Source organism: Pseudomonas sp. GW821-FHT09A09 (assembly GCF_059418405.1).
Genome location: NZ_JBWKPU010000008.1, coordinates 154,518 through 210,377, shown reverse-complemented (window position 1 = coordinate 210,377; position 55,860 = coordinate 154,518). Strand labels below are relative to the sequence as shown.

Genomic DNA, 55,860 nt, shown 5'->3' with positions numbered 1-55,860 from the left:
GATCGGTCAGCGGTGTGATGTGCTGGATATTGTCATGCCGTGCAGGGCTCGGGGTGGTGCGGTCGATCTCTACCGGCAACCCTTCACGAGCGGTTTCCAGGAACTGTGCAACCCGTGCCATTGACGGCAACGGTACCCGCGCGCCCCAGTAAGCAGGCATGCCCTCGACTTTTTTGAGCAGGTAGTTGAACAGCCTGGCCTCGCGCCAACCAATGCCATCCGGCGCATCAGGTGTGTAAAGCAATATCGGGTTGTCGCCGTGGCTGAACAGGTAGTTGCCGATCACCCAGTCCCCATCAATGGACAGCCGGTGCACCCTGTAGGTGTTGCGCTCGAGGGTGCCGCTGTCGGACAGACCGTCAATGGCTTTCTCCAGCCAGGCCAGGTCAGCCTGAGTGAGGTGCCCTTGCAGGCAGGATTCCAGAGCGGCGCCTTTCATTTGTAGCTGTATGATTGCCAGCACGGCATTGCGTCGTTTGTCATAACCCGGGCTGTCACTGTTTTGCAGGCGCCGGCGGATTTCGTCGGTGTAGCGTTGGCCGATCCACACGCCTGTGACGGAGCGTGCGACGTTCTGTGCTGTCAACGGGCTCAGGTCAACACCGGGCGGGCCGCGAAAGGTCGCGGAGGCTGAAAACTTTTCATTGATAAAGCCGATGCCATCCTCATACCCGTCTCGATACAGTGTGGTGTAAGACACCGGCGCCGGGGCAGCGCCGATCAGTGGTTTGGGGGCGTAGGCGAACACTGTGTCCGGGTCAATATCGTTTTGCTGACGACCTAGCAGCCGGTTGAGACTGAGCCTGGCTTGTTCGTGGAGGTAGCGTTCAAACGCAGGGACACTGGCTTCTGCGTCCGGCCTGGCGTTGTAGACACTCAGTGCGCCGGCGGCATCATCGGACAGGTTTGCCAGGCGGCTGCGGTCATTGGCAGAGGCCTTGCGGTACCAGCCCGGCGAGCTGAACTCATAGTCATCCAACTGTATCGTCAGTTGGTGCGCGGCTATCGCTTCCAGGCAGTCGGTATAGGTGCTTGGTGTGCCGAAGGTTACTTCCAGGTGCTCGTTGGCGTCAGGGCGCAGGCTGATACTGCGCAGGAAGTCACGCATCTTTGGCTTGAAACGCAGCGGCACTTGTTCCAGCAGGTAATCGCTCATGCTGCGCCCCTTGAGGCGAGCCGTACTGGCTGTCCAGCCGATGATGTGGGTCTGGCACTCACGTAGCGTGCGGAATGCGATGAACTGTTGGGCGCTCGGCGCATCGGGCGTACACAGCAGCAAGCGCGTGATCCGGCCCTGGCCGTCTTCTTCGCGCAGCAGCCACAGGTCCTTGAGTTGTGCGCCGTGAAGCAGCACGGTCTGGGCATGCAACTGTTGGCTCGGGTGTTTTTGCAGGTCTTCGAAACTTCGAAAATCATCCGGGGCCAGATGGCCTTGCAGCCTGGCGATGTGGGCCATGAGTACGAGGCGCTGATCGAAGAAGTTGCAGGCAGCCAGCTTGATCTGTGGCGTGGCCAGTGCTGTTTTCAGCGTGCTGGCGAAGTCCAGCCGCGGTTGCAGGTCTTGCAGCAGTGTGATCAGGGTTTGCACGTTGAGGTGGGCGTGGGCCACACCTAGCGGCGCACCGGCGTAGGTCAGGGTACTGCGCTCCAGAAACGCTGAGCCGGGTGTACTGTCACCGGGATGCACACCGCGCAAGGTCAATTCCACCAATGAGCGTTGCTGGTTGTAGGTGCCGACCTGAGGCACCGTACGAACGGTGGTGATGTGTAGCAGGTCTGGGTCCAGGTCGTGGATATCCAGCTCATCGGCCAATTGCTCGGCCCATTGATGGCGGGCCAGTGCTTGAGGGGTCGCGGCGGGGCCGAACAGGTCGAGGAAAGTCTGGCGAGCCCTGTTGTAGTGGTGCAGCTGCTGGTCGATGGTCGTGCGCTCGAGCGTATTGGCGCTGCGATACCAGTCGGGCAGGGCGTTGAACAGGTTGCGCTCAAGCAGGCGCTGCGCGCGAAAGTCCAAGCGGGCAGTGAGGTCGGGCAGCGCGGCGTGGAGCGCGTCGTCGAGGTGCTGCTTGAGTTGGGTGGCGTTCAGCTGAGCGTTCTCGGCCAAGGCCAGGGCGTGGAGGATGTCTTTTTTGCGCTTTTCGAGCAGGGCTTGATAGGCGTATTCGAACAGCGGTTGACCTGTGATCGGTTGCAGTGCCAGCGGCCAGATATCGGTGACGGCCAAGTGTTGATACCGCACTGGCAAATGACGACTGAATTCAGCATGGCCGCTGCGCGGTGTCATGGCTTGCAGCAGGCCACGGTCGAGGTCTTGCAAGGTAGCGAAGGCTTCCAGCCCGCGTGAGGGCGTGAAGAGCAGCACCGGCCCAACGTTCGTGTCACCGCTCAGGCGGTCTACAGTTGGGTTGGCCTGGCGTGTCAGCACGAACGCCCCGGCAAACTCGATGCGCTCGTCCTGGTAATCGAAGGTCAAGGCGTACAGGCCGGGGCGTAGTGCCGGAGGGCGGGAGCAGTCTTCCAGCATCTGCAGGTCGGAGGGGGATAGCAGGGCATCACTGACGTTAAGCCGGGTCTCCTGTTCCAGCGCTTTGATGCCGGCGGTGTCGGTCAGGTAGGTCTTGCGGCTCTGGCCATTGACGGCACTGGTGTCGTCCAGATCTTGCAGTTGGGTGTCGAGGCGGGTTTTCAGCTGGCTCAGTTGGCTGGGGTCGGTCAGGTCCAGTGTTTGGTAAAAGGCTCTGGCCTGGGTCATGTAGGCCAGGTTGATGCGCTTGAGGGCGGTGTTGAGGGTGTCCAGTGCCAGCCGCTCGGCTGGCAGGGTGACGGGGCGTCGACTGTAAGGGCGCAGTGTCGGATCGATTTCCAGCAGATGGCTATGGATTTGTTGCAGGGCTAGCGGGTTATTCTGCGTACTCATCGGTACGGTCCCAGGGTGATGAATGGAATCACCAGCATGGGCGGCGGCGGCTTGTGCCCGGCTGTAGATAGCTATGCCGTGGCGCTCATCAAGGTTGGGTGTTGTGTGCTAGTCTGCTGGCCCTTTTAGATCTGGAGGGCACGGTAAATCGTGCCTTCCTACAGCGGAGCACCTTCATGTCCGAAGTTAATCTGTCCACCGACGAAACCCGCGTCAGCTACGGTATTGGCCGCCAACTGGGCGACCAACTGCGCGACAACCCGCCACCGGGCGTGAGCATCGACGCGATCCTGGCCGGCCTGACCGACGCTTTCGCCGGCAAGCCAAGCCGTGTCGACCAAGAGCAAATGGCTGCCAGCTTCAAGGTCATCCGCGAAATCATGCAAGCCGAAGCGGCTGCCAAGGCTGAAGCGGCCGCTGGCGCTGGCCTGGCATTTTTGGCTGAAAACGCCAAGCGTGATGGCATCACCACCCTGGCTTCCGGCCTGCAATTTGAAGTGCTGACTGCCGGTACTGGCGCCAAGCCGACCCGTGAAGACCAAGTGCGTACTCACTACCACGGCACCCTGATCGACGGCACTGTGTTCGACAGCTCCTACGAGCGCGGCCAGCCTGCAGAATTCCCGGTCGGCGGCGTGATCGCTGGCTGGACCGAAGCCCTGCAACTGATGAATGCCGGCAGCAAATGGCGCCTGTACGTGCCGAGTGAACTGGCTTACGGCGCTCAAGGCGTTGGTAGCATCCCGCCGCACAGCGTTCTGGTGTTTGACGTCGAGCTGCTCGACGTTCTGTAAGACCTGCTGATTACTGCGGGTGTTGGGCTTGTATGGGAGCGGGCTTGCTCGCGAATGCATCAACGCGGTCTGTCTGATACACCGTGTTGTCCGCTTCGCGAGCAAGCCCGCTCCCACATAAAGCCCATTCCCAAAGACCGTACAGTTTGCTTCATGGATGGAACTTGCCATTCAACTCCGTGGCCGGGCGCAATGCTCGGGCATAGCAGAACAGAAACAGATTGCGCACCACTTCCTTCAGCACCCCAGGCTCACTGGAACTCAGGCCGTTCACGTCCAGGTCGCCCTGGTCCTGCAGTTCATTCAGCGCTTCTTCTTCCAGTACGGCACAGACTTCACCGGTTTCCCGATGCAGGATCCGCAGGTAAGGGTGTGGGCGATCCAGCCAGGCATCGATCAAATACGTCATGAATCATTCTCCTTGATGAGTTTCAATGAGAATAATTCTTATTCGTGGAATAGCAAGTGCCTATTGGCGGATTCTGGATTTTTCTGTGTGGATATTGCGCGGGATCAACGGGGAGAGCGAAACGCCATCCCGCGACGGGCGCGGGATGGAAGCAGCAGGTTCAGACCTTGCGCACGAACTCGGACTTGAGCTTCATCGGGCCGATACCGTCGATCTTGCAATCGATATCGTGGTCGCCGTCGCACAGGCGGATGTTCTTGACCTTGGTGCCAACCTTGACCACCAGGGAGGTGCCCTTGACCTTGAGGTCCTTGATCACGGTAATGGTGTCGCCGTCCTGCAGCACATTGCCGACGGAGTCTTTCTTCACGGTTTCATCGCCGGCCGCTTCGGTCTCGCCGTTGGCGGACCACTCATGGGCGCATTCCGGGCAGATCAGCTGGGCGCCGTCTTCGTAGGTGTATTCGGAATTGCATTTCGGGCAGGGTGGCAACGTGCTCACTAAGGCTCCTTGAGAGTCAGGATGGCTAAAGGGCGCACATTATATAGGGTTTATTGCGAGGGAGGACGCAGTCTTGAGCTGGCAATACAAACTAAATGTGGGAGCGGGCTGGCTCGCGAAAGCGGGTTTCAGTCAGCACATATACCGACTGATACACCGCTTTCGCGAGCAAGCCCGCTCCCACACAAGCCCTTTCCTACATGGGGCCGGGTCAGTGAGTGCGGGCTACCGCAAATTCACTCAGCTCAACTAGGGCATCCCGGTACTCGCTGGCCGGAATCACTTCCAGGCACTGGATGGCGCGGGCGACGAAATCGCGCGCCAATTGAGCGGTGTAATCCAGAGAGCCCGAAGCCTCTACGGCGGCACGAATGGCCTCCAGGTCTTCGATCCCGCCTTTCTGGATCGCTTTGCGCACCAGGGCGGCCTGTTCCGGCGTGCCTTCGCGCATGGTGTAGATCAGCGGCAGGGTCGGCTTGCCTTCGGCCAGGTCGTCACCGACGTTCTTGCCCAGGGTTTCGGCATCGCCACGGTAGTCGAGCAGGTCGTCCACCAGCTGGAACGCCACGCCCAGGTGGTCGCCAAAGGTGCGCAGCGCTTCGGCCTGTTCGGCGGTGGCACCACACAATGCGGCGGCACTGTGGGTCGAGGCTTCGAAGAGCATCGCGGTTTTGCCGCGAATCACTTCCATATAGGTTTCTTCGGTGGTGCTGGCGTCGCGGACCTTCGACAGCTGCAACACTTCGCCCTCGGCGATGATACGTGTGGCCTGTGAAAGAATCTTCATCACCGGCATCGAGCCCAGCTCGACCATCATTTCGAAGGAGCGCGAATAGAGGAAATCACCCACCAAAACGCTAGGGGCGTTGCCCCACATTGCGTTGGCGGTCTCGCGGCCACGGCGCATGCCGGACATGTCGACTACGTCGTCATGCAGCAGGGTAGCGGTATGCAGGAACTCAATGGTGGCGGCCAAGAGGCGCAGGTCATCGCCCTCACGGCCCAGGGCCTTGCCGCACAGCAACACTAATAAAGGACGCAGGCGTTTGCCGCCCGCCGACGTAATGTAGTCGCCAATTTTGGAGACCAGCGGCACTTTAGACGTCAGCTGCTGCTTGATGATGCCGTCGACGGCGCTAAAATCGTCCGCGACCGCGCGGTAGAAAGCTTGGGGTTGCATCAGCGACAGTCGCTCCAGAAGGGTTGCGCGGCATGCTAGGACCCTCACCCCCGGGTGTCAAGGCGCGATAGACGGCCCCTTGCAACACGATGTTGGCTTGCGTACAATCGCGCACCCTGAACTTCCTGGGCAGCACCTGCCTTACGCAATTGCATTCGGGACGTCCATCCCATGCAGCCATGCCAGCCAATACCTTTTCTTATAAAGCGCTGGGTGAGCAGGATTATCGGAGAAATACCATGTCGTACGCAGTAATTGTTACTGGTGGCAAGCAATACAAGGTCGCCCCAGGTGAATACCTGAAGATCGAAAAACTGGAAGTCGCTACTGGCGAATCCGTGACTTTTGATCGCGTTCTGTTGGTCGCCAATGGCGATGACGTGAACATCGGCGCTCCAGTTGTTGCTGGCGCTACCGTTGTGGCTGAAGTGATCTCCCAAGGTCGTCACGATAAAGTCCGCATCATCAAGTTCCGTCGTCGTAAGCACCACATGAAGCGTATGGGCCACCGCCAGTGGTACACCGAGATCAAAATCACCGGTATTCAGGCTTAATTTCAGCCTAATTCCTCACTAGGAGAATTGACTCATGGCACACAAAAAAGCTGGTGGTAGTACCCGTAACGGTCGCGACTCAGAAGCCAAACGCCTTGGCGTGAAGATGTATGGCGGCCAGAAAATCATTCCGGGCAACATCATCGTGCGTCAGCGCGGCACCCAATTCCACGCCGGTTACGGTGTAGGCATGGGTAAAGATCACACTCTCTTCGCGAAAATCGAAGGCGTGATCAAGTTTGAAGTAAAAGGCGCGTTCAACCGCCGTTACGTGAGCGTTGTCGCAGCTTAATTGCGAGATCGCTGGAAAAGCCCTGTCTTGCGACGGGGCTTTTTCGTTTGTGGGGTGAGTCTCTTGCAAAGCTGTTTGTGATGGGCTCAAGCGCTGGTTTTGCGGTCGTTGATTGAGGTCGCTGCGCTCATTTTTGCAAGAGTCTTATGTCTTGGTTTCTTAAGCTCGTCCACGCGACGAGAGGCGTTTTGTTATGAAGTTCGTTGATGAAGTTTCCATCCGAGTAAAAGCAGGCGACGGCGGTAACGGTTGCATGAGTTTCCGTCGCGAAAAATTCATCGAAAACGGTGGCCCGAACGGCGGCGACGGTGGTGACGGCGGTTCCATCTACATGATGGCCGACGAAAACCTCAACACCCTGGTCGACTACCGTTACACCCGGCACTTCGATGCCGAGCGTGGCTCCAACGGCGGCAGCACCGACTGCACCGGCAAGAAAGGCGAAGACCTGGTACTGCGTGTACCGGTCGGCACCACGATCATCGACTCCGCTACCCAGGAAGTGATCGGCGACCTGACCAAGGCCGGCCAGAAGCTGATGGTTGTGCAAGGTGGCTGGCACGGTCTGGGTAACACCCGATTCAAGTCCAGTACCAACCGTGCGCCGCGCCAGACCACACCTGGCAAGCCGGGTGAGCAGCGTGACCTGAAGCTGGAAATGAAAGTACTGGCTGATGTGGGCCTGCTGGGCTTGCCGAACGCCGGTAAAAGTACGTTCATTCGCTCGGTTTCGGCTGCCAAGCCGAAAGTCGCCGACTACCCGTTCACCACCCTGGTGCCAAACCTGGGCGTGGTCAGTGTTGACCGCTGGAAAAGCTTCGTGATCGCCGACATTCCCGGCCTGATCGAAGGTGCTTCTGACGGCGCTGGCCTGGGGATTCGCTTCCTCAAGCACTTGTCCCGCACCCGTCTGCTGCTGCACCTCGTGGACATGGCGCCGCTGGATGACACCAGCGCACCGGACGCCGCTGAAGTGATCGTCAGCGAGCTGACCAAGTTCAGCCCGTCCCTGGCGGAGCGTGATCGCTGGCTGGTACTGAACAAATGCGACCAGATCCTCGAAGAAGAGCACGAGGCGCGCGTCAAGGAAATCGTCGACCGCCTGGAGTGGGAAGGCCCGGTCTACGTGATCTCGGCCATCGCCAAAGAAGGCACTGAGCGCCTGACCCGCGACATCATGCGCTACCTGGAAGACCGCGCCGACCGCCTGGCGGCCGACCCGGTGTTCAAGGCCGAACTGGCCGAACTCGACCAGCGCATCGAAGACGAAGCCCGCGCCCAGCTGCAGGCCCTGGACGACCAGCGTGCCCTGCGCCGCAGCGGCGTGAAGTCGGTCCATGACATCGGCGACGACGATTGGGACGAAGAAGACGTGGATGATGAAGACGGTCCGGAAATCATTTACGTGCGCGACTGATTCGTTGCAGTAAACTTGAACGCCGCTCCTTTTAGAGCGGCGTTTTAGTATCCGGGTTTAACGTTATGGGCCGCGCTGGGTCGCGCAGCCCTCAATCTAAGGTTGAAGATGATGCGGAGCAAAGTGACAGGTGCGCAGCGCTGGGTCGTAAAGATCGGAAGTGCGCTGTTGACGGCGGATGGCAAAGGTCTGGATCGCACAGCCATGGGCGTCTGGGTTGAGCAGATGGTGGCCTTGCATGAGGCCGGTGTGGAGTTGGTGCTGGTGTCGTCCGGGGCGGTTGCTGCCGGGATGAGCCGCCTCGGCTGGACCGCGCGACCCAGCGCGATGCACGAACTGCAAGCCGCCGCCGCCATCGGCCAGATGGGCCTGGTGCAAGCCTGGGAATCCAGCTTTGCCGAGCACGGCCGCCACACGGCGCAGATCCTGCTGACCCACGACGACCTGTCCGACCGCAAGCGCTACCTCAATGCCCGCAGTACCCTGCGCGCGCTGGTAGAGCTGAAAGTCATCCCGGTGATCAACGAAAACGACACCGTGGTCACCGACGAAATCCGTTTTGGCGACAACGACACCCTGGCCGCCCTGGTGGCCAACCTGGTGGAAGCCGACTTGTTGGTGATCCTCACCGACCGCGATGGCATGTTTGACGCTGACCCGCGCAACAACCCCGATGCCCAGTTGATCTACGAAGCCCGCGCCGACGATCCGGCCCTGGACGCCGTGGCCGGCAGCGTCGGCGGTGCCCTTGGCCGTGGCGGCATGCAGACCAAGCTGCGCGCGGCACGCCTGGCAGCGCGCTCGGGTGCCCATACCATCATCGTCGGTGGGCGCATTGAGCGCGTGCTGGACCGCCTCAAGGCCGGCGAGCGCATCGGCACGCTGCTGTCGCCGGAACGCGGCATGCTGGCGGCGCGCAAACAATGGCTGGCCGGTCACCTGCAAACCCGGGGCACCCTGGTGCTGGACGATGGTGCGGTGTCTGCATTGTCCCAAGGCAACAAGAGCCTGCTGCCGGTCGGCGTCAAGCTGGTGCAGGGCAGCTTCCGGCGTGGTGAGATGGTGGTGTGCGTTGCGCCGGATGGTCGTGAGATCGCCCGTGGCCTGGCCAACTACAGCGCCCTGGAAGCCCAGAAAATCATTGGACAATCGTCCGATGCGATTGTCGGACTATTGGGTTACATGGCGGAACCGGAACTGGTTCACCGCGACAACCTGATCCTGGTCTAACCAAAGGAATACACGATGCGCGTAATGAAGGGATTACTTGGCCTGCTGCTGGCCATGCCGCTGCTGGCCTCGGCCGAAGAAATCGGCCAGGTGTCGACCGTGTTCAAATTTGTCGGCCCCAACGACCGGATCGTCGTCGAAGCCTTCGATGACCCCAAGGTCGACGGCGTGACCTGTTACCTGTCGCGCGCCAAGACCGGTGGCGTTAAAGGCGGCCTGGGCCTGGCTGAAGACCGCGCCGAAGCCTCGATTGCCTGCCGCCAGGTGGGCCCGATCCGCTTCAAGGGCGAGCTCAAGGACGGCGATGAAGTGTTCAAGGAGCGCACCTCCCTGGTGTTCAAGACCATGCAAGTGGTGCGCTTCCTCGACAAGAAGCGCAACACCCTGGTTTACCTGGTGTACAGCGACCGTTTGATCGAAGGCAGCCCGCAAAACGCGGTGACCGCGATTCCGATTCTGCCCTGGCCGACCGCTCAGTAACCCGCAGGCGAGTTTTGCAATCGACGGCTATGATTGCAGGCTTGCGGGTTGTAATCTCGAAGCGCCGCAATGCGAAGAACATGGGATATCTGGAGTTCGTCATGAGTGCTTTCCACGACCTGAAACTCAAAGCTTTGGACGGACAAGAGCTACCGCTGGCGCCCTTCAAGGGGCAAGTAGTGCTGGTGGTGAATGTGGCCTCCAAATGTGGTTTGACCCCGCAATACGCGGCTTTGGAAAACCTCTACCAGCAATACAAGGACCAGGGGTTTACCGTGCTTGGCCTGCCGTGCAACCAGTTTGCCGGCCAGGAGCCAGGCACCGAAGAGGAGATCCGCGAGTTCTGCGGCTTGAACTACGGCGTGACATTCCCTCTGGGCAGCAAGCTCGACGTCAATGGCCATGACCGTCATCAGTTGTACCGTTTGCTGGCGGGCGAGGGCGCTGAGTTTCCAGGCGATATCACCTGGAACTTTGAAAAATTCCTGCTGGGCAAGGATGGCCGCGTGCTTGCGCGCTTCTCGCCGCGTACCGCGCCAGATGATCCAACGATTGTCCAGGCCATCGAAAAAGCCCTGAGCTGAAACCCTCGCTGTAGGAGCCGGCTTGCCGGCGATGAGGCCCCTATTCAATACAAGGCTTGAGGGCGCTATCGCCGGCAAGCCGGCTCCTACAGAGCTTGCGCCGCTTTTATCCCTTAATCACCCAAATCAATAGTGCTATCCAGCACGTTGCACTCTCCATATTATCCACATCATAAATCCCTCTGACGTGGAGTGCTCCCATGCCTGTGCAAGCCTTGTTCAAACCCTTCCAGCTCGGCGCATTGCAACTGTCGACCCGTGTCGTGATGGCGCCGATGACCCGCTCGTTCTCTCCGGGTGGCGTGCCTAACTCCAAAGTGATCGAGTACTACCGTCGTCGCGCCGCTGCCGGCGTGGGACTGATCATCACTGAAGGTACTGTGGTCGGCCACCAGGCTTCCAATGGCTACCCGAATGTGCCGCACTTCTACGGCGAAGCTGCCTTGGCCGGTTGGAAGAAAGTGGTCGACGCCGTGCACGCCGAGGGCGGCAAGATCGTCCCGCAGTTGTGGCACGTGGGCAGCGTGCGCCGTATCGGTACCGAGCCTGATGCCACCGTGCCGGCCTACGGCCCAATGGAAAAACTCAAGGACGGCAATGTGGTCGTCCACGGCATGACCACGCAAGACATCAAGGACGTGATCAACGCCTTCGCCCAGGCCGCCAAGGATGCCCAGAGCATCGGCATGGACGGCGTGGAGATCCACGGTGCCCACGGCTACCTGGTGGACCAGTTCTTCTGGGAAGGCAGCAACCAGCGCACCGACGAATACGGTGGCAGCCTGGCCAATCGCTCGCGTTTTGCCATCGAACTGATCAAGGCCACCCGTGCCGCCGTCGGCCCGGATTTTCCGATCATCTTCCGATTCTCCCAGTGGAAGCAGCAGGACTACACCGCACGCCTGGTGCAAACCCCTGAGGCGCTGGGTGAGTTCCTCAAGCCGTTGTCTGACGCGGGTGTGGATATTTTCCACTGCTCCACTCGCCGTTTCTGGGAGCCGGAATTCGAAGGTTCCGACCTCAACCTGGCCGGCTGGACCCGTCAGCTCACTGGCAAGCCGACCATCACCGTGGGCAGCGTCGGCCTGGATGGCGAGTTCCTGCAGTTCATGGTCAATACCGATAAGGTCGCGCAACCCGCCAGTCTGGAGAAGTTGCTGGAGCGTTTGAATAACGACGAGTTTGACCTGGTTGCCGTGGGCCGAGCCCTGCTGGTGGACCCGGATTGGGCGGTGAAGGTGCGCGAAGGGCGCGAGGGTGACATCCTGCCGTTCAGTCGTGAGGCGTTGACCACATTGGTGTGATCAGGCCCGTTGGGCGTTGGAGAGGGGCCGGGTATGTGGGTAATCCGGCCGGGATGGGCGCGGGCGATGCCACTGTTGCGGGTGGTGTGCCTCGGGCGTTTGCGCTGGATTGCCCGTAGTCCCTGGAGTGCTGAAGTGCCAATTGCTGTGAGTCGCTGCTGCGCTGATGTGTGTCGACATAAAAAACTCTTTCAGATTATGGGGTGCCCACCTTCACCAGGCAGGTGAGTTATGGGTGGCCATAATCGGAGCGGCGTTCCCGACATATGCAGTTTGATAGCGGCGACTCAGACAATGACTATTGCCTATTCCGAATGGCTGTCACGTAAACCGTCGGCTGTAGCCGCTGAGTGGTGAAGTGGACGACGTGCGCTGTCGACGAATCAGCGTGGGGACGGTAACGGCGGAGCAACGAACTCTCCCTGGCACACACCTCGTAACTGCTGCTCAAACTGCTCGATAATCGCCGGCCAGCCCTGACGGCTGGCATGTTGCCGGGCATTGAGGCGCATGCGGCGCAGGCTTTCGGCGTCTTCGAGCAGCCAGTTGGCGGCATCGCAGAACGCATCTTCGTCCCCCGGCATCGCCAGCACGCCGTTGTAGCCATGGCGAATATGCTGGGTCGCTGCGGCCTGGTCATAGGCCACCACTCCCAAACCCGACGCCATCGCTTCCAGCACCACATTGCCAAAGGTTTCCGTCAGGCTGGGAAACAGGAACACGTCACCTGACGCGTAATGCCGCGCCAGCGCTTCACCGCGCAAGGTGCCGCAGAAGATTGCCTCGGGCAGTTCCTTCTCCATGATGGCCCGTTGCGGCCCATCGCCGACGATGATCAGTTTCATCTGGCGCATAGGGTAGGTGTCTTGCAACGTCTCGAAGCAACGCTTGAGCAGTCCCAGGTTCTTTTCCTGCGCCAATCGACCTACATACAACACAGCGGTTTGCTCGTCGTTCAAGGCCCAGCTTTCACGCAGCGCGTTATCGCGTTTTGCCGGGTGGAACAGCTGGCTGTCGACACCGCGCGACAGCATGCCCAAACGCTCGAAATGCCGACGCTCCAGTTCCAGGCGCTGACTGGCACTCGGCACCAGGGTCAAGGTCGAGCGGTTGTGAAACCAGCGCAAGTAATGGGTGACCATCCGGCTCAACACACTCAAACCGTATTGGTTGGAATACTGTTGGAAATTGGTGTGAAATCCACTGACCACGCTGATGCCCAGGCGCCTGGCTGCGCGCAGGGCAGACAAGCCCAACGGCCCTTCCGTGGCGATATACAGCACATCCGGGCGCTGGCGCGTCCAGCGCCTGAGCAACTTGTGCATCGACGACTGGCCCCATTGCAGGCCGGGGTAACCCGGCAATGGCCAGCCACGACACAGCAGCAATTCATCGTCGCTGGGGCGGCTCTGGTCACTGCCCTGGCGTGGGCGCACCAGCTCGACTTGATGGCCGCGCGCGCGCAAACCCTCGCACAGGCGGCCAAGGGTGTTGGCCACCCCGTTGATCTCTGGCGGGAAGGTTTCGGTAATGAGGGTGATGTGAAGCGAGGCTGTCGTCATGACCCACAGTGTCACCGTGGGCCATGTCGTCATTGTGTCTTCCAGATGATGGATTTATGACGGGGTCACTTTTTGCTGCTGTGCCATCGCCTCGGCACCCTGTTCGCGTACCCAGAACAGCGTGGCCCCGGCCACTGCCGCCGGCATCATCAGCAGGTTCACCACCGGCACCAGCAACACCAAGTAGACGATCCCGCCGAAGCTCATGCTCTGCCAGCGCTTCTGGCGCAGCCAGGCGAGCATTTCGTTCCAGCCCAGCTTGTGGTTGTCGGCCGGGTAGTCGATGTACTGGATCGCCATCATCCACACGCCGAACAACAGCCACAGCGGCGCGGCGACCAGGTTGACCACCGGGATGAACGACAGGATAAACAGGCCGATGGCCCGTGGCAGGAAGTAGCCCAGCTTGCGCATTTCCCGGGCCAGGGTGCGCGGCACCATGGCGATCAGTTCACCCCAGCTGAAGGCCGGGAAGTCATCCGTGCCGCGCACCACCACCTCAACTTTCTCCGAGAGAAAACCGTTGAACGGCGCGGCGATGATATTGGCCAGCATGGTGAAGGTGAAAAACACCATCAACACCACCAGCACCACAAACAGCGGCCACAAGAGGTAATTCAGAAAACCCAGCCAACTGGGCAGCGTCGGCATCAAATGGTCGACCCACAAGCTGAACTGGTGGCCGGCGAAATAGATCAAGCCGACGAACAGCACCAGGTTGATTGCCAGCGGCAGCAGCACAAACAGGCGCAGGCCAGGGCTCAACACCAGTTTGAGGCCTTCACGCAGGTATTGCGGGCCGGAAAGAGCAGGGGCGGGCATGGAGAACTCCGAGCAGAGGGACGAACGCGCCGACCTTACCGGCTTTGCTTAACAGGCGAAAGCCACGACATCAGCAGTAACAAACCCATCGATCAACTAGGTCGACAGCATAGAGACCACCTATGAGCTGGATTGTTATTCCGTATTTCCTTAATCTTGCCCCCCTCTATACGCTGCACCCATTATTTTCAGGACGTGCGAGTTCAAGCCTTCCCCAAGTGCTTCGCAGTCCTTTTTTATTCCAGCCGCCCTGTTGCCCGGGTGGTCGATAGGAGTGAGTCATGTCTGATACCCGTCATTCGCGAGTGATTATTCTCGGTTCCGGCCCTGCCGGTTACAGCGCTGCCGTCTACGCTGCCCGGGCCAACCTCAAGCCGCTGCTGATCACCGGCATGCAGGCGGGCGGTCAGTTGACCACCACCACCGAAGTCGACAACTGGCCGGGCGACGTCCACGGCCTGACCGGCCCGGTGCTGATGGAACGCATGAAAGAGCACGCCGAGCGCTTCGAAACCGAGATCGTGTTCGACCACATCAACCAGGTCGACTTCTCCAAGAAGCCTTACAGCCTGACCGGTGACAGCGGCGTCTACACCTGTGACGCACTGATCATCGCCACCGGCGCCAGCGCCCGCTACCTGGGCCTGCCGTCGGAAGAAGCGTTCATGGGCAAGGGCGTTTCGGCCTGCGCGACCTGCGACGGTTTCTTCTACCGCAACAAGCCGGTGGCTGTGGTCGGTGGTGGTAACACCGCGGTGGAAGAGGCGCTGTACCTGGCCAACATCGCCAGCACCGTGACCCTGGTTCACCGTCGCGAGACCTTCCGCGCCGAGAAGATCCTGATCGACAAGCTGCACGCCCGTGTCGCTGAAGGCAAGATCATCCTCAAGCTCAACGCCACGCTGGACGAAGTCCTGGGCGATAACATGGGCGTGACCGGTGCCCGCCTGAAAAACAACGACGGCAGCTTCGACGAGCTGAAAGTCGACGGCGTGTTCATCGCCATCGGCCACACCCCGAACACGTCGCTGTTCGAAGGTGTGCTGGAAGCCAAAGACGGCTACCTGGTGGTGCAGGGCGGCCGTGAAGGCAACGCCACTGCTACCAACATCGAAGGCATCTTCGCCGCCGGTGACGTGGCTGACCACGTGTACCGCCAGGCCATCACCTCGGCCGGCGCCGGCTGCATGGCGGCCCTGGATGCCGAGCGTTACCTTGATGGGTTGAAGGACGCTTCGTTCTAAACCCGTTGAAATAAAAAAACCGGCTGAGAGGCCGGTTTTTTTGTGCCCGCGATCCAATTAACACCACAAGACAAATGTGGGAGCTGGCTTGCCTGCGATAGCGGTGTGTCAGCCACCACCGCCATCGCGGGCAAGCCCGGCTCCCACATTGACAGTGTTCCGTTGTTGAATCAGCGGCGGGTCAGGGGCTGTGCGGTGAACTTCACACCGGCCAGGCCGTGCGCGATCAGCGCACGAATATTGCCGTGATCGCTTCCCTCCGGCGTGGCCACCACCGAACGGTAATGCTCACCAAACGCCAGCAGCGCTTCCTGATCGCTCAAACCTTCCAGCAGTGCCAAACCCAAGGTCTTGCACGAACCCTCGTTCTGGCCGGCGGCATTTTCAACATCGCCGTTGGTGAAGGCTTGCGGCTGGTAGTCGTAACCCGCGGCTACAAAAGCCAGGGTGTCGGCAAATACATGTTCGCCGCTGTTGAGGCTGGCACGCAGGGCATTCAAATCAGTCATGGGTTTTTCCTTTGGCAAACGCCGCCTGTTGGTCAGCGCTGGCTTCTTTCTGGTAGTGGGCTTTCCACTCGGCATACGGCATGCCGTACACCACTTCGCGGGCGTCATCGAGGCTCAGCTCGATGTGGCGTTCGTCGGCCTCGGCCTTGTACCACTTGGACAAGCAGTTGCGGCAGAAACCGGAGAGGTTCATCAGGTCGATGTTCTGCACATCCTTGCGGCTGTCCAGGTGGGCCACCAGCCGGCGGAAGGCGGCGGCTTCGAGTTCGAGGCGTTGTTGATCGTTCATAGGGCTCACGCAAATCTCAGGGGTTAGCGGCTGGCCGCCAGGGTAATCGACACCGATTCGGCAAAGCGTAGCGCATGGGGCTTGTCCACTTCGACTTCGGCATACAGCACAGACTCGTTGCTCATCACCAGGTCCAGCAGCTCCTGGGTCAGGCGCTCCAGCAGGGCAAAGCGGTTGCCTTCGACGTGGGCAATGATGGCTTTGGTGATGGTGCGGTAGTTCAGCGCGTGGTCGATATCGTTGTCGCGCACGGCTTCCTGCGCGGCATACAGGATGGTCAGGTTGATCAGCACGTCCTGCTTGTTGAGGATCTCATCCTCGTTGATGCCGATGTACGTACGCAGGCACAGGTCCTTGACCCGGATGCGCGCCATGCCTGGTTGAAGTTGTGGCATTGCTACTTGCTCCGTCCAATCAGTTGCAGGAACTCCATGCGCGTGGTGTTCGACTCGCGGAACGCGCCGAGCATCACCGAGGTGTTCATGGTTGAATTCTGTTTTTCCACGCCGCGCATCATCATGCACATGTGCTGCGCCTCAATCACCACCGCCACACCGGCCGCCTGGGTGACGCTCTGGATGGCGTCGGCGATTTGCCGCGTGAGGTTTTCCTGGATCTGCAGGCGCCGTGCATACATGTCGACAATGCGCGCCAGCTTCGACAGGCCCAGCACCTTGCCCGTCGGAATGTAGGCCACGTGGGCCTTGCCGATAAAGGGCAGCAGGTGATGCTCACACAGTGAGTACAGCTCGATGTCCTTGAGGATCACCATCTCGTCGTTATCGGAGGTGAACAGTGCGCTGTTGACGATGGTTTCCAGGTTCTGCTCGTAGCCATGACACAGATACTGCATGGCCTTGGCGGCGCGCTTGGGCGTGTCGAGCAACCCTTCGCGCTCCGGGTCTTCGCCCAGGCTCTTGAGGATCTCGCGGTAGTGTTGGGGCAGGGACAAGGTCATACAACATCCTCACAAACGGCTTACTTGATATGCCGCCCGCCGTTGACGGTCAGGGTGGTACCAGTGACATAAGGGTTATCCAGCAGGTAACGCACGCTCTGGTAGATCACTTCGGGCCCGGGCTCGATGCCCAGAGCCGACTTGGCCAGCACCTTGGCGCGGTAGGCCGCGTCGTCGCCCTCGTTGAACATCACCATCGCCGGGGCGATGCCGTTGACCTTGATCAGCGGCGCGAACTGCGCGGCGAACGACAACGTGAGGCTGTCGAGCCCGGCCTTGGTGGCGCAGTAGGCGATGTGCTGGCGGCTGCCCTTGCGCACCACGTCATCGCTGATGTGCACGATGTCTGCCGGTGTCGAGCGTTGCAGCAAGGGTGAACAATGCAGGTTGATCAGGTAGGGCGCAAGCATGTGCACGCTGAACATGTCGCTAAACGCTTGGCTCTCGTCGCCTGGGGCTTCTGCAACCCACGCCGAGGCGTTGTGGATGATCGCGCGCAGGCTGTCGGTGTGAGTCTTCAGCTCAGCGATAAAGGCCAGGATCCCGGCCTCGCTGGAGAAATCGGCAAACACGCCCACGGCGCCACGCTCGCGCAGGGCGTGTACGCCAGGGCGTTCGCTGCGGTAGCTGAAAATCACCGAGTGGCCGTCATCCAGCAGGCGCTCGGCACAATGCAGGCCGACACGCTGGCCGGCACCGGTGATCAGGATCGGGGCGTCTGTTGCAATCATGGGGGACTCGATTCGCTGGCAGGCTCAAATCATACCAGCGACCGCGCCCCCTGTACTCACGCGGCGGCTTCAGTAGCCTTGCGAGGTGCGGGTGCGGGATGCAGCCAGCTGGCCAGCAGGTGAGTCGACAGCGGAATGAACAGGTAAACCATCAATGGCGTGAGTGACAGGGTGCTGACCAATACGCGGGGAGCCAGGTCCAACTCGCCGAGCAACGGGCCCAGTACAAAGTTGAAAATCAGCGACACCGGGAAAAACGCCAGCCAGATCGCCACCGCCTGCTTCCAGCGCGGTGGTCGTGAACCTGCCGCGCCAAACCAGCCATCAATGCCGCTCACGCGATGCTCTGACGGGTCGGCAAACAGCTCACTGCCACGACCCAGCCAGGCGCTGCGGGAGGCGGAAAACTCCCAGGCATGCAGGGTCTTTTCGTCGGCAAAGCGGAAAATGATCTGGAATTCGTCGTCGTGGGGCGGCGGGGCAAGCACGCCTGAGCCCAGGTAACCAGGGAAGTCGGTGGCCAGTTGTTCGCCTTCGCGCAGCCAGCTCATCAATTCTTCATAGCGCCCTTTGGCCACGCGGCGCGCAACCATCAGGGTGACGGGTGAGGTAGACATTGTGTATCTCCAAGTAATCAGGTGCGCTGGGCCGGGTAGGCGGCGCACAAACGTAGCGGCCGGGTGGGGCTGCTACGTAAAAACAGGCAAGGATTATTCCTGTTTTGCCCAAATACGCCAGAGACTTCGGACAGATCGCCGCAGACCTTGAATCGACGACGGCAATCGGCGTTAAATAGGATCCACATTTGCACGGCTGTTTCCGACTCCAGATGCCCGAAATCATTGCCCCACAGCGTGAAACCACACAAGACAGCCAGGCTGACGACGTGGTGTTGTTTCCGATTCGCGAAGTCGCAAGGCTGACCGGCGTCAACCCGGTCACATTGCGTGCGTGGGAGCGACGGTACGGGCTGATCCAGCCCGTGCGCACCGAAAGTGGGCATCGGCTGTACTCAAGCAGCGATATCGACACCGTGCACCGCATTCTCGACTGGATCGAGCGCGGCGTAGCGGTGAGCAAGGTGAGCAAGATCCTGGCGCGGGATGAGTTGCGCAGCGCGCCAACCAGCACATCGCGCATCGATACCGAGATGGAGTGGAGCCAATGGCAAGTGCAATTGCGCCAGGCCATCAGTGCATTCGATGACCGCCAGCTTGACCGCCTATACGGCCAGATTTTCTCGGCCTACTCCATGGCCGTGGTGTTCCAGGACATCCTGATGCCGCTGTGGCAGCAATTGCTGCGTCACCATGGTGACTTCGGCCAGGCCAGCGAGTGGCTGTTCTTCGACAACTTCCTGCGCTCACGTACCGCGCAACGCCTGCAAATGGCGACGGCAACGCCTGCGCCCAGGGTGCTGTTATCCGCCATCGCCGGGGAGTGCCGCGAGCTGGAGTTGTTGGTTGCAGGCTTGTTGATGTCGACGGAAAACCTCGCGGTCAAAGTCCTGGGGGTTGGTCAGCCCTTCGATGAGCTGACGCTGGTCTGCGAAAAGACCCGGCCCCAGGCGCTGGTGATGTTTTCCAATCGTTTTCCTGGCAGTGAGTTGCCGTTGCGCCTCAAGCGCCTCGCCATGACGCTGGATTGCCCGCTGCTGCTGGCCGGTGATGCATCAGACTTGGCAGAGGCGAGCCTGATGGGCTCGTCGATTGGCTGCCTGGGCAACGACGCACGGCTGATGCAGCGTCGCTTGCAGCAGTTTCTCAGCGGTCAGCTGGATACCTGATCTCAGGCGTGCACCTGTGGATGCACCAAACGGTGCTGATGCAGGATGAACTGGCGTAGGCGCTCGGTCTCATCCGCATCGCCCTGGCTCAGGCGATAGGCGAACAAACCCCGGGCGGTTTCCCGCTCCAGCGTGCCGCGCAGTGCGATGCGTTCGTAGCCGGAAGGGCTGAACCACAGCGAAAAGGTTTTCGGTGGTTTGATCCGGCCACGAATTTCCACCAACACACCCTTGAATGACACCTCGTGCACCCACAGCGCGCCCGGGTTGCCCTTGACGTTCTCCAGTGCCACCGGGGTTTCCAGTGCCAGCCGCCACGGGCGGATCATCGGCCCATCTTCAAAAATGCTCGGCACGCCCAGGCGCAAATGCACCGCGTGAAACTCATCCTCCACCAGATGCAGGGGGAAGGTGAGTTGCTGGTTGTCGAATTGTGCCTGGATGGTGAGGTGGTCGTGAGCGGCCAGCCGGGTGAGCAAGTCACGGATCTGCGCGCCGCCGTTGACGGTCAGGCTCGACGATGCGTCCCGCAGGTTGAGCTGCGGGTTGTGCTGCATGTTCTGGATGAAGTCCAGTTCGTCCTGGGTCAGTAGAGCGTCGCGATGCATGAGGGTGCTCACGGTGAGACATTAAAAAGCCATTATCGCTCTAAAGGCCGCGTTTTCTACAATTTGTTGGTTCCGCTCGTCGCCTGAAGGGCCGCCAACTGGTCTTTCAATTCGGCCACTTGTGCCTCCAACTGCGCAACGCGCTGCTGCGCCTTGACCTGCGTGGTCACGTCTTTTTGCACGCCCACAAAGTAGGTCTGCCTGTCGGCCTCGTTATACACCGTCGAAATCGACAGCTCGTTCCAGAAGGGGGTGCCGTCCTTGCGATAGTTGCGCAGGGTTTCCCGGCAGGAATCGCCGCTGTCGAGGGCCTGGCGAATGGCGATCAAGGCGGGCTGGTCACGGTCGCCCGACTGCAGGAAGCGGCAATCCTGATAAAGGATGTCGTCCACACCATAGCCGGTTATCCGCTCGAACGCCGGGTTGACGTAGATCAGCGGTTTGTCCTTGCCTTCGCGCTCTGCGATGACGATGCCATCGTTGGAAGCGTTGATGACCATTTGCATCAGTTGGGCGTTGATCATTGAGCGGTCCATGGCTGGAGTTTGAAAAGTGGAGTTTATGGCATGCCTTGAATGTTGCACGACGCACGCCGAAACATTTGCGGTAGCTGCTAATATCCCACGCTTTCGCTCAACTACAGGATCAGATTGATGAAAGTCGCCATCCTTTCCGGCTCGGTGTACGGTACCGCAGAAGAAGTCGCCCGCCACGCCGCCGGCATCCTCAACGCCGCCGGTTTCGAAGCCTGGCACAACCCGCGCGCCACCTTGGCCGACGTGCAGGCCTTCGCTCCCGAGGCGTTCCTGGCGGTGACGTCCACCACCGGCATGGGTGAGCTGCCCGACAACCTGCAGCCGCTGTACTCGACTATTCGTGACCAACTGCCTGCCGCCTGGCGCGGCCTGCCTGGCGCCGTGATCGGCTTGGGCGACGCGAGCTACGGCGATACCTTCTGCGGCGGCGGCGAGCAAATGCGCGAGCTGTTCGGCGAGTTGGGCGTGCGCGAAGTGCTGCCAATGCTGCGCCTGGACGCCAGCGAAAGCGTGACCCCCGAAGCCGATGCCGAGCCGTGGCTGGCGGAGTTGGTCACTGCACTGCGCGGCTGACCGGAAACTCGCGCAGCAACGCCAACCAGGCCTGGGCGGCTTTCGACAGATAGGCGCCCTCACGCCAGATAAAGGCGATGTCCCAGCGCAGATAGTCCGGCGCCTTGAGCGTCAGGCGCACCACCCCCGGTCGCACTAGCCCACGGGCGACCACACTGGGCAGCAGCACCACCCCCTGGCCGGCTGCCACCAGTGCCACGAGGAAATCCGCCTGCCCGCTGCGGCCGATCTCCTTCGGGGTGAAGCCCAACTGCTGACAGGCTTGCATCAACCGATCGTTCAACACAAAGCTGCGCTGGTACATCAGGAATGGCGTGTCGGCCAATTCTTCCAGGCGCACCTGGGCGTTTTCCGCCAGCGGGTGGTCCATCGGCAGCAGGGCATCCAGCGGTTCATCGCAGAAGGCTTGCCAGGCAAAGGCCGGGTCGCTCGGCATCAGGCTGCCACCCACGTCCAGTTCGCCACTCAAGATCGCCTGCTCGATGGTGCGGCTGCCGCCTTCCAGCAATTGGATAGTGACGTTTGGGTAGCGCCTGCGGTATTCGGCAAACAACCCGGCAAACAGCGTATCGCCCGCCAGTAGCGGCAGGCCCAGGCGCAGCTCGCCGCGGGTCAGTTGCTGCATGTCATCCAGTTCGCTGAGCAATTCGGACTGCAGGCGCAACATGGCCTCGGCGCGCTGCAACACCACCTCGCCTGCGGCGGTCAGGCGGATCTGCGAACCCGTGCGCTCCAGCAACGGCATGCCCAGGTTTTGCTCCAGTTGCGCAACCTGTTTGCTCACGGCCGATTGGCTGATGTGCAGGGTTTTACCGGCCTGGGTAAAACCCCCTCGGTGGATCACTTCGACAAAGCTGCGCAGCTGTTTGAATTCCATGGGCCAAATTCCAGTTTGGAATAGTTGGCAGTCTAACAATTCGCTGTGGGGATGGGCATGGCCTCTTTAAAATGGCCTTCTGCGAGGAACCCAAGCCCATGAAACGTTTCACCCTCAAACATCTCGGCCGCCTGCTGACTGAGCTGGTCGTGCTATTGGCCATCTACCTGCTGGGCTGCGAACTGGCCGTGTGGCTGAACTGGCCAATCCCGGGCGGCGTGGTGGGCCTGGGCCTGTTGCTGGCGACCTTTGCCAGTGGGCTGGTCAAGCCGGCCGCCCTGCAACTGGGCGCCGGGGTGTTGATGGCGGAGATGCTGCTGTTCTTCATTCCGGCCTTGATGAGCCTGCTCGATTACGGCGGCCTGTTGCGCAACGATGGCTGGCGCATCCTGTTGGTGATCGGCTTCAGCACGTTGGCGGTGATGCTGGTGACCGCGTTCACCGTCGAGCTGGTGTGCCGCTGGAGAATGCGCCGTGAAGCTTGAGCTGATGCCAGTGTTCTGGCTCGCCCTGACCCTGGGTGCCTATATTTTCAGCCGCTGGATCTATCGCCGCACCGGGCGCTATCTGCTGTCGCCATTGATCCTGGTACCCGTGCTGTTACTGGCGGTGGCCGTGCCGATGAAAACCGCCTACGCCGAATACGCCGCCGACACCCATTGGCTGATGCTCGTGCTGGGCCCGGTTACCGTGGCGTTCGCCGTGCCGATCTGGCAACAGCGCCGCTTGCTGGCACTTCACTGGTCGGCGTTGCTGTTGGGCATGGTCGCAGGCAGCGCGGCGTCCATCGCCACCTCGTTCGGCCTGGCCAAGGCGTTGGCGCTGGACAGCTCGGTGACGATGTCCTTGGTGCCGCGTTCCATCACCACACCGTTTGCCATGCCCGTATCTTCCGACCTCGGCGGCGTGCCGGAACTCACCGCCGTGTTCGTGATGTTTACCGGTGTGTTCGGCGCCATGCTCGGCGGTGTGCTGCTCAAGTGGTTGCCACTGCGCACACCGCTGGCGCGGGGCGCTCTGTTTGGCGTGGGCGCCCATGGCGCGGGTGTCAGCCGGGCGCGGGAAGTGGGCGGCGAAGAGGGCTCGGTGGCGGGCCTGGTGATGGTGTTGACGGGGTTGCTTAACCTGTTTGCCGTGCCTTTATTGGCGGCGCTTCTCTGACGCCATTTGGACTATTCTTCTGACTGACTCGTACGGTCATCAAGCTGGCTGCCAAGGCAACTACGGCGGCTGGGGTGTCTGACTAGACTGGCCCATCACTAAAAAAACAATAAATAAGAAGTGCGCCAAGGAGGTCATTGCCGTGAGCCTAGCCCCCGCTCTAACGCCACAGAATGTCAAAGCCCAAGTCAGCGCTGCCGAATGGCAAGCCCGTGTCGACTTGGCGGCCTGTTATCGCCTGGTGGCGCTGCATGGCTGGGACGACCTGATCTTCACCCACATATCGGCCAAGGTGCCGGGTACCGATGATTTCCTGATCAACCCCTATGGGCTGATGTTCAATGAGATCACTGCGTCGAGCCTAGTCAAGGTCGACCAGGCCGGCAACAAGTTGATGGACAGCCCCTACGAGATCAACCCGGCGGGCTACACCATCCACAGCGCCATCCATGAAGTGCGCCACGATGTGACGTGCGTACTGCATACCCACACCGCAGCAGGTGTGGCGGTGGCTGCGCAGAAGCAGGGCGTGTTGCCGATCAGCCAGCAATCAATCTTCGTGCTGTCGAGCCTGGCTTACCACGCCTATGAAGGCGTGGCACTGAACCACGAAGAGAAAGCCCGCTTGCAGGCCGACCTCGGCGAAAACAGCTTCCTGATGCTGCACAACCACGGCCTGCTAACCTGCGGGAGCACCATCGCCGACACCTTCCTGATGATGTTCACCTTCCAGCGCGCCTGCGAAATCCAGGTGCTGGCGCAAAACGGCGGGGCGGAACTGATTGCCATCGGGCCGCAGATTCTGGCCGGGGCCAAGGCGATGGTGGCCGCTGTCACAAAGAGCGCGCAAGGTATGGGAGGCGCGCTGGCCTGGCCGGCGCTGCTGCGTAAGCTGGACAGCCAAGACCCGGGGTATAAAAGCTGATGCCACTCGCCGAGATCCCGCTCAGAGCCTGGCGCAAACGCAGCCAGGCCTTCGACTTCCGTGGCCGCACGATCCGTTACTGGGTGGCCGGGCAAGGCGAACCGCTGCTGTTGATTCATGGCTTCCCCACCGCCAGCTGGGACTGGCATTACCTGTGGCAACCCCTGGCCCAGCGCAACCTGGTGATCGCGTGCGACATGCTGGGGTTCGGCGAGTCCGCCAAGCCGCTGGATCACGACTATTGCCTGTTGGAACAGGCCGACTTGCAACAGGCCTTGCTCGATCACCTGCGGGTGGAACAGCCGGTGCACGTGTTGGCCCATGATTATGGCGATAGCGTCGCCCAGGAATTGTTGGCGCGGCACTACGAAGGCCGGTTTCAGATGGCCAGTTGTGTGTTCCTCAACGGTGGCTTGTTTCCGGAAACCCATCGCCCGGCCCTGGTGCAGAAACTGCTGCTCAGCCCTCTGGGCTGGATGATCGGCCGTACCTTCGGGCGCAACGCGCTGTCGAACAGCTTCAGCCAGATTTTCGGGCCTCACACCCGGCCCAGCGAAAGTGCTCTGGATGACTTCTGGAGCCTGATCAATTGCAACGACGGCACGCGCATCCTGCACAAACTGATCGCCTACATTCCCCAGCGCCGTCGCCAGCGTGAGCGGTGGGTGGCGGCGATGCAGCGCGGTGACGTGCCGTTGCGGGTGATCGACGGCGAGGTCGACCCGATCTCCGGCGCGCACATGGTGGAGCGTTATCACCAGTTGGTGCCGCACGCTGACACGGTGCTACTGGCAGGCATCGGCCATTACCCGCAGATCGAGGCGCCAGTGCAGGTGCTCAAGCATTACCTGGCGTTTCGCGAGCGCATCGCCGGGCCTGTGCGGGAGCTGGCGTGCCTGCGATAGCATCACCTGGGTACAACTGAAAAACCGAGGTGCCTGCATCGCGGTCAAGCCCGGCTCCCACATAAGCCAGCGTCCAGATACGTGAACCTTCGCACAATCATCCCGCTGCCTTATCGAGCACCATTCAGCCCTGGCTGACTTTATTGTGACCGCAGGCCCTGTGCCTGACACTCAACCTATTCCCATTGTCGCCAGCGGAGTTCGGTATGAGTGAGTCAGTGCAGTTCCAGGATAAGGTCGTGATCGTCACCGGTGCCGGCGGCGGGTTGGGCCGGGCCCATGCGCTGCTGTTCGCCAGGCATGGGGCCAAAGTGCTGGTCAACGACCTGGGCGGCTCTACCCAGGGCGAAGGCGCCAATGCCTCCGCTGCCGACCGCGTGGTCGCCGAAATCCGCGAAGCGGGCGGCATTGCCGAAGCCAACCATGATTCCGTCACCGATGGCGACAAGATCGTCCAGAACGCGCTGGACGCCTTCGGCCGCATCGACGTGGTGGTCAACAACGCCGGCATCCTGCGCGACAAGACCTTCCACAAAATGGACGACAGCGACTGGGACCTGGTTTACCGGGTGCATGTCGAAGGCGCCTACAAAGTCACCCGCGCCGCCTGGCCGCACCTGCGTGAACAAGCTTACGGTCGGGTGATCTTCACTGCGTCCACCTCCGGCATCTACGGCAACTTCGGCCAGTCCAACTACGGCATGGCCAAGCTCGGCTTGTATGGCCTGACCCGCACCCTGGCGCTGGAAGGGCGCAAGAACAACATCCTGGTCAACGCCATTGCTCCCACCGGCGGCACGCGCATGACCGAAGGCCTGATCCCGCCGCAAGTGTTCGAGCGGCTCAAGCCTGAACTGGTCAGCCCGTTGGTGGTGTACCTGGGTAGCGAGGCGTGCCAGGAAACGTCGGGGTTATTTGAAGTGGGCGGTGGCTGGATCGGCAAGACCCGTTGGGAGCGCAGCCTGGGCGTGGGCTTCGACCCGGAAGCCGGGTTCTCGCCGGATGATGTGGCTGCGCATTGGGCACAGATCTGCGACTTCGAAGGCGCCGCTCATCCCAAGGACAACATCGAAGCATTGAAGGAGATGATGGCCAACTTACAGAAGTTCAGCCTCTGATCGTTGCTTGAACGCTGTTGAATCCCACGGGGCGCGAATAGCGCCCCGTTTTATTTTGGGCATAAAAAAGGCCGCTGCAAAGGCAGCGGCCGAAGTAAGACGTTGGATCAAGGAGCAACAAATCAACGTCAGTGAACACCGATAACAGATTGAAAACAGGCATCAATCCATTTGAATCCAGCTTTTCTTCCGGCTGGGGAAGCGGGCGGTTCGCCCTGAAAGCCCGCTAAGAATAGTCGGTTGTAACAGAATGAGTAATAGCGGATCGGGACAAGGACTGTTACTGAATCGGCAACAGTTGCTTTGCGTGCTATCCATCCCCCTGATAACCCACCATCCACCTGGTCCATGCCCCCGCCAAAACCCCGGCCAGCGCGCCGGTTAATCCTTTCGAGCGACAGCACGAATACCCCTTTGGTGCGCTTATCGCTCCTGATGCGCGGCAGTAGGGTGGGGCCTTCTGTCACTCACCGGGGAAGACGCATGACAAAAACAACAATGCGCGCCATCTTCACGCCGCAAGCGCTGGCGGCTGCGGTTGCACTGGGTTGCTGTGCCCAGGCGCAGGCTGTTTCGTTCAACATTGGCGAGATCGAAGGGCAATTCGACTCCTCGCTGTCGGTCGGCGCGAGCTGGGGCATGCGCGATGCCGACAAGAAGCTGGTGGGCACCGTCAACGGTGGTACTGGCCAGGCGTCTACCGGCGATGACGGACGCCTGAACTTCAAGAAAGGCGAGACCTTTTCCAAGATTTTCAAGGGCATTCACGACCTGGAACTCAAGTACGGTGACAGCGGCGTGTTTGTGCGCGGCAAGTACTGGTACGACTTCGAGTTGCAGGACGAAGATCGTGAGTTCAAGCAGATCAGCAACCACCATCGTGACGAGGGCGCGCGTTCTTCGGGCTATGAATTGCTCGACGCCTTCGTTTATCACAATTACTCCATCGGCGATCAACCGGGCAACGTGCGGCTGGGCAAGCAAGTGGTCAGCTGGGGCGAGAGCACCTTTATCGGTAATTCCATCAATAGCATCAACCCCATCGACGTTTCGGCGTTCCGTCGCCCAGGCGCAGAGATCAAGGAAGGGCTGATCCCGGTGAACATGCTGTTCGCCTCCCAGAGCCTGACCAACCAGCTGACAGTGGAAGGTTTCTACCAGTTGAACTGGGAAAACACCGTGCTGGATAACTGCGGCACATTCTTTGGTGGGGATGTGGCGGCCCATGGCTGTAATGACAACTACACGGTCGGTAACCCGGCGATTGCGCCGTTGCAGCCCGTTGCCGCCGCGTTTGGGCAGGGCTTTCAAGTGACGCGCGAAGGGGTGATCGTGCAGCGTGCACAGGATCGCGACGCCCGTGACAGTGGCCAATTCGGTACGGCGTTGCGTTGGTTGGGGGATGATACGGAATACGGCCTGTATTTCATGAACTACCACAGCCGCACCCCGACCGTGGGCACCATCACCAACAACACGAGCCTGGCCAGGCTCGGTGCGATCGCCGGTGCAGCCAATGGTCTCGCGCCCGGCTCTGGCGCAGGTCTGGTCCAGAGCCTGATGCTCGGGCGTGGCCAGTATTACCTCGACTACCCGGAAGATATCCGCCTGTTCGGCGCCAGCTTCTCCACCACCTTGCCCACCGGCACGGCGTGGACCGGCGAGATCAGCTACCGCCCCAACGCTCCGGTGCAACTCAACACCACCGACCTGACCCTGGCCCTGATCAACCCGGTCGCCGGGCAACTGGCTTCGCCGATCCGCAGCAACTTCGGTGACGACAACAAAGGTTACCGCCGCAAGGAAATCACCCAGATTCAAAGCACCATGACCCAGTTCTTCGACCAGGTGCTGGGCGCTGAACGTCTGACACTGGTAGGCGAAGCGGCTTACGTGCACGTCGGCGGGCTGGAAGACAAATCCAAACTGCGTTATGGCCGCGACTCGGTATACGGCGCCTACGGTTTCCAGGGTGACACCGACGGTTTCGTCACGGCCAACTCCTGGGGTTACCGCGCCCGGGCGATCCTCGATTACAACAACGCCATTGCCGGGGTGAACCTCAAGCCTAACCTGTCCTGGTCCCATGATGTGGCCGGCTATGGCCCCAACGGCCTGTTCAACAAAGGCGCCAAGGCCATCAGCGTTGGGGTGGATGCGGATTACCGCAGCACCTATACCGCAAGCCTGAGCTACACCGACTTTTTTGGCGGTGACTACAACACCCTGACCGACCGTGACTTTATCGCCCTCAGCTTCGGCGCGAACTTCTGATCTGGCTTAAAGAAGGATAAGACTCTATGCGTAAGATATTTGCGGTGATGGCCCTCAGCCTGTTGGCCGCCAACGTGATGGCGGCGGTGTCGCCTGAAGAAGCCGCCAAGCTCGGCACCACCTTGACGCCCATGGGCTCGGAAAAAGCCGGCAACGCCGATGGCTCGATCCCGGCCTGGACCGGCGGCATCCCGAAAAACGCCGGTGCGGTCGACAGCAAGGGCTTTCTCGCCGACCCGTTCGCCAGCGAAAAACCGCTGTTCGTGATCACCGCAGCCACCGTCGACAAGTACAAGGACAAACTCTCCGACGGCCAGGTAGCGATGTTCAAGCGTTACCCTGAGACATACAAGATCCCTGTCTACCCCAGCCATCGCACGGTCAACCTGCCGGCGGACATCTACGAGTCGATCAAGCGCAGCGCCTTGAACGTGCACGCGATCAACGACGGTAACGGCCTGGAGAACTTCACCGGCAACCGCTACTACGCGTTCCCGATTCCGAAGAACGGCGTGGAGGTGCTGTGGAACCACATCACCCGCTACCACGGTGGCAACCTGCGCCGCATCATCACCCAGGCCACCCCGCAGACCAACGGCAGCTACACCCCGATCCGCTTCGAAGAGGAGGTGGCGGTACCGCAATTGATCCCGGACATGGACCCGGCCAAGGGCGCCAACGTGCTGACCTTCTTCAAGCAGTCGGTGACCGCGCCGGCGCGCCTGGCCGGTAACGTGCTGCTGGTGCACGAGACCCTCGACCAAGTGAAGGAACCGCGCCTGGCCTGGATCTACAACGCCGGCCAGCGCCGCGTGCGTCGCGCGCCGCAAGTGGCGTATGACGGGCCGGGCACGGCGTCCGACGGCCTGCGCACCTCGGACAACTTCGACATGTTCTCCGGCGCGCCGGACCGCTACGACTGGAAGTTGGTGGGCAAGAAGGAGATGTACATTCCCTACAACAGCTACAAGCTCGACCAGCCAACCCTCAAATACGACGACATCATCAAGGCAGGCCACATCAACCAGGATCTCACCCGCTATGAGCTGCACCGCGTGTGGGAAGTGGTCGGTACGGTCAAGCCTAGCGAGCGGCACATCTACGCCAAGCGCCACATGTACATCGACGAAGACAGCTGGCAGGTGGCGCTGGTCGATCACTACGACGGCCGTGGCCAACTGTGGCGGGTGGCCGAAGGTCATGCGCAGTTCTACTACGACCACCAGGTGCCGGCCTACACCGTAGAAACCCTGTATGACCTCATCGCCGGGCGCTACATCGCCCTGGGCATGAAAAACGAAGAGAAGAGCAGCTTCGTGTTCGGCTTCGCAGCGAAAGCGGCGGACTACACCCCGGCAGCCCTGAGGTCCGAGGGCATTCGCTGATCGCAATGTGAAATGTTGTTCAACTGTGGGAGCTGGCTTGCCTGCGATGACGATAGTGAATTCACTGCCGTCATCGCAGGCAAGCCAGCTCCCACAGTCGGTTTTATGCATGGCTTGAAATCAGTTCGCTGAATACTTCTTCAACAACCGCCGACCACAGGACTAGGGTAGGCGCCAGGTTGCATAACAATAAAAAAGCAGGATGCAGCAATGACCGCCATGACACGCTGCCTGGACCGTCCTGGATTCATGCCACGGCTGTCCTCCCACCATTTATTGCGCCCGCGCCTGGCCGAACCGTTGCTGGCGGCGCAGGTGCGTGTGAAGTTGCTGTGTGCGCCCGGTGGCAGCGGCAAAAGTGCGTTGCTCGCCGAATGCGCCTTGCAGGCGCCCACGGGGTGCCAGGTGCATTGGTTGCCACTCAATGGCGCGGCCTTGAGCCCCCTCGATCTGTGCCAGCGGCTGGCGCAAAACCTGGGCCTGGCCTTCACCGATGAAGCCACGTTGCTGTTGGACCTGGCCCGTTGGCAAACCCCGGCATGGCTATTCCTCGATGATTTCTGCCGTCTGCCCACGCCAGACACCGACGCCTTGCTCGACCGCCTGCTCACCGCCACCAGCCCCGCGCTGACGTGGTGGCTGGGTGCGCGCCGACGGCCGTTGTGCAACTGGCCACGCTTGCTGCTCGACGATGAGTTGCTGGAGTGCGGCGCTGAATTGGCATTCAACCCGGCAGAGGTCCAGTCACTGCTGCGGCATGCGCCAGGGCAGTCGGTTGAGCGTGTCATGCAGTTCAGCGGCGGCTGGTGCGCGGGCGTGCGCATCGCCTTGCTGGGCGATGGCCACCCTGAAAAGACCTTGCTCGACTACCTGCAACACGAACTGTTTGGCACCTTGCCGGCCGAGCTGGCGGAGGCCTGGCGCGTGCTCGCCCATCTGCCGCGCTTCAATGCGGGGCTGTGTGAGCACTTGTTCGGCTTTGGTGACGGTGACCACTACCTGCGCGATTTACAGGCGCTTGGCGCGTTCATCCAGCCGTGGGAGGACACTGACTGGCTTCAGGTCTTCCCGCCGCTTGCCCGATTGCTGAGTGACGAACCCTGGCCGGCCAAACGCTCCTGGCACCGGCGGGCCTGTCAGTGGTTCACCACCGAGCAGGACTGGCAGGCCGCCTTCGAACAAGCCTTGCTTGCTGAAGAGTACGAAGTGGCCGTGAGCCTGTTGCAGCACTTCAGTTTCGAAGACCTGTTCCGCCAGCAGAACGCCGCGTTGCTGCTGCGCCTGCACGAGCAGCATGGCGATGAATTGATGCTCGGTTCTGCGCAACTGGTGGGGCTGGTCACGGCCGCGTTGCTGTTCGCCGGGCGCTTTGAACAGGCCGCGCAATGTATCGATCAACTGGCGCGTTTTACGCCGCAACCGACGGCGGCCCAGCAACGTTATTTGCTGGCGCGTTGGCAGGCGCAGTGGGGCTGGTTGTTGCACCTGGGCGGCGATGCCGAGCGTTCCCGCGAGCATTTCCTGGAGGCGCTGCAAGCCTTGCCCGACAGTGCGTGGACTTCGCGCCTGATGTGCCTGTCGGGGCTGACCCAGCAAGCGTTGCTGCGCGGCGAGCTGGATACGGCCCAAGCCTTGAGCCGCGAAGCGTTGTGCCTGGCCCGTGCCCACGGTTCGCTGTTGCTGGAGGCTCTGCTCGAACTGGATCACGCGCAATTGCTGGAACAACGCGGTGCGCCGTACCGGGCGCAAAGCCTGCTTGAACAGGTGCAGGCGAGGTTGCTTGCGCAGCGGCTTAAGGCTGGCCCGCTGGTGGGGCGTATCGCGTTGCGGCGCGGGCACCTGGCGTTGCGCCAAGGCCAGGATGAAGTGGCGGCCGAGTGTTTCGACGCGGGCTTGAAGATGTGCCTGCACAGTCAGGATAAGCGCGTGCTGTACGGGTTTCTCGGGTTGGCGTTACTGGCGGCGAACCGTGGCGATTACGCCCAGGCGTTTATCCAGTTGCGGGAGGCCGAGCGCTTGATGCAACAGCGTCATGTACCCGACACGGTGTATCGCGCCGTGTTGCTGTTGGTCAGCGGGCATTTCTGGCTGCAGCAAGGCCGCGCCGAATTGACGATGGAAGCGGTTCGCCGGGTGTTGCGCCACTTCCGTGGACCAAACGCCCGCCAGGCGCCGCCCGCCACGCTGGAATTGATCCCGCGCCTGGAATACCTGCTGGTATTGGCCGAGGTCAAACTGGGCTGCGCCGAGCAACCGATCCCACGGCTCACTGCCTTGCTCGATGCCACCCGCGAGCGCGGCATGCTGTGCCTGGAGACCGAGCTGCTGTTGGTGTTGGGCGAAGTGGCATGGCAACTGGGTGACCCGGCCCAGGCCCGTACAGCCTTGCGCGCGGGCTTGGAATTGGCGGGGCGTTGCCAGGTGCAGCAAGCCATTCGTGAGTTGCGCCTGCGTTCGCCCGGGCTGCTGAGCGAGTTGGGCCTGGAGCCACAGGCGTCGCCCGCCGGTGCGGTGGACAACCCGCTGAGCCAGCGCGAGCTGGAGGTGTTGCAGTTGATTGCCCTGGGCAATTCCAACCTGGAAATCGCCGACCGCTTATTTATCTCCCTGCACACCGTGAAGACCCACGCGCGGCGTATCCACAGCAAGCTGGGCGTGGAGCGGCGCACGCAAGCGGTGGCCAAGGCCAAGACGTTGGGCTTGATGGGCGGTTGAAGGTTAAGCGAACGCCTGGCGGTATTCCCCGGGCGTCGCGCCCATGGCCTGGCGGAAACGGTGGGTGAAGTGGCTGGCGCTGGAGAAACCGCACAACCAGGCGATCTCGCCCAGCGGCAGGGTGCCGCCGCGCAGCAAGGCCTGTGCGCGGGCCAGGCGACGCGCCAGCAGGTATTGATGGGGCGGCAGGCCGAAGCTTTGGCGGAACATCCGCGCAAAATGGTATTCCGATAGCGCGCACAGGCCCGCCAATTGGCCGAGGCTGATCGGCTCTTCCAGGTGATGCTCGACGTAGTCCACCAACAGCCGCCGCTGGTGTGCGGCCAGCCCGCCTTTCAAACGCAGCCCTTCACGTGCGCCCACCTGGCTGAGCAAGGTGTGGCTGAGCATTTCGTGGGCCAGGCTGCTGGTCAGCAAGCGCTCGGCGGGCTCCTGCCAATTGAGCGCGATCAGTTGGTGAAAACGCTGGGCCTGGCGGGCGTCTTCAAGAAAAGTGCTTTCGCGCAATTGCAGCTCACGGGGTTCGCGGTCGAGCAGGGTGACGCAGCCGAGGGCAAATTGCTCCGGGCTGAAATACACGTGGGCCAGGCGGATCTCGCCGTTGATCACCCAGGCCGAGCGGTGTTCGGCCGGCAGGATGCACAGCTTGTCGGGGCCGCCCTTGGTGCCCGGCTGATCGCGACGAAAGGTACCGGTGCCGCCACCGATGTAGCACGACAGGGTGTGGTGCCCAGGCGCCTGGTAATCCTGGGAATCGTGATGGTTGCTCCACAAGGCTGCAGACAAGCCGTCACCCAGCTCGGCGCAGGCCTCGAGGCGGGCGTGGGGCGAGCGGTTGAGGGCTTGAAAGACTTGCAGGGATTGCAGATCAGGCATGGTGTGTATTCTCCGACGCCTTGCATCCTACTCTGCGCAGCGGCTGCTGTGATCCTGCCAGCCGACAAAAGCGCAAGAATGTGCAAGAGATCGGGGCTGGCTGCGAGGGACACTGTGGCTCAATCACCGGAGCCCACCATGAACCTTTTCCTGTATGTACTCACCGTGTTGATCTGGGGCACCACCTGGATCGCCCTCAAATGGCAATTGGGCGTCGTGGCGATTCCCGTGTCGATCGTCTACCGCTTTGGCCTGGCGGCCCTGGTGCTGTTTGTGCTGCTGTTGCTCAGCCGCAAGTTGCAGGTGATGAACCGGCGCGGGCATTTGATTTGCCTGGCCCAGGGCTTGTGCCTGTTCTGCGTGAACTTCATGTGCTTTCTCACCGCCAGCCAGTGGATCCCCAGCGGCCTGGTGGCCGTGGTGTTTTCCACCGCCACGCTGTGGAACGCGCTGAATGCCCGGGTGTTCTTTGGCCAACGCGTCGCGCGCAACGTATTGATGGGGGGCGCGCTGGGCTTGTCGGGGCTGGGCTTCTTGTTCTGGCCGGAACTGGTCGGGCATACCGCCAGCCCGCAGACCTTGCTGGGGTTGGGCCTGGCGTTGCTCGGCACGATGTGTTTCTCGGCGGGCAACATGCTCTCGAGCCTGCAACAGAAAGCCGGGCTCAAGCCGCTGACCACCAACGCCTGGGGCATGGCCTACGGTTCGGTGATGCTGGCGACCTACTGCGCGGTGCGCGGCATCCCGTTCGACATGGATTGGAGTGCGCGTTACATCGGCGCCCTGTGGTACCTGGTGATCCCGGGTTCGGTGATCGGCTTTACCGCCTACCTCACCCTGGTCGGGCGCATGGGGCCGGAGCGTGCGGCGTATTGCACAGTGTTGTTCCCGGTGGTGGCGCTGAACGTCTCGGCGTTTGCCGAGGGCTACCAGTGGACCGCTCCGGCCCTGGCGGGGTTGGTGCTGGTGATGCTGGGCAATGTGTTGGTGTTTCGTAAACCCAAGCCTGTGAGCCCGGCCTTCGAAGCTAAGCTGGTTTAAACCTGTGGGAGCTGGCTTGCCTGCGATAGCGTCACCTGGGTGCAACTGAGAGACCGAGGTGCTTGCATCGCAGGCAAGCCAGCTCCCACACAAGCCAGCTCCTACACAAGCCAGCCGCCACATATGATCCGCGTTGTGGGGTTATTTGAGGCCCAGGCGCTTGGCCATGCGGCCGAGGTTGGCGCGGTCCAGCCCCAGTTCGCGGGCGGCGCTGGCCCAGTTGTGCTGATGGCGCTCCAGGCAGGTGCTGATCACTTGGCGCTGGTACTGCTCGGTGGCCTGGCGCAGGTCGCCGCTGACCACGGGCGCTGTTTCGGCCGCGGCTTCTATTGCAGGCGGCGCGCTGACGTCGGGCAGGTCGAGGTCCTGGGCGCTCAGGCTGAGAATCTTCGGACGCTCGCGGCAATTGCCCAGGGCCTTGAGTGCGCTGCGGCCAATCAAATGTTCCAGCTCCCGCACGTTACCCGGCCAGTTGTAGGCCAGCAGCGCCGCCTGGGCATCGCTGGTCAGGCGCAGGCTGCCCAGGCCCATACGCGAGCGGTTTTGTTCGAGGAAGTAACCCGCCAGCAACAACACATCACGGCCACGCTCGCGCAGCGCCGGCACTTGCAGCGGGTACACGCTCAGGCGGTGGTAAAAGTCGGCGCGGTAGCGGCCGTTGCGCACTTCTTCGGCGAGGTCGCGGTTGGTGGCAGCGATCAGGCGCACATCCACCTGGTGCTCCTTGTCCGATCCCAGGCGCTGCAATTGGCCGCTTTGCAGCACGCGCAACAGCTTGGCCTGCACGGTCAGGGACAATTCGCCCACTTCGTCCAGGAACAGCGTGCCGCCATTGGCCAGCTCGAATTTGCCACGGCGCTCGTTCAGCGCGCCGGTAAAAGCACCGCGCACATGGCCGAACAGTTCGCTCTCGACCAGGGTTTCCGGCAGAGCGGCGCAGTTAAGGCTGATCAAGGGTTTGTCGGCGCGCGCGGACGCGGCGTGGATCGCCTGCGCCACCAATTCTTTGCCCACACCGGTTTCGCCGGTGATCAGCACCGTCAGGTCGCTGCCGCCCACCAGTTTGATTTCTTCGACCAGGCGCTTGTGGGCCTTGCTCTGGCCGATCATTTCCTTGTGCTGCTGGCCGCTGGCCTGGCGGTAGATCTCGGCGCGCTGGTGTTCATCTTCGGCACGCAGGGCCAGGCGCTCGATGCGCTCGGCAACATTCACCGTGGCCGCCGCCAGACTGGCGAAGGCCTGCAGGGCGTCCAACTCGACCCGTTCGAAACGTTCGGTGTCGAGGGCATCCAACGTCAGCAGGCCCCACGGCCGGTCGTCGACAAACAGCGGGCAGCCCATGCAATCGTGGACTTCCAGGTGGCCGTGCATGCCGTCCACCAGACCGTCGTAGGGGTCGGGCAGTTGGCTGTCACTGTCAAAGCGGGTCGGACCGGGGCTGCTCAGCAGCACCTCGAAGCGCGGGTGCTCACTGACCTTGAAGCGTCGGCCCAGGGTGTCGGCGCTCAAGCCATCCACCGCCAGCGGTACCAGCCACTCGCCGTCCAGGCGCAGCAACGCGGCGGCATCGCAGGGCAGCAGGGCGCGCATGGCCTGCAGCAGGCGGCGGTAGCGCTCGCTCTCGGGCAGATCGCGGGACAGGTCGGCGACCAGGGGGAGCAGGGTGGTGAGCAGGGAGTGTGCAGTCATAATGACTCCTTGTAGTCCTTATGACTATAAGGTGTAGGAAGTCAAAATGACTATTTTTTATTCAAGTCATTGAAATATAAGGATTAATAAGTTGGCACGAATACTGAGTAAGTAAAGGCAATCAGTCAAAAGACCCAGGAGTCTGCCATGCTTAGTGCCCAAGACCGTGCCATCGTCAAATCCACTGTGCCCCTGCTGGAAAGCGGCGGCGAAGCGCTGATCACCCATTTCTACCGCATGATGCTCTCCGAGTACCCGGAGGTTCGCCCGCTGTTCAACCAGGCCCACCAAGCCAGTGGCGACCAGCCGCGTGCCTTGGCCAACGGCGTGCTGATGTACGCACGGCACATCGACCAACTGGACCAGTTGGGCGACCTCGTCGCCAAGATCATCAACAAGCACGTGGCCCTGCAGATTCTGCCGGAGCACTACCCGATCGTGGGCGCCTGCCTGCTGCGTGCAATTTCCGAAGTGCTGGGCAGCGAGATCGCCACGCCTGAGGTGATGAGTGCCTGGGGCGCCGCCTATGGCCAGCTGGCCGACATCCTGATCGGCGCCGAAGCGGCCATCTATGACGAGAAAGCCCAGGCCCCGGGTGGCTGGCGCGGTGCGCGGCCGTTCATTCTGGTCAAGCGTGTGGAGGAGAGCGATGAAATCATCTCCTTCTATTTTGCCCCGGTGGACAACGGCCCGATCCTGGCGGCTGCGCCTGGCCAATACATCGGCATGAAGCTGGTGCTCGATGGCGAAGAAGTGCGCCGCAACTATTCCCTCTCGGCCCTGAGCGATGCGGGCCTGTACCGCATCAGCGTCAAACGTGAAGCCGGTGGGCGGGTGTCCAACTACCTGCATGACCAGATGCACGTCGGCGCGACTATCGACCTGTTCCCGCCTTCGGGCGAGTTCACCCTGGCGGCCAGCGACAAGCCGTTGGTGCTGATCAGCGGCGGCGTGGGCATCACGCCGACATTGCCGATGCTGGAAGCCGCCCTGGCCACCGAGCGCCCGGTGCACTTTATCCACTGCGCGCGTAACGGCGGGGTGCATGCGTTCCGTGACTGGGTGGACGGCCTGGCCGCCAAGCACCCGCAACTCAAGCGCTTCTACTGCTATGCCGAGGACGATGGCGTGAGCCCTGCGGCAGACAAGGTGGGCATGCTGACCCAGGAGCAACTGGCCGCGTGGTTGCCGGAGCAGCGTGATGTGGACGCGTACTTCCTGGGACCTAAAGGTTTCATGGGCGCGGTCAAGCGTCACCTTAAGGCGTTGGGTGTGCCGGAGAAACAAAGCCGCTATGAATTCTTCGGCCCGGCGTCGGCACTGGAATAACACCATCAGAACTGTAGGAGCTGGCTTGCCAGCGATGGCATCCGCTGGGTACGCCTGATGTACCGAGTCGTCTGCATCGCCGGCAAGCCGGCTCCTACAGGGATGGCGTCCGCACAGCCACAACATTTTCCCCGATTAATCCCCCGTTAACCCCCTTCTGTTTAAACCACTCTCTGTGTGTAAACTTGCGGCCATTGGCACAACCAAACAAAGGGAACCCGAGATGAGTGACGAATTGCGTTTAGGCAGGGAGCGGCGCTTTCTGGTGTTGCTGGGCATCATCTGCCTGGCGCTGATCGGCGGTGCGTTGTACATGCAGGTGGTGTTGGGCGAGGCGCCTTGCCCGCTGTGTATCCTGCAGCGCTATGCGTTGCTGCTGATCGCCGTGTTCGCGTTTATCGGCGCGGCCATGCGCACCAAGGGCGCGGTCACGCTGTTCGAAGGGCTGGTGATCCTCAGCGCCCTGGGCGGTGTCGCGGCGGCCGGTCACCATGTGTACACCCAGTTCTTCCCTGAGGTCAGCTGCGGCGTGGATGTGCTGCAGCCGATTGTCGATGAGCTGCCCCTGGCCAAGGTGTTCCCTTTGGGGTTCCAGGTGGATGGCTTCTGCAGCACGCCGTACCCACCGATCCTCGGCCTGTCCCTGGCCCAATGGGCGCTGGTGGCTTTCGTGCTGACGGTGATCCTGGTGCCGCTGGGCATCTACCGTAATCGCCAACGCAACACCTGAGTCGTTTTTGCAAAACGCCCCGGTTCTCCAGATGGGAGACCGGGGCGTTTTGCTGTGTAGGAATTTTGTGAAACTGCCGTGACGAGGAGCAATTTCAGGTGCGCGCAGCGTGCGACATGTTGTCACACGGAACCTGTCGCAGGACGTTTCTGACCCCGCGCGTAACCCATTAAATTTGCCTCGGGCGCGTGATTTGTGCTGTCAGTTCGTCGTTTGAACGATCCCGCGAAACACCTGTCGTCCGAGCCGTTCGGTGATGTCCGAATGCCTTGTTTTATGGGGGGTTGGATCCGTTTTGCATGCCCTTACAGCGTGTAAGGGATGTGACGGTCGACCTAATAACACGGCAATTTTTGTGGTTTTTGTTGAGAATCGAACGCGATAAGATCGCGAACCGTTGCAATAATGGTGAAGGATTATTGCTGTAATCGATAAAAATTATTTCTTTATAAGACATGGTTTATACATCGCTAGCTAACTACAATCGCCCGCACTGAATGTCCGGTGCTGTTCAATATTTGAGCATTGGAGCGGTCGAGGGGCAGATGGATGGCTCTGTGCGACCCCAGGTTCCGGCAGCCTTTCAACTATCCGCACCAAATGGAATTGGTCTGTAACAAGGCCTTTAACCACGAAATCGAATAAGAACTCACCGCAGGTCCGTGAAACGCTCCGTTATGGCGTAGCGGGCAGGCTCTTATTCAATCGAAGAGAAATGCCAACCCTTGGCAGGGTGAAGTGTTGGCGATCAAAACCCAACTGCATTGCGCAAGCTGCTTTAGAGGTCGTGAGATGAGTAAAAACAGGTACCCCCGATTACTAGGCTTTTTGCCGCTGCTTGGCATGATGTTAATGCTCGGAGGCTGCAAGTGGACCTTGATGGACCCAAAAGGACAGATCGGTCTGGATCAACGCAACCTGATCATCACCGCTACTCTGCTGATGCTGCTGGTCGTGGTCCCTGTGATCATCATGACCTTCGCCTTCGCCTGGAAATACCGCGCGTCGAACACCAGCGCCACCTACGCGCCCAAGTGGTCGCACTCCACCAAGATTGAAATCGCGGTGTGGCTGGTACCGGTCCTCATCATCATCGCCCTGGGTTACATCACCTATAAGTCGACCCACGAGCTGGACCCGTACCGTCCGCTGGAATCCGACGTCAAGCCGATCAACATCGAAGTGGTCGCGCTGGACTGGAAGTGGCTGTTCATCTACCCGGACCTGGGTATCGCCACGGTCAACGAGATCAAGTTCCCAGAGAACACCCCGCTTAACTTCCGGATCACCTCCGACGCCGTGATGAACTCGTTCTTCATCCCAGCCCTGGGCGGTCAGATCTACGCGATGGCAGGCATGCAGACTCGCCTGCACCTGATCGCCAACGAAAAAGCTGAAATGGAAGGCATCTCCGCTAACTACAGCGGCGCTGGCTTCACCGGCATGAAATTCAAAGCGATCTCGACGAGCCAGGACGATTTCAACGCCTGGGTAGCCGAAGTCAAGGCCGCACCTAAACAGCTTGATCAAGCTGAATACGATGCCCTAACCAAACCAAGCCAGAACAACCCAGTCGCCCTGTACTCCACGTACGAGCCGAACCTGTTTCAGAAAATCGTCGACAAGTACGAAGGTATGAAGCCAGGCAAGCCGGTCAAGCACGAGAAGAAAGAAGTGGCCGCGGTTGAAGGTTCTGAAACGGGCGCGCATTCAACTGCTGGGGCAGAGGAGTAAACGATGTTTGGTAAATTAAGTTGGGATGCGGTCCCGTTCCACGAGCCGATCGTAATGGTGACTATCGCCATGATCGCGCTGGGTGGTCTGGCGCTCGTAGCAGGTATCACCTATTTCAAGAAATGGTCCTACCTGTGGACCGAGTGGTTGACGTCGGTCGACCACAAGAAAATCGGCGTCATGTACGTCATCGTTGCCATGGTCATGCTGCTGCGTGGTTTTGCCGACGCCATCATGATGCGTACCCAGCTGGCCATGGCCACCGAGGGGTCGCCTGGCTACCTGCCACCTGAACACTATGACCAGATCTTCACCGCTCACGGTGTGATCATGATCATCTTCATGGCGATGCCATTCTTCACCGGCCTGATGAACCTTGCCTTGCCGCTGCAGATCGGTGCCCGTGACGTTGCCTACCCGTTCCTGAACTCCCTGAGCTTCTGGCTGCTGGTTTCCGGCGTTGTGCTGATCAACGTTTCCCTGGGCGTCGGCGAATTCGCCAAGACCGGTTGGGTTGCGTATCCGCCACTGTCGGGCATTCAGTACAGTCCGGGCGTGGGTGTGGACTACTACATCTGGGCGCTACAGTTATCAGGGCTCGGGACGACGCTAACGGGGGTCAACTTCCTGGCCACCGTGCTGAAAATGCGCGCCCCTGGCATGAAACTGATGGACATGCCGATCTTCACCTGGACCTGCACCTGGGCCAACGTCCTGATCGTGGCTTCGTTCCCGATCCTGGCCGCTACCATGGCGCTGCTGTCGCTTGACCGTTACCTGGATTTCCACATTTTCACCAACGAACTTGGTGGCAATCCAATGATGTACGTGAACCTGTTCTGGGCATGGGGTCACCCTGAGGTGTACATCCTGATCCTGCCAGCGTTCGGTATCTTCTCTGAAGTGATCTCGACCTTTACCGGCAAGCGCCTGTTCGGTCACCACTCGATGGTCTACGCATCGGGCGCAATTTCTGTACTGGGCTTCATGGTGTGGCTGCACCACTTCTTCACCATGGGTTCGGGTGCCAGCGTCAACGCCTTCTTCGGCCTGGCAACGATGCTGATTTCCATCCCGACGGGGGTGAAGCTATTCAACTGGCTGTTCACCATCTACCACGGCCGTCTGCGTATCACCAGCCAGGTTCTGTGGACCCTGGGCTTCATGGTGACCTTCGCCATCGGCGGCATGACCGGCGTACTGCTGGCCATCCCGGGTGCTGACTTCGTCCTGCACAACAGCCTGTTCGTGATCGCTCACTTCCACAACGTGATCATTGGTGGTGCTGTATTCGGTTACATCGCTGGTTTCAGCTTCTACTTCCCGAAAGCGTTCGGCTTCAAGCTGCACGAAGGTTGGGGCAAGGCTGCATTCTGGTTCTGGATCTCGGGCTTCTTCGTCGCGTTCATGCCGCTCTACGCATTGGGCTTCATGGGCATGACCCGTCGTCTGAACGCCACGACCAACCCTGAGTGGGTGCCGTACCTGTACGTCGCCATGTTCGGTGCGGTGATGATCGCTGTGGGTATTGCCTGCCAGCTGATCCAGCTGTACGTGAGCGTCCGTGACCGTAAGCAGAACGCTTGCGACTCCGGCGACCCATGGAATGGCCACACCCTGGAATGGTCGACTTCGTCGCCACCGCCGTTCTACAACTTCGCCGTGATCCCTACTGCGAACACCATTGATGCGTTCACCGAAGCCAAGGAAGACGGTACTGCGTACCAGCGTCCGAAGCACTACGAGCCGATCCACATGCCAAACAACACCGCCACTGGCGTGGTGATGGGCGGCCTGCTGACCGTATTCGGTTTCGCGATGATCTGGCACATCTGGTGGCTGGCGATCGTGAGCCTGGTGGGCACTATCGGTTACTTCATCATTCACGCTGCCCGTGATGATCAAGGCTACATGGTGCCGGTCGAGACGATCGAGCGCATCGAAGCCGAGCAGCACGCTCGCCTGGTAGCCGAGAAGAAGATTCCGGCCAACCGTGTAGAAACCTCGTTGGAACAGGCTTAAACCATGTCGAACTTAGTGACCAATGCTGGACACGCCCATGTCGATGACCATGGGCACGATGACCATCACCACGACTCGGGGCCAATGACCGTTTTCGGTTTCTGGCTCTACCTGATGACCGACTGCATCTTGTTTGCGTCGATCTTCGCGGTGTACGCGGTACTGGTAAACAACGTAGCGGGTGGCCCGTCGGGCCACGACATCTTCGAACTGCCTTACGTGCTCGGCGAAACCGCCTTGCTGTTGTTCAGTTCGATCACCTACGGCTTCGCCATGTTGGCCTTCTACAAGGGCAACAAGAAAGGCGTTCTGAGCTGGTTGGCACTGACCTTCCTGTTCGGCCTGGGCTTCATCGGCATGGAGATCAACGAGTTCCACCTGCTGATCTCCGAAGGCTACGGCCCGCACCGTTCCGGCTTCCTGTCCGCGTTCTTCACGCTGGTAGGCACCCACGGTCTGCACGTTTCGGCTGGCCTGCTGTGGATGGCGGTGATGATGTATCAGGTCAATAAACACGGCCTGACCAACACCAACAAGACTCGCCTGACTTGCCTGAGCCTGTTCTGGCACTTCCTGGACGTGGTCTGGATCTGCGTATTCACCGTCGTCTACTTGATGGGGACTCTGTAATGGCTAATGCACACTCCCATGACCATGACAGCCATGATGCGAGCCACGGCAGCGTTAAGTCCTACGCTATCGGCTTCATCCTGTCGGTCATCCTGACGCTCATCCCGTTTGGTCTGGTGATGTACCCGACCCTGCCAAAGTCGATCACCTTGATGATCGTGCTGGCATTCGCGGTGATTCAGGTTCTGGTTCACCTGGTGTACTTCCTGCACCTGGACCGTTCCAAGGAACAGCGCGATAACGTGGTTGCCTTCGTGTTCGCAGGCATCGTAATCGTGCTGCTGGTTGGCCTGTCGATATGGATCATGTTCAGCATCCATACGTTCATGATGGCGAAGTGAGGTAAGACCCGATGTCGCTTAAGCACTTTATCCAAATCACCAAACCGGGGATCATTTTCGGTAACGTGCTTTCTGTGGCGGGCGGTTTCTTCCTGGCCTCCAAGGGACATGTCGATCTGGCCATCTTCCTGGCTGCAATGATCGGCACGTCCCTGGTGGTAGCTTCCGGATGTGTGTTCAACAACTGCATCGACCGTGACATCGATATCAAGATGGAGCGCACCAAGAACCGCGTGCTGGTCCAGGGCCTTATCTCCCTGAAACTGGCGCTGGTCTACGCGACCGTCCTGGGTGTTGCCGGTGTGGCACTGTTGTACAAGGTGGCCAACCCGTTGGCGGCGCTGTTTGCCGTGATCGGGTTTGTCATCTACGTCGGCCTTTACAGCCTGTACCTCAAGCGCAAGTCGGTGCACGGCACGCTGGTGGGCAGTCTGTCGGGGGCGATGCCGCCGGTGATTGGTTATGTGGCTGTGACCAATAGCTTCGACATGGCCGCGCTGACGCTACTGGTGATGTTCAGCCTGTGGCAGATGCCGCACTCCTACGCCATTGCGATTTTCCGCTTCAATGACTACCTGGCTGCGTCGATTCCGGTTCTGCCGGTCAAGCGTGGCATCCAGGTGGCCAAGAAACACATCCTGCTGTACATCCTGGCCTTCCTTCTGGCGACCTTGATGTTGACCTTCAGTGGTTACGCCGGCATGAGCTACCTCGCCGTCGCCGCCGCCATGGGCATGTACTGGTTGTACATGGCCTGGACCGGCTACAAGGCGGTGGATGACACCGTCTGGGCGCGCAAGCTGTTCGTGTTTTCGATCTTCACCATCACCGCGCTCAGCGTGATGATGTCCCTGGATTTCCAAGTGCCGAAAGAGCTGTTGCTGACCTACGCTCACTGAGTGGTCCTGCAGTGAAAAAGCCCCGCCTTCGAGAGAAGCGCGGGGCTTTTTCTTGGGCGCCGGTTAAATCAGCTGGGGCAATGCTCGTCATACCCCTCTGAATGAGTAGTGAGAATTCATCGCCCGCCTACAAGGAGTAGCTCCATGTTCAGCGTCAGTCGCCGGTCCCTTCTCACCGTGGGCGCAGCCCTGCCTCTGCTGGGGCGCCTGGATTGGGCGGTTGCCAGCCCGCCACCGGCCAAGGCCGAGAGGCTGCGGCTGAACTACAACGAAAGCCCCTACGGGCCCTCTGGCGCGGCGCGGGAGGCCATGCAGCGGGGGATCGCCACCGCTGCGCTGTATCCCTATGGCCATATGTATGCGCTGGCCGAACTGTTCGCCCAGCAACAAGGCATTGCCGAAGACCAGGTGGCGGTGTTTTCCGGTTCGATGGCGGCCCTGCGCTATGCGGTACTGGCGTTTACCAGCCAGACCCGTGGCCTGGTGATGGGCACGCCGTCCTATGAAGTGCCGCGCCAGGCAGCCGAAAACTGGAAGGCGCCGGTTCAGGAAGTGGACCTCAACGCTGCGCACGCCCACGACATTCCCGCCATGTTGGCTGCTGACCCCCAGGCCGGCATGCTCTACGTATGCAACCCCAACAACCCCACCGGCACCCTGACCCCCACCGACGCCATCCGCGAGGCACTGGCGAACAAGCCCAAGGGCAGCGTGCTGGTGGTGGACGAGGCCTATATCGACTTCTCCGATGCGCCCAGTTGCATCAGCTGGGTCAAAGAGCACGACGACCTGCTGGTGCTGCGCACCTTCTCGAAAATCTACGGCCTGGCCGGTGCCCGTGTGGGCCTGGCGATTGGCCATCCGGCGTTGCTGGAGCGGCTGGCGGTATTCGGCGGCGACAACGTGCCGGCCGGCTCCAGCCTGCTGGGTGCCCATGCCAGCCTGGAAGACGTGAAGCTGTTGCCCCAACGCAAGGCGCTCAATGCCCGGGCCCGCGATGAGACGGTCGCCTGGCTCAAGGCACGCGGTTTTACCTGCACGGTGTCGGCCAGCAACTGCTTCATGATCGACGTGAAACGCCCCGCCGAGCAGGTTATCGAGCGGCTGGCCGAGCACGGCGTGTTGATCGGGCGGGTGTGGAAGAACTGGCCGCAGTGGGTGCGGGTGACCGTTGGCAGTGCGCAGCAGATGCAGCGTTTCCGTGAAGTGTTTGCCGCACAGGTGGTCTGAGCTGAGGGATTGTCCTGCCCATGGTCGGCTTACCGTGGGAACCACTGGACAAGGCGTTTGGGGCATGTTTCATTCTTCTTGTTGTGTAGGGATATTTCCTACTGGGTGAGTCGACTCTGAATCGGGAGCTTCGGGATTGAAGCGCTCCGGCCAGAACGCTAGGCTCACCCGTAGTCACTCATCAGGGACGAGATTCATGCGAAGCAATGGTCAACCCAATAACAGCACGCCCATGCAGCCTGCCGACGTGCGCCAACTGCTCGATGCCGAGCTGACCCGACGGGGGCTTGGGCACTTCGAGGTCTATCAATGCGGGCCGACGCTGGATGAGGCGGAGATCATCTCCAACTACCCCGACGCCCTGGAGCGCGCGGACTCGGCCGATGACTTCTATCAGCGCGGCCAGTTGCTCTCTCTGTCCAAGGAACGGGTAAAACCCTTCTTCTGGAGCGATGAAAACCTGCTGACACCGGCTGAAGAGGCCGTGCCGGTGCCCGGGCCCTGCGCGCCGGTGGGGGAGGGCGCGAGTTTTATCGTGCACGGCAACCGTGGGTTTTACTCGATCCTCAACCTGTGCAGTTTCGGCGAAGGGCAACGGTTTCGCGACACCGTGCTGGCCAACAAAAGCGAGCTGCAGATGCTGCTGGTCTCGGTGTACGACGAGGCATTGGAGAGCTGCGCGCCTGCACTGACCCAGCAGACCGTGCTCACCCCCCGCGAAACCGAAGTGCTGTCGTGGACCAGCCTGGGCAAGACCTACAACGAGATTGCCCTGCTGACGTCGATGAGCCCGCGCACGGTCAAATTCCACATGAAAAACGTCTTCGACAAGCTGGACGTCACCAACGGCAAATCTGCCATTCGCAAGGCCCTGCAACTGGGCTATATCCGCGAACAAGCCTGACCCACACCGGTTAACCCCACGCCCGCCTGCGATTTTTCGCAGGCGCGCGTTCGCGTGCGCGTGGCATTGGGGCCTACCTGTCTAAAAGGGCAGCTTGTTAGCGATGGGGCGGTGCTTTAGTTTTTTTCGCAGCCGAAGAGTCTAGCTCAGGCAAAAAAAACGTTAGCTGCAATACCTAAAAAAATGCCCGAGCCGGTAATGAGCCAGGAAGTCCAGTGCCACTCGCGCGGGTTGGGTGTTGCAGCGTGCCGCTTAATTAATGGAGTGATTATGCTGGTCGATCAGAACAAAGAAGCTGCTGGCGAATACGCTGCGGGTATCTCCCGCGAGACCTTCGGGATGCTCAAGCACTTATGCAAAAAAGATAACTATCACTGGGCCGTCGCGCTGGGCAAGGACTACGCCATCATCGCGTTTGCGATCTACCTGTCCCTGGGGATCAGCTACTGGTTCTACCCGGTTTCGCTGTTTCTGATTGGCACCACCCAACGCGCCCTTGCGAACGTGCTGCATGAATCGGCGCACAAGATGTTGGCCAAGAACCGCTTTATCAACTGGTTTTCCGGCACGTTCCTCTCTGGTTATCTGATTTTCCACCTGCACCAGTCCTACAGCATCTCGCACATCAAGAACCACCACGTGCACCTGGGCCACCCGGAAAAAGACCCGGATTACAACTTCCACCTCAAATGCGGGCTGTACGACGTCAAGCAGAGCGAGCGTGAGTTCTTCCTGAAAAACGTACTGCTGGCCCTGTCCGGCTACCGCACCGTGCAGTACATCCGTTACATCATCAAGGACCGCGTCAAGGCCCAGGGTTCGGACAAGAAGATCCGCAACGAACGCCTCATGCTGTGGACATACTGGGCGGCGATCTTCGCCGTGGCCGCCAGCTTCGGCGTGGTCACTGAGTTGCTGCTGTTCTGGCTGGTGCCGCTGTTCACTACCGCCGTGGCCGTGGGTTGGATCATCGAGCTGGCCGAGCACTACCCGCTGCCCGCTGCCGAAACCGAGAAGCTGCTGCTGACCCGCAACCGCAAGGGCAATGCTTTGGAGAACTTCTTCTTCGGCCGCCACGACGACAACTACCACCTGGTGCACCACCTGCACCCGGCCATCCCGCACTGGAACATGCGCAAGGCCCACGAGCTGCTGATGTCGCATCCCGAGTACGCCCGCTGGGACAACCTGTGGGCCGGGATTTTCACCCGCGACCGTCACAGCCCCAACAAGGAAACCATGCTCAGCTACGCGGCCAAGTTCCGCGCCCACAAGATTGCCAACCATGCCGACGACTCGAGCTTCGCCCGTCGCATGCTCAACCAGGCCTACGGGGTTTGACACCATGCACAACACAGACAACAGCCTGCTGGCGACCCTGGCCCTGAAAAAGCTTGCGGCCAACAAGACCTACCGCGACCTGTTCCTGGCCAGCGACACCCTGCGTGATTTCCTGCGCCCGGCCGCCTTGCGCTACATCATTTCCGAAGACCGCCTGGAGATGCTCGACAAGCTCGCCGCCCTGCAAGGCAAGGGCTATCGCACCGGCGTCGAGTACGTGGGCGAAGAGGCCACCACCCTGGCCGAGGTGACCACCGCCACCGACGAATACCTCACGCTGATCGACCTGATGGCGCTGCACCCGACGCTGAACGAGCCGCCGCAACTGGGCTTCGACCTGTCCAACGTCGGCACCATCATTTCCCGTGAGCTGGCAATCGAGAACTGCTCGAAGATCCTCACCCATGCGGCCGACAAGGACGTCGGCGTGATCCTCAGCATGGAGCGGTCCCAGTGGACCGACTCGATCCTCGACATCTTCATGCACCTGAGTGCGCGGTTTCCCAACCTGGGCATCACCCTGCAGGCGCAGTTGAACCGCACGCCCGATGACCTGGGTGAGATCCTCGGTACCGGCTGCAAAGTACGTCTGGTCAAAGGCGTCTACGCCGAGCCGGCCGCCATCGCCTTGCCCCGTGGTGCGCAGTTGGACGAGCGCTACCTGGGCCTGCTCGACCGTATCAACGGTGCCAGCAGCAACTACGCGTTCGCCACCCAGGACCCGCAGTTGGTCGAGCAGATCCTCACCAGCGGCATCGCCAGCCGTGGCGAGCTGGAGATGCTCCACGGCGTGCGTCCCGAGTTGATCAAGGCCGTCAAGGTCGCTGGCCAGGTCAAGACCCGCGTGTCGGCGGTGTACGGCACCAACTGGTACTTGCACCTGCTGCACCGCGTCGCCGAATTCCCGCAGAACATTTTCCTCGCGCTGGACGACGTGGCGTCGCCGCGCCCTTCCGAAACCGCCACTCATTACTGAAAAGGACATCCTCATGAAACAGTACGTCGCCTTGGTTGATGTCTACTCCAGCGGTAACTTCCTGCCTAAATTCTTTCGGGATGCCGGCCTGGGCCTGATCCATGTACAGAGCACCCCGGAACTGATGCCGAGCATGCTCGGGCCGAACCTGGATGAGTTCGAACACAACCTGATCTTCAACGGCAGCGCCGACGCCGTGGTGCGCCGCCTGCGTGAGTTCGATGTGGTGGCGGTGATCGCTGGCCAGGAGCCTGGCGTGCCGTTTGCCGACTACCTGAGCGAACAGCTGCAATTGCCGACCTCCAATGGCAGCGCCGGCTCCCGGGCGCGCCGCGACAAGTTTGAAATGATCGGCAAGGTGGCCGCTGCCGGCCTGCTGACCGCGCGGCAGATCAAGTCCGCCGACCCTGCTGAATTGCTGGCGTGGGTCGAGGCCGGCCAGGTGTTCCCGTGCGTGGTCAAGCCACTCAGCTCGGCGTCTACCGACGGGGTTTCGATCTGCCACAACGTCGAGGACGTGAAGCGCGCCTGCCATGAAGTGGTGTCCAACCTGGACATCTTCGGCCTGGCCAACACCGAGATCCTCTGCCAGTCCTACCTCAAGGGGCCGGAGTTCATCGTCGATACGGTCAGCCGTGATGGGCAGGTGTATGTCTGCGGGATCTGGCGTTATGTGAAGCGCGAAGTCAGCGGTGGCAAAAACATCTATGACCGTGACGTGCTGATCGCCCCTGACAGCCCGGAAGCCAACGTGCTGGTGGACTACATCGTACAAGTGCTCAAGGCCCTGGGGATCAACAACGGCCCGGCCCACTCGGAAGTGATCCTGACCGAGGCCGGCCCTGCGCTGGTGGAAGTGGGCGCCCGGCTGAACGGCAACATGGAGCCCAACTTCCATGACATCAGCCTGGGCGGCAACCAGGCGCAGCTGACCTACCTGGCCTATTGCGACGGCGAGGCGTTCAAGGCCGGTTACGCCGGCAAGCGCTACCACAAGCTCAAGGAAGCCTGCGTGATCAACACCGACACCACGCTGCAAGGCGAAGTGACTGGCTTCAACGAGGCGGCCATTCACCTGATCGAAGCGCTGCCCTCGGTGCACAAGCTGAGCGTGAAGTACAAGGCCGGCAAGCTGATGAAGAAGACCGTCGACCTGCTCAGCAGCCCGTTGCGTGTGTTCCTGTTGTCGGAGAACCAGCGGGATATCGACCAGGATTACGAACAGATCCGCCAGTACAAAGACAACGTCTACGTGATCCGCTGATGGGCACTTATCGCGCGTTACGCGGGCTCAACGCCCGGCTGCAGTCGCTGTTCATGATCACCCTGGTGTTCCGCATGGGCACCATGGCGTTCCCGTTCTACGCGGCGTACCTGATTCATCAGCACGCCGTGTCGGCGGGCACGGCCGGCCTGTTGGTCGGCGTGTATGGCGCGGGTGCGCTGTTCGTGGACCTGATCATCGGCGCGGTGATCAAGCGCCTGGGGGCCAACCGGGTGATCCTCGGCTCGTTGCTGCTCAACGCGTTGCTGCTGTTGATCATCCCATCGGTGGACAACACCGCCGCGCTGTTCGTGCTGTCGTTCCTCTGGGGCGCCTGCTACGAAGCCTTCACGCCGGCGACGTTCTCCGAGACGGTGACCCACAGCAGCAGCGAGACGCGCAAGGTGGCGTTCTCCTGCAACCGTTTGGCGATCAACATCGGCATGGCGATCGGGCCGCTGTTGGGCAGCCTGATTTTCCTGAGCAACGCCGATGCGGTGTTTTACATCAATGCGGCGTTGTCCCTGGTGTCGTTTGCCGCCTGCCTGCGATTCGGCCGTGCGGTCACGGTTGACGCGGCGCAGGCAGCGCCACTGGCGAGCAAGGGCAATGGATTGCCGGAGACGGCACCGCACGAACGTTCGCGTTTGCTGGTGATCTTGCTGGCGGCGCTGCCGGTGCATGTGGCCTACGCCTTGCCGCCGACGTTTCTGTCGGCCTACATCATCACTTACACCGAACTGCCGGCGTATTACGTCGGCATCATTTTCTTCATCAACGCCTTGCTGGTGATCCTGTTCGAAGTGCCGATCAACCAGCGCATGGCGCACTTGTCGAGCAGTCGCTCACTGGTGGCGGGGTTCCTGGTGGCCGGGGTCGGGTTTTTCCTGATGGGCTTCAGCCATATCGGCGCGGTGCTGCTGGTGGCCACCGTACTGTGGAGCCTGGGCGAGATGATCGTGTTTCCCGGCATTACTCATTACGTGAGCAGCATCTCCAGCCGGCACACCGTGGACCGCAACCTGGGTTACTACTCGGCGGGGGTCAACATCGGGGTGATGATCACGCCGTCGCTGGCGTTCATGTTGGTGGCGCAGCCGTCCCTGCCGTCGCCGTGGCTGCTGGCCGGCACCGTGTTGCTGCTGTTCGCGGTGGCAGTGGGCGTGATGAAAAGCTCAACCCTCTTGTGGAACAAGGAAGCGTGAAATGAGCATCGTGCACTTGAACACCGCTGGCGCGGGCCTGATGTCCACGGCCACGTTGAATGCGATCCAGCGCTTTACCTCGATCGAAGCGCGCATTGGCAGTTATGAGACTGAACTGGCCTACGAGGAACTGCTCAACGTCGACCTGTACCGGGTCGCCGCCGGGCTGTTGAATGCGCAGCCGACCGACATCGGTTTTTTCAGCAGTGCCACCGAGGCCTGGACCAGCATCCTGAGCAAGCTCAACTTCCCCCGGGGCAAGCGGGTGTGGGTGTCGGCCTCGGAGTACGCGGCCAACCTGATCTTTTTCAACTACCTCAAGCTGTCTCGCGACCTCCGTGTCGAGGTGATCCCAACCACTGCGACCAGCCCGTTGGACCTGGATTGGGTGCAGCGCAACCTGGACGACGAGGTGTTCCTGGTCAGCGTGTCGCACCTGCCGTCATGCTGCGGCGTGATCAACCCGGTGGAAGCGTTGGGCGCGTTGCTCAAGGACTCGAGCGCGTTGTATGTGGTCGACGCCTGCCAGTCCCTGGGCCAGTTGCCGCTGGACGTACGTGACATTCGCTGTGATTTGTTGACGGGCGCGGGGCGCAAGTTTCTCTGCGGGCCGCGTGGCAGCGGGATTGCTTATGTGTCGCCACGCTTGCTCGGACAGTTGGAACTGAATTTTGCCGACCTGCATGCGGCCAGCACCGATGGCCAGGTCAACCGTATCGAGGTGTCCAGTGCGCGAGTGCTGGAGATTGCCGAGAAGAGTTTTTCAGCCCTGGTGGGCTTGCACACGGCGATGCGCGAATACGCGGAGGTGGGGGCGGCGGTGAACACCGAACCTTATGCCTTGCTGGTGCAGGAGCTGCGGCGCTTGCCACAGTTGCAACTGCTGTGTGAGCCGTTCGAGCAGACCGGGATTGTGTCGTTCGTGCCGCGCAACAGCTCGGCCAAGGTGTTCGTCAGCCTGGCCCGCGAACTGGGCCTCAACCTGTGGGCGGGCACTGCCGCCCACACGCCGTTGCTGCTCAAGGACCTGGGCGCCACGCATTTCGTGCGCGCCTCGGTCGGCCGGCAGGTCACCCTGGCCCAGGTGGAACAGGCCCTGGTGACACTGCGCAGCTTGTAGCGTCAGGCAGTCACTGCGCGGCGATGGTGTAGCCGTCGAACGCGCTCTGCTGTTGCAGCGCGGTCACGATGCTTTTGCGCGTGACCGGCTGCTCGACGCCGCTGTTGTCGACGAAGGTTTCGCCTTCCAGCTCGGCTTCGCTGCCTTCGCCCACGAAGGCAAAGCCTAGGAACTCCAGCGCTTCACGGTCGACGTTGAGCTTGGAGCGCGGTGTGCGCAGCGGCAGGGTGACACTGATGCCGTCCTTGCTGATCACATACACTTCTTCTTTCTTGGCCCGTGTGGCCTTGCTCTTGCCGGCGCTCGGGTTGCTGATGGCCTGGTGGCTCTGGTTCAGCACTTTGAGGGCCAGGCCGTAGACCAGCTCCTGGAACTCAGGGTCATCCTTGAAGCTGGACAGGATGCGGCTGATGGAGAATTGGCTGCTGAGGTTTTCCAGGGCGGCGTTGTCGGCAGCCTCGGCGTCTTTCAGCTGCTTGAGCTGGCCCATCAGGTCGTAGGCCTTGTCGTCATCGAAGGCATCGTGGGCCTGGCGGATGGCGACGCGCAGCTCGCGGATCTGGTCGCTTTCCTTGGAGGTGTGGAAGGCGTCCAGCACCATTTCGCTGATGATCTTGGCCGCTGGCACATGCTGTGAAAGATTGATGGCGTTTTCGTATTCAGCTTTGGATTGCAAGGCGACTACGGATTCTTCTTCGGTGTAGGAATCGGACATTGAAATTTCACTACTTCAGTAAACGGAGACAAAAAAGCGTCGCGCATTTTCAGGGGGGAGGGGGATCAGGTCAAGGCAGCACGCTGCCCACCTTGCCACGCAACGCGGCCAGCGCCCGGTGCAGTCGCACGGCCCGCCCGCAGAACAGACCAACGGTAAACCCCGAGACCGCGCCGACCGCCACCAGCATCTCTGGCGTGCTCAACAGCAACGGGTGCACCGCCTGCTGGTAGCCGAAGTAGTACTTCACCGCAAAGAACAGCTGTGAGATGAGCAGGGTTTTCCAGGTGCCCGCCAGCACCAGGGTTTCGCCATTGGTATCGAGGTGCGCGCCGTTGGCGTTGAACAACCGCATGCCCAGCAGGCTGCCCACGATGGCGCCGCCCACCCAGGCGCTGCTCGACAGCAGCGAAGGCGCCAACGCCATCAGCGACCACACCACCAGCACCACCGGCAGGATCATCAACGAGCGACGACTCTCACGCCCACCCAGGCAGGCCTTGATGCCGTAGTAGCAAATCCACAGGTAAACGGCATAGACCCACAGGGGCGTGCCTTGGAGGATGTCGAGCATGGGGTGCGTCCGTGCGGTAGGGGCGAGCGGTGGATAGTCGTCGAGCGTTCAGGGGTTTGTCTATCGAATTGAGCCTGACCCACATCAAAACGCCATGCCGACAAAACCGTTACAACACAGAGGCCTGATGAACCCATAAAAATGACCACAGACCTGCGCCGAGGGGACCACCCCACGCCGGGTTATTAAAGGATTAATGTGATGGCGCTTTCCCTCTCCCGCCTGGCCTTGCTGGGGGCGACGCTGTGTCTGGCGCTACCCTTGCACGCCAGCCCACCCGATACCCCGTTGATCGAACACGGCCGATATGTTGCGCAACTGGGCGATTGCATCGCCTGCCACACCGCCCAGCAGGGCAAAGTGATGGCCGGCGGGCTGGCGTTGAGCACGCCCATGGGCACCATCTACTCCAGCAACATCACCCCGGACCGCGAGACGGGTATCGGCGCCTACACCTTCGAACAGTTCGACAAGGTGATGCGTGAAGGCGTTACTCCCGCCGGTATGAACCTGTACCCGGCGATGCCGTATCCGTCCTACGCGAAGATGAGCGAAGCGGACATGCGCGCCTTGTACGCCTACCTGATGCAGGGCGTGGAGCCCGTGCAACAGGCCAACCTCGACGCCGACATGGGCTTCCCCTTCAACCAGCGTTGGGGCCTGGCGCTGTGGAATTTTGCCTTTCTCGACAAGCAACCGTTCACCCCGGACCCAGCGCGCAACGAGGTGCTCAACCGTGGCGCCTACCTGGTCCAGGGCTTGGGGCACTGCGGCTCCTGCCATACCCCACGCGGCATCGCGTTCCAGGAAAAGGCCATGAGCGATGGCGGCCGCAGCGGCCGGCATTACCTGGCGGGTGAAACCGTCGAACATTGGCGTGCCTTGAGCCTGCGCAACCTGTGGACCGTGGAGGACACCGTGCAACTGCTCAAGACCGGGCAGAACCGCTTCGCCACGGTGGCCGGCAACATGGCGGATGTGATTCACCACAGTACCCAGCACTTCAGTGATGACGACCTCACCGCCATCGCCAGCTACCTCAAATCCCTGCCACCGGGCAAAGACGACCTGCCGATGCCCGGCGTCGCCCGCGTCCCGGCCGCGCCGCCTGCCGATTTGTTCACCAGCCGGGGCGGGCTGGGGTACATGCAGTTTTGCAGCGACTGCCACCGTGCCGATGGCGCCGGGGTGAAGGGCCTGTTTCCACCGTTGGCCGGCAACCCGAGCATTGCGTCCAACAACCCGACGTCGTTGCTGCACATCACCCTCACCGGTTGGGAAACCGCGCAAACGGCGGCCCACCCACGGGTCTACACCATGCCCGGTTTCGCACGCCTGGCGGACGCGGAAATTGCCGAGATCCTGAGTTTTGTGCGCACCCGCTGGGGCAATGAAGGCACGCCGATCAGCGCCGCCCAAGTGAAGAAACTGCGCGACCAGCTCAACCCGGCCACCACCGATTCATCGGCGTTCGAAACCCCGCGCCTGGCTGATCTGCTCGCCGCCCCCAACGCTGACCAGGTGGTGCGTGGCATGCGCCTGCACCTGCAAACCAAGGCGTTGCTGCCGGATAACGTGGGTAACTCACTCAATTGCACCAGCTGCCATCTCAACGCCGGTACCGTGGCGGACGGTTCGCCCTTTGTCGGCGTGTCGGCGTTTTTCCCCAGCTATGCGCCGCGTGCGGGCAAGGTGGTCAGCCTCGAAGAACGCATCAACGGCTGCTTCCGCCGTTCGATGAACGGCACGCCGTTGGCGCCGCAATCGGCTGACATGCAGGCCATGGTCGCGTACTTCGACTGGATGAAAAACAACACACGGCCCGAGGACAAAGTGGCGGGGCGCGGTGTGGGTAAGATCGACCTGGCGATCAAGCCGGACCTGGCCAATGGCAAGGCGGTCTACGCCAAACAGTGTGCGGTGTGCCATGGCGATAACGGCCAGGGCTTGGCGCGTGCCGATGGGGAACTGGTGTACCCGCCGCTGTGGGGCGAGCAGTCGTTCAACATCGGCGCCGGCATGGCCCGCCCTTACACGGCAGCGGCGTTCGTCAAACGCAACATGCCGATCGGCTTTCACGAAAAATTCCCGCTGGGCCAGGGCGGTCTGACGGACCAGGAGGCGGTGGACGTGGCGGCGTATTTCTCGGGGCAACCGCGCCCGGACTTCCCGGATAAGGTCAAGGATTGGCCCAACGGCGGCAAACCCGTCGATGCGCGCTACTAGTCCAGCTGCTTGAGGCAGGCCTCGAGAATATCCAGGCCTTCTTCGAGTACTGCAGGCTCGATGGTCAGTGGTGCCAGCAGGCGGATGATGTGCCGCGATTTGCCGCTGGGCATCAGCAGCAAACCGGCGTCCCGCGCCAGGCTCAGCAATTGAGCCAGTTGCTTCGGCGCGGGTGAACCGTCGGCGTTGGCCAGCTCAATGCCGCGCATCGCTCCGACGCCGGTCAATCGGCCTAGGTAAGGGGTGAGGCCTTGTGCGCGCCAGCTGTCATAACGGCTGAGGATGGCTTCCTGCTGCTGTGAGCCCCAGGCTTGCAGGTGTTCATCGGTCATTGCATCGAGGGTGGCCAGCGCCGCTGCACAGGCGATGGGGT

At 61.0% G+C, this 55,860-nt stretch carries 55 protein-coding genes and 1 pseudogene (2 of these 56 running past the window's edge); 35 read left to right on the top strand and 21 right to left on the bottom strand.

Annotated elements, in window-relative coordinates; all coding sequences use genetic code 11:
* Positions 1-2,917: the 5' portion of a membrane-targeted effector domain-containing toxin gene (locus tag AC07OV_RS09665; RefSeq protein WP_495092117.1), read on the bottom strand. It extends 2,780 nt beyond the left edge of the window; 2,917 of the gene's 5,697 nt are visible here — the first part of the coding sequence; the start codon lies at positions 2,915-2,917; its stop codon lies beyond the left edge, outside the window.
* Between the two features lie 176 nt (positions 2,918-3,093).
* Between AC07OV_RS09665 and bamJ the strand changes: the two genes are divergently transcribed.
* Entirely contained in the window at positions 3,094-3,711 is a 618-nt protein-coding gene (bamJ, locus tag AC07OV_RS09660; RefSeq protein ID WP_106578202.1) for a BamJ family beta-barrel-assembly machinery protein, read from the top strand.
* A 151-nt stretch (positions 3,712-3,862) separates the two neighbouring features.
* Here the strand turns inward: bamJ and AC07OV_RS09655 are convergent, their stop codons facing one another.
* The 3 genes from AC07OV_RS09655 to AC07OV_RS09645 form a co-directional block, all read right to left on the bottom strand.
* Complete coding sequence (locus AC07OV_RS09655) at positions 3,863-4,120, bottom strand: PA4570 family protein (protein WP_003194088.1); 258 nt, start codon at positions 4,118-4,120, stop codon at positions 3,863-3,865.
* A 160-nt stretch (positions 4,121-4,280) separates the two neighbouring features.
* Positions 4,281-4,622, bottom strand: coding sequence for a zinc ribbon domain-containing protein YjdM (locus tag AC07OV_RS09650; RefSeq protein ID WP_017735022.1), 342 nt, complete (start codon positions 4,620-4,622; stop codon positions 4,281-4,283).
* A 211-nt stretch (positions 4,623-4,833) separates the two neighbouring features.
* Positions 4,834-5,802 (bottom strand): polyprenyl synthetase family protein, encoded by a 969-nt coding sequence (locus AC07OV_RS09645; protein WP_176996946.1) that lies wholly within the window; start codon positions 5,800-5,802, stop codon positions 4,834-4,836.
* Positions 5,803-6,041: 239 nt separating this feature from the next.
* On the opposite strand from AC07OV_RS09645, the gene rplU reads away from it, so the two are divergent.
* From rplU to AC07OV_RS09610, 7 genes are all read left to right on the top strand, one after another.
* Positions 6,042-6,356 (top strand): 50S ribosomal protein L21, encoded by a 315-nt coding sequence (gene rplU / locus AC07OV_RS09640; protein ID WP_007950961.1) that lies wholly within the window; start codon positions 6,042-6,044, stop codon positions 6,354-6,356.
* Positions 6,357-6,390: 34 nt separating this feature from the next.
* On the top strand, positions 6,391-6,648 hold the full coding sequence (rpmA, locus tag AC07OV_RS09635; RefSeq protein ID WP_003176049.1) for a 50S ribosomal protein L27: 258 nt from the start codon (positions 6,391-6,393) through the stop codon (positions 6,646-6,648).
* A 193-nt stretch (positions 6,649-6,841) separates the two neighbouring features.
* A complete protein-coding gene (cgtA, locus tag AC07OV_RS09630) occupies positions 6,842-8,065 on the top strand; it encodes an Obg family GTPase CgtA (protein WP_176996947.1) in 1,224 nt (407 codons plus the stop codon).
* A gap of 111 nt (positions 8,066-8,176) precedes the next feature.
* Complete coding sequence (gene proB / locus AC07OV_RS09625) at positions 8,177-9,295, top strand: glutamate 5-kinase (protein WP_494996584.1); 1,119 nt, start codon at positions 8,177-8,179, stop codon at positions 9,293-9,295.
* 15 nt (positions 9,296-9,310) lie between these two features.
* A complete protein-coding gene (locus AC07OV_RS09620) occupies positions 9,311-9,775 on the top strand; it encodes a CreA family protein (protein WP_015885841.1) in 465 nt (154 codons plus the stop codon).
* A 101-nt stretch (positions 9,776-9,876) separates the two neighbouring features.
* A complete protein-coding gene (locus AC07OV_RS09615) occupies positions 9,877-10,359 on the top strand; it encodes a glutathione peroxidase (protein ID WP_494996585.1) in 483 nt (160 codons plus the stop codon).
* A gap of 200 nt (positions 10,360-10,559) precedes the next feature.
* Complete coding sequence (locus tag AC07OV_RS09610) at positions 10,560-11,663, top strand: NADH:flavin oxidoreductase (RefSeq protein WP_495092116.1); 1,104 nt, start codon at positions 10,560-10,562, stop codon at positions 11,661-11,663.
* A gap of 383 nt (positions 11,664-12,046) precedes the next feature.
* On the opposite strand, the gene AC07OV_RS09605 is transcribed toward AC07OV_RS09610, so the two are convergent.
* Complete coding sequence (locus tag AC07OV_RS09605) at positions 12,047-13,225, bottom strand: glycosyltransferase family 4 protein (protein WP_494996685.1); 1,179 nt, start codon at positions 13,223-13,225, stop codon at positions 12,047-12,049.
* Between the two features lie 54 nt (positions 13,226-13,279).
* Positions 13,280-14,047, bottom strand: a complete 768-nt coding sequence (cysZ, locus tag AC07OV_RS09600) for a sulfate transporter CysZ (RefSeq protein WP_494996587.1) — start codon at positions 14,045-14,047, stop codon at positions 13,280-13,282.
* Between the two features lie 281 nt (positions 14,048-14,328).
* Between cysZ and trxB the strand changes: the two genes are divergently transcribed.
* Positions 14,329-15,291: a thioredoxin-disulfide reductase gene (trxB, locus tag AC07OV_RS09595; protein WP_010206474.1), complete on the top strand. Its 963-nt coding sequence runs from the start codon at positions 14,329-14,331 to the stop codon at positions 15,289-15,291.
* Positions 15,292-15,461: 170 nt separating this feature from the next.
* Here the strand turns inward: trxB and AC07OV_RS09590 are convergent, their stop codons facing one another.
* From AC07OV_RS09590 to AC07OV_RS09565, 6 genes are read right to left on the bottom strand one after another with little or no spacing between them, the layout of a single operon-like run.
* Positions 15,462-15,800, bottom strand: coding sequence for a HopJ type III effector protein (locus AC07OV_RS09590; RefSeq protein ID WP_312493766.1), 339 nt, complete (start codon positions 15,798-15,800; stop codon positions 15,462-15,464).
* Entirely contained in the window at positions 15,793-16,089 is a 297-nt protein-coding gene (locus AC07OV_RS09585) for a DUF1244 domain-containing protein (protein ID WP_176996953.1), read from the bottom strand. The genes AC07OV_RS09590 and AC07OV_RS09585 overlap by 8 nt, the downstream gene beginning before the upstream one ends.
* Before the next feature lie 23 nt (positions 16,090-16,112).
* Complete coding sequence (folX, locus tag AC07OV_RS09580) at positions 16,113-16,484, bottom strand: dihydroneopterin triphosphate 2'-epimerase (protein ID WP_003176029.1); 372 nt, start codon at positions 16,482-16,484, stop codon at positions 16,113-16,115.
* Between the two features lie 2 nt (positions 16,485-16,486).
* Positions 16,487-17,047 (bottom strand): GTP cyclohydrolase I FolE, encoded by a 561-nt coding sequence (gene folE, locus AC07OV_RS09575; protein WP_495092115.1) that lies wholly within the window; start codon positions 17,045-17,047, stop codon positions 16,487-16,489.
* Positions 17,048-17,067: 20 nt separating this feature from the next.
* On the bottom strand, positions 17,068-17,778 hold the full coding sequence (gene folM, locus AC07OV_RS09570) for a dihydromonapterin reductase (protein ID WP_495092114.1): 711 nt from the start codon (positions 17,776-17,778) through the stop codon (positions 17,068-17,070).
* A 56-nt stretch (positions 17,779-17,834) separates the two neighbouring features.
* Positions 17,835-18,395 carry an antibiotic biosynthesis monooxygenase gene (locus AC07OV_RS09565; RefSeq protein WP_495092113.1) on the bottom strand — a complete coding sequence of 187 codons (561 nt, stop codon included), beginning with the start codon at positions 18,393-18,395 and terminating at the stop codon, positions 17,835-17,837.
* A 212-nt stretch (positions 18,396-18,607) separates the two neighbouring features.
* On the opposite strand from AC07OV_RS09565, the gene AC07OV_RS09560 reads away from it, so the two are divergent.
* Positions 18,608-19,564 (top strand): MerR family transcriptional regulator, encoded by a 957-nt coding sequence (locus AC07OV_RS09560; protein WP_494996589.1) that lies wholly within the window; start codon positions 18,608-18,610, stop codon positions 19,562-19,564.
* Between the two features lie 2 nt (positions 19,565-19,566).
* On the opposite strand, the gene AC07OV_RS09555 is transcribed toward AC07OV_RS09560, so the two are convergent.
* Positions 19,567-20,172 (bottom strand): hypothetical protein, encoded by a 606-nt coding sequence (locus AC07OV_RS09555; RefSeq protein WP_176996958.1) that lies wholly within the window; start codon positions 20,170-20,172, stop codon positions 19,567-19,569.
* Between the two features lie 56 nt (positions 20,173-20,228).
* Positions 20,229-20,696: a PAS domain-containing protein gene (locus AC07OV_RS09550; protein ID WP_494996591.1), complete on the bottom strand. Its 468-nt coding sequence runs from the start codon at positions 20,694-20,696 to the stop codon at positions 20,229-20,231.
* A gap of 129 nt (positions 20,697-20,825) precedes the next feature.
* Between AC07OV_RS09550 and AC07OV_RS09545 the strand changes: the two genes are divergently transcribed.
* A complete protein-coding gene (locus AC07OV_RS09545) occupies positions 20,826-21,281 on the top strand; it encodes a flavodoxin (RefSeq protein ID WP_016971066.1) in 456 nt (151 codons plus the stop codon).
* On the opposite strand, the gene AC07OV_RS09540 is transcribed toward AC07OV_RS09545, so the two are convergent.
* A complete protein-coding gene (locus AC07OV_RS09540; protein ID WP_495092112.1) occupies positions 21,262-22,158 on the bottom strand; it encodes a LysR family transcriptional regulator in 897 nt (298 codons plus the stop codon). The genes AC07OV_RS09545 and AC07OV_RS09540 overlap by 20 nt on opposite strands.
* 98 nt (positions 22,159-22,256) lie before the next feature.
* On the opposite strand from AC07OV_RS09540, the gene AC07OV_RS09535 reads away from it, so the two are divergent.
* From AC07OV_RS09535 to AC07OV_RS09500, 8 genes are all read left to right on the top strand, one after another.
* Positions 22,257-22,643 carry a CidA/LrgA family protein gene (locus AC07OV_RS09535; RefSeq protein WP_176996962.1) on the top strand — a complete coding sequence of 129 codons (387 nt, stop codon included), beginning with the start codon at positions 22,257-22,259 and terminating at the stop codon, positions 22,641-22,643.
* Positions 22,633-23,319: an LrgB family protein gene (locus tag AC07OV_RS09530; protein ID WP_495092111.1), complete on the top strand. Its 687-nt coding sequence runs from the start codon at positions 22,633-22,635 to the stop codon at positions 23,317-23,319. Before AC07OV_RS09535 ends, AC07OV_RS09530 begins: the two co-directional genes overlap by 11 nt.
* Before the next feature lie 142 nt (positions 23,320-23,461).
* The gene (locus tag AC07OV_RS09525) at positions 23,462-24,244 is read left to right on the top strand and encodes a class II aldolase/adducin family protein (RefSeq protein ID WP_495092110.1); all 783 of its coding nucleotides are present in this window, start codon (positions 23,462-23,464) and stop codon (positions 24,242-24,244) included.
* Complete coding sequence (locus AC07OV_RS09520; RefSeq protein WP_495092109.1) at positions 24,244-25,149, top strand: alpha/beta fold hydrolase; 906 nt, start codon at positions 24,244-24,246, stop codon at positions 25,147-25,149. Before AC07OV_RS09525 ends, AC07OV_RS09520 begins: the two co-directional genes overlap by 1 nt.
* Positions 25,150-25,355: 206 nt before the next feature.
* Positions 25,356-26,267, top strand: a complete 912-nt coding sequence (locus AC07OV_RS09515; protein WP_176996966.1) for an SDR family oxidoreductase — start codon at positions 25,356-25,358, stop codon at positions 26,265-26,267.
* A 483-nt stretch (positions 26,268-26,750) separates the two neighbouring features.
* Complete coding sequence (locus AC07OV_RS09510; RefSeq protein ID WP_494996596.1) at positions 26,751-28,541, top strand: DUF1302 domain-containing protein; 1,791 nt, start codon at positions 26,751-26,753, stop codon at positions 28,539-28,541.
* Between the two features lie 26 nt (positions 28,542-28,567).
* Complete coding sequence (locus AC07OV_RS09505; RefSeq protein WP_176996968.1) at positions 28,568-29,926, top strand: DUF1329 domain-containing protein; 1,359 nt, start codon at positions 28,568-28,570, stop codon at positions 29,924-29,926.
* 210 nt (positions 29,927-30,136) lie between these two features.
* Positions 30,137-32,641 (top strand): LuxR C-terminal-related transcriptional regulator, encoded by a 2,505-nt coding sequence (locus tag AC07OV_RS09500; protein ID WP_494996597.1) that lies wholly within the window; start codon positions 30,137-30,139, stop codon positions 32,639-32,641.
* Positions 32,642-32,644: 3 nt separating this feature from the next.
* Here the strand turns inward: AC07OV_RS09500 and AC07OV_RS09495 are convergent, their stop codons facing one another.
* On the bottom strand, positions 32,645-33,517 hold the full coding sequence (locus AC07OV_RS09495; protein ID WP_176996970.1) for a helix-turn-helix domain-containing protein: 873 nt from the start codon (positions 33,515-33,517) through the stop codon (positions 32,645-32,647).
* Positions 33,518-33,655: 138 nt separating this feature from the next.
* Between AC07OV_RS09495 and AC07OV_RS09490 the strand changes: the two genes are divergently transcribed.
* Positions 33,656-34,558 carry a DMT family transporter gene (locus AC07OV_RS09490; protein WP_495092108.1) on the top strand — a complete coding sequence of 301 codons (903 nt, stop codon included), beginning with the start codon at positions 33,656-33,658 and terminating at the stop codon, positions 34,556-34,558.
* Positions 34,559-34,699: 141 nt separating this feature from the next.
* On the opposite strand, the gene norR is transcribed toward AC07OV_RS09490, so the two are convergent.
* Complete coding sequence (norR, locus tag AC07OV_RS09485; RefSeq protein WP_494996599.1) at positions 34,700-36,247, bottom strand: nitric oxide reductase transcriptional regulator NorR; 1,548 nt, start codon at positions 36,245-36,247, stop codon at positions 34,700-34,702.
* 147 nt (positions 36,248-36,394) lie between these two features.
* Here norR and hmpA point away from each other — a divergent pair, with 147 nt between their 5' ends.
* Together hmpA and AC07OV_RS09475 are read left to right on the top strand one after the other, a co-directional pair.
* Positions 36,395-37,576 (top strand): NO-inducible flavohemoprotein, encoded by a 1,182-nt coding sequence (gene hmpA, locus AC07OV_RS09480; protein WP_495092107.1) that lies wholly within the window; start codon positions 36,395-36,397, stop codon positions 37,574-37,576.
* Between the two features lie 223 nt (positions 37,577-37,799).
* Complete coding sequence (locus tag AC07OV_RS09475) at positions 37,800-38,306, top strand: disulfide bond formation protein B (protein ID WP_494996601.1); 507 nt, start codon at positions 37,800-37,802, stop codon at positions 38,304-38,306.
* Between the two features lie 474 nt (positions 38,307-38,780).
* On the opposite strand, the pseudogene AC07OV_RS09470 reads toward AC07OV_RS09475, so the two are convergent.
* Positions 38,781-39,071 (bottom strand): annotated as a pseudogene (locus tag AC07OV_RS09470) (hypothetical protein).
* Between the two features lie 27 nt (positions 39,072-39,098).
* Between AC07OV_RS09470 and cyoA the strand changes: the two are divergent.
* From cyoA to AC07OV_RS09410, 12 genes are all read left to right on the top strand, one after another.
* The gene (gene cyoA, locus AC07OV_RS09465) at positions 39,099-40,040 is read left to right on the top strand and encodes a ubiquinol oxidase subunit II (RefSeq protein ID WP_176996975.1); all 942 of its coding nucleotides are present in this window, start codon (positions 39,099-39,101) and stop codon (positions 40,038-40,040) included.
* A 3-nt stretch (positions 40,041-40,043) separates the two neighbouring features.
* Positions 40,044-42,062: a cytochrome o ubiquinol oxidase subunit I gene (cyoB, locus tag AC07OV_RS09460; RefSeq protein WP_176996976.1), complete on the top strand. Its 2,019-nt coding sequence runs from the start codon at positions 40,044-40,046 to the stop codon at positions 42,060-42,062.
* A 3-nt stretch (positions 42,063-42,065) separates the two neighbouring features.
* A complete protein-coding gene (locus tag AC07OV_RS09455; protein WP_058426759.1) occupies positions 42,066-42,692 on the top strand; it encodes a cytochrome o ubiquinol oxidase subunit III in 627 nt (208 codons plus the stop codon).
* Positions 42,692-43,033, top strand: a complete 342-nt coding sequence (gene cyoD, locus AC07OV_RS09450) for a cytochrome o ubiquinol oxidase subunit IV (protein ID WP_016979640.1) — start codon at positions 42,692-42,694, stop codon at positions 43,031-43,033. Before AC07OV_RS09455 ends, cyoD begins: the two co-directional genes overlap by 1 nt.
* A gap of 11 nt (positions 43,034-43,044) precedes the next feature.
* A complete protein-coding gene (gene cyoE / locus AC07OV_RS09445; RefSeq protein WP_060754363.1) occupies positions 43,045-43,932 on the top strand; it encodes a heme o synthase in 888 nt (295 codons plus the stop codon).
* Between the two features lie 144 nt (positions 43,933-44,076).
* Entirely contained in the window at positions 44,077-45,162 is a 1,086-nt protein-coding gene (gene ptaA / locus AC07OV_RS09440) for a pyoverdine biosynthesis transaminase PtaA (RefSeq protein ID WP_495092106.1), read from the top strand.
* A gap of 196 nt (positions 45,163-45,358) precedes the next feature.
* Entirely contained in the window at positions 45,359-46,066 is a 708-nt protein-coding gene (locus AC07OV_RS09435; protein WP_176996979.1) for a helix-turn-helix transcriptional regulator, read from the top strand.
* Between the two features lie 270 nt (positions 46,067-46,336).
* The gene (locus AC07OV_RS09430) at positions 46,337-47,407 is read left to right on the top strand and encodes a fatty acid desaturase family protein (RefSeq protein WP_176996980.1); all 1,071 of its coding nucleotides are present in this window, start codon (positions 46,337-46,339) and stop codon (positions 47,405-47,407) included.
* 4 nt (positions 47,408-47,411) lie between these two features.
* Positions 47,412-48,383, top strand: a complete 972-nt coding sequence (locus tag AC07OV_RS09425; protein ID WP_495092105.1) for a proline dehydrogenase family protein — start codon at positions 47,412-47,414, stop codon at positions 48,381-48,383.
* Between the two features lie 13 nt (positions 48,384-48,396).
* A complete protein-coding gene (locus AC07OV_RS09420; RefSeq protein WP_495092104.1) occupies positions 48,397-49,647 on the top strand; it encodes an ATP-grasp domain-containing protein in 1,251 nt (416 codons plus the stop codon).
* On the top strand, positions 49,647-50,852 hold the full coding sequence (locus AC07OV_RS09415) for an MFS transporter (RefSeq protein WP_495092103.1): 1,206 nt from the start codon (positions 49,647-49,649) through the stop codon (positions 50,850-50,852). Before AC07OV_RS09420 ends, AC07OV_RS09415 begins: the two co-directional genes overlap by 1 nt.
* Position 50,853: 1 nt before the next feature.
* A complete protein-coding gene (locus tag AC07OV_RS09410; protein WP_495092102.1) occupies positions 50,854-51,972 on the top strand; it encodes an aminotransferase class V-fold PLP-dependent enzyme in 1,119 nt (372 codons plus the stop codon).
* Positions 51,973-51,982: 10 nt separating this feature from the next.
* Here the strand turns inward: AC07OV_RS09410 and AC07OV_RS09405 are convergent, their stop codons facing one another.
* Complete coding sequence (locus tag AC07OV_RS09405; RefSeq protein ID WP_176996985.1) at positions 51,983-52,687, bottom strand: hypothetical protein; 705 nt, start codon at positions 52,685-52,687, stop codon at positions 51,983-51,985.
* A gap of 70 nt (positions 52,688-52,757) precedes the next feature.
* Entirely contained in the window at positions 52,758-53,261 is a 504-nt protein-coding gene (locus AC07OV_RS09400) for a DUF6622 family protein (protein WP_494996609.1), read from the bottom strand.
* 201 nt (positions 53,262-53,462) lie between these two features.
* Here AC07OV_RS09400 and AC07OV_RS09395 point away from each other — a divergent pair, with 201 nt between their 5' ends.
* A complete protein-coding gene (locus AC07OV_RS09395; protein WP_495092101.1) occupies positions 53,463-55,487 on the top strand; it encodes a c-type cytochrome in 2,025 nt (674 codons plus the stop codon).
* Here the strand turns inward: AC07OV_RS09395 and AC07OV_RS09390 are convergent.
* On the bottom strand, positions 55,484-55,860 hold the final stretch of the coding sequence (locus AC07OV_RS09390; protein WP_495092100.1) for a 2-aminoadipate transaminase. Its footprint extends 874 nt past the window's final position; the window shows 377 of its 1,251 coding nt (coding positions 875-1,251); the start codon falls outside the window, past its right edge; it ends in the stop codon at positions 55,484-55,486. The two genes, AC07OV_RS09395 and AC07OV_RS09390, sit on opposite strands and share 4 nt — an antisense overlap.

Bases quoted from the DNA above. Each gene is read 5' to 3' on its own strand.
- cyoD (WP_016979640.1), top strand. From the start codon at position 42,692: ATGGCTAATGCACACTCCCATGACCATGACAGCCATGATGCGAGCCAC.
- AC07OV_RS09605 (WP_494996685.1), bottom strand. From the start codon at position 13,225: ATGACGACAGCCTCGCTTCACATCACCCTCATTACCGAAACCTTCCCG.
- rplU (WP_007950961.1), top strand. From the start codon at position 6,042: ATGTCGTACGCAGTAATTGTTACTGGTGGCAAGCAATACAAGGTCGCC.
- AC07OV_RS09610 (WP_495092116.1), top strand. From the start codon at position 10,560: ATGCCTGTGCAAGCCTTGTTCAAACCCTTCCAGCTCGGCGCATTGCAA.
- AC07OV_RS09620 (WP_015885841.1), top strand. From the start codon at position 9,311: ATGCGCGTAATGAAGGGATTACTTGGCCTGCTGCTGGCCATGCCGCTG.
- cysZ (WP_494996587.1), bottom strand. From the start codon at position 14,047: ATGCCCGCCCCTGCTCTTTCCGGCCCGCAATACCTGCGTGAAGGCCTC.
- AC07OV_RS09510 (WP_494996596.1), top strand. From the start codon at position 26,751: ATGACAAAAACAACAATGCGCGCCATCTTCACGCCGCAAGCGCTGGCG.
- folM (WP_495092114.1), bottom strand. From the start codon at position 17,778: ATGATTGCAACAGACGCCCCGATCCTGATCACCGGTGCCGGCCAGCGT.
- AC07OV_RS09505 (WP_176996968.1), top strand. From the start codon at position 28,568: ATGCGTAAGATATTTGCGGTGATGGCCCTCAGCCTGTTGGCCGCCAAC.
- AC07OV_RS09550 (WP_494996591.1), bottom strand. From the start codon at position 20,696: ATGATCAACGCCCAACTGATGCAAATGGTCATCAACGCTTCCAACGAT.
- AC07OV_RS09520 (WP_495092109.1), top strand. From the start codon at position 24,244: ATGCCACTCGCCGAGATCCCGCTCAGAGCCTGGCGCAAACGCAGCCAG.
- hmpA (WP_495092107.1), top strand. From the start codon at position 36,395: ATGCTTAGTGCCCAAGACCGTGCCATCGTCAAATCCACTGTGCCCCTG.
- AC07OV_RS09410 (WP_495092102.1), top strand. From the start codon at position 50,854: ATGAGCATCGTGCACTTGAACACCGCTGGCGCGGGCCTGATGTCCACG.
- trxB (WP_010206474.1), top strand. From the start codon at position 14,329: ATGTCTGATACCCGTCATTCGCGAGTGATTATTCTCGGTTCCGGCCCT.
- cyoB (WP_176996976.1), top strand. From the start codon at position 40,044: ATGTTTGGTAAATTAAGTTGGGATGCGGTCCCGTTCCACGAGCCGATC.
- rpmA (WP_003176049.1), top strand. From the start codon at position 6,391: ATGGCACACAAAAAAGCTGGTGGTAGTACCCGTAACGGTCGCGACTCA.
- AC07OV_RS09400 (WP_494996609.1), bottom strand. From the start codon at position 53,261: ATGCTCGACATCCTCCAAGGCACGCCCCTGTGGGTCTATGCCGTTTAC.
- AC07OV_RS09430 (WP_176996980.1), top strand. From the start codon at position 46,337: ATGCTGGTCGATCAGAACAAAGAAGCTGCTGGCGAATACGCTGCGGGT.
- AC07OV_RS09555 (WP_176996958.1), bottom strand. From the start codon at position 20,172: ATGCATCGCGACGCTCTACTGACCCAGGACGAACTGGACTTCATCCAG.
- AC07OV_RS09420 (WP_495092104.1), top strand. From the start codon at position 48,397: ATGAAACAGTACGTCGCCTTGGTTGATGTCTACTCCAGCGGTAACTTC.
- AC07OV_RS09395 (WP_495092101.1), top strand. From the start codon at position 53,463: ATGGCGCTTTCCCTCTCCCGCCTGGCCTTGCTGGGGGCGACGCTGTGT.
- ptaA (WP_495092106.1), top strand. From the start codon at position 44,077: ATGTTCAGCGTCAGTCGCCGGTCCCTTCTCACCGTGGGCGCAGCCCTG.
- AC07OV_RS09615 (WP_494996585.1), top strand. From the start codon at position 9,877: ATGAGTGCTTTCCACGACCTGAAACTCAAAGCTTTGGACGGACAAGAG.
- AC07OV_RS09515 (WP_176996966.1), top strand. From the start codon at position 25,356: ATGAGTGAGTCAGTGCAGTTCCAGGATAAGGTCGTGATCGTCACCGGT.
- AC07OV_RS09405 (WP_176996985.1), bottom strand. From the start codon at position 52,687: ATGTCCGATTCCTACACCGAAGAAGAATCCGTAGTCGCCTTGCAATCC.
- cyoA (WP_176996975.1), top strand. From the start codon at position 39,099: ATGAGTAAAAACAGGTACCCCCGATTACTAGGCTTTTTGCCGCTGCTT.
- AC07OV_RS09425 (WP_495092105.1), top strand. From the start codon at position 47,412: ATGCACAACACAGACAACAGCCTGCTGGCGACCCTGGCCCTGAAAAAG.
- AC07OV_RS09455 (WP_058426759.1), top strand. From the start codon at position 42,066: ATGTCGAACTTAGTGACCAATGCTGGACACGCCCATGTCGATGACCAT.
- AC07OV_RS09645 (WP_176996946.1), bottom strand. From the start codon at position 5,802: ATGCAACCCCAAGCTTTCTACCGCGCGGTCGCGGACGATTTTAGCGCC.
- AC07OV_RS09565 (WP_495092113.1), bottom strand. From the start codon at position 18,395: ATGTCTACCTCACCCGTCACCCTGATGGTTGCGCGCCGCGTGGCCAAA.
- AC07OV_RS09655 (WP_003194088.1), bottom strand. From the start codon at position 4,120: ATGACGTATTTGATCGATGCCTGGCTGGATCGCCCACACCCTTACCTG.
- folX (WP_003176029.1), bottom strand. From the start codon at position 16,484: ATGCCACAACTTCAACCAGGCATGGCGCGCATCCGGGTCAAGGACCTG.
- cyoE (WP_060754363.1), top strand. From the start codon at position 43,045: ATGTCGCTTAAGCACTTTATCCAAATCACCAAACCGGGGATCATTTTC.
- folE (WP_495092115.1), bottom strand. From the start codon at position 17,047: ATGACCTTGTCCCTGCCCCAACACTACCGCGAGATCCTCAAGAGCCTG.
- proB (WP_494996584.1), top strand. From the start codon at position 8,177: ATGCGGAGCAAAGTGACAGGTGCGCAGCGCTGGGTCGTAAAGATCGGA.
- AC07OV_RS09490 (WP_495092108.1), top strand. From the start codon at position 33,656: ATGAACCTTTTCCTGTATGTACTCACCGTGTTGATCTGGGGCACCACC.
- cgtA (WP_176996947.1), top strand. From the start codon at position 6,842: ATGAAGTTCGTTGATGAAGTTTCCATCCGAGTAAAAGCAGGCGACGGC.
- AC07OV_RS09535 (WP_176996962.1), top strand. From the start codon at position 22,257: ATGAAACGTTTCACCCTCAAACATCTCGGCCGCCTGCTGACTGAGCTG.
- AC07OV_RS09495 (WP_176996970.1), bottom strand. From the start codon at position 33,517: ATGCCTGATCTGCAATCCCTGCAAGTCTTTCAAGCCCTCAACCGCTCG.
- bamJ (WP_106578202.1), top strand. From the start codon at position 3,094: ATGTCCGAAGTTAATCTGTCCACCGACGAAACCCGCGTCAGCTACGGT.
- AC07OV_RS09475 (WP_494996601.1), top strand. From the start codon at position 37,800: ATGAGTGACGAATTGCGTTTAGGCAGGGAGCGGCGCTTTCTGGTGTTG.
- AC07OV_RS09590 (WP_312493766.1), bottom strand. From the start codon at position 15,800: ATGACTGATTTGAATGCCCTGCGTGCCAGCCTCAACAGCGGCGAACAT.
- norR (WP_494996599.1), bottom strand. From the start codon at position 36,247: ATGACTGCACACTCCCTGCTCACCACCCTGCTCCCCCTGGTCGCCGAC.
- AC07OV_RS09435 (WP_176996979.1), top strand. From the start codon at position 45,359: ATGCGAAGCAATGGTCAACCCAATAACAGCACGCCCATGCAGCCTGCC.
- AC07OV_RS09545 (WP_016971066.1), top strand. From the start codon at position 20,826: ATGAAAGTCGCCATCCTTTCCGGCTCGGTGTACGGTACCGCAGAAGAA.
- AC07OV_RS09585 (WP_176996953.1), bottom strand. From the start codon at position 16,089: ATGAACGATCAACAACGCCTCGAACTCGAAGCCGCCGCCTTCCGCCGG.
- AC07OV_RS09560 (WP_494996589.1), top strand. From the start codon at position 18,608: ATGCCCGAAATCATTGCCCCACAGCGTGAAACCACACAAGACAGCCAG.
- AC07OV_RS09540 (WP_495092112.1), bottom strand. From the start codon at position 22,158: ATGGAATTCAAACAGCTGCGCAGCTTTGTCGAAGTGATCCACCGAGGG.
- AC07OV_RS09500 (WP_494996597.1), top strand. From the start codon at position 30,137: ATGACCGCCATGACACGCTGCCTGGACCGTCCTGGATTCATGCCACGG.
- AC07OV_RS09415 (WP_495092103.1), top strand. From the start codon at position 49,647: ATGGGCACTTATCGCGCGTTACGCGGGCTCAACGCCCGGCTGCAGTCG.